General features: G+C 65.9%; 59 protein-coding genes (2 of these 59 running past the window's edge). 25 read left to right on the top strand and 34 right to left on the bottom strand.

All coding sequences use genetic code 11. From position 1 onward, the window contains the following. The 3 genes in view from D619_RS18420 to D619_RS0107550 are tightly spaced (at most 57 nt apart) and all read right to left on the bottom strand, a layout consistent with a single transcriptional unit that may run on beyond the window. Positions 1 to 45: the beginning of a hypothetical protein gene (locus D619_RS18420; protein ID WP_017667968.1), read on the bottom strand. Its footprint begins 87 nt before the window's first position; the window shows 45 of its 132 coding nt (coding positions 1-45); its start codon is at positions 43 to 45; its stop codon lies beyond the left edge, outside the window. 1 nt (position 46) lies between these two features. Continuing rightward, positions 47 to 178 carry a hypothetical protein gene (locus D619_RS18425; RefSeq protein WP_017667969.1) on the bottom strand — a complete coding sequence of 44 codons (132 nt, stop codon included), beginning with the start codon at positions 176 to 178 and terminating at the stop codon, positions 47 to 49. Positions 179 to 235: 57 nt separating this feature from the next. Beyond that, a complete protein-coding gene (locus D619_RS0107550) occupies positions 236 to 1,102 on the bottom strand; it encodes an enoyl-CoA hydratase-related protein (RefSeq protein WP_017667970.1) in 867 nt (288 codons plus the stop codon). An 80-nt stretch (positions 1,103 to 1,182) separates the two neighbouring features. Here D619_RS0107550 and D619_RS17235 point away from each other — a divergent pair, with 80 nt between their 5' ends. Both D619_RS17235 and D619_RS0107560 read left to right on the top strand, forming a co-directional pair. Then, a complete protein-coding gene (locus D619_RS17235) occupies positions 1,183 to 1,905 on the top strand; it encodes a VOC family protein (RefSeq protein ID WP_017667971.1) in 723 nt (240 codons plus the stop codon). Beyond that, positions 1,902 to 2,720 (top strand): enoyl-CoA hydratase-related protein, encoded by an 819-nt coding sequence (locus D619_RS0107560; protein WP_017667972.1) that lies wholly within the window; start codon positions 1,902 to 1,904, stop codon positions 2,718 to 2,720. Before D619_RS17235 ends, D619_RS0107560 begins: the two co-directional genes overlap by 4 nt. Here the strand turns inward: D619_RS0107560 and bchO are convergent. From bchO to bchI, 3 genes are read right to left on the bottom strand one after another with little or no spacing between them, the layout of a single operon-like run. After that, entirely contained in the window at positions 2,717 to 3,595 is an 879-nt protein-coding gene (gene bchO, locus D619_RS0107565; protein ID WP_017667973.1) for an alpha/beta fold hydrolase BchO, read from the bottom strand. The genes D619_RS0107560 and bchO overlap by 4 nt on opposite strands. Further along, a complete protein-coding gene (locus tag D619_RS0107570) occupies positions 3,595 to 5,376 on the bottom strand; it encodes a magnesium chelatase subunit D (RefSeq protein ID WP_017667974.1) in 1,782 nt (593 codons plus the stop codon). The genes bchO and D619_RS0107570 overlap by 1 nt, the downstream gene beginning before the upstream one ends. Continuing rightward, positions 5,373 to 6,401: a magnesium chelatase ATPase subunit I gene (gene bchI / locus D619_RS0107575; protein WP_017667975.1), complete on the bottom strand. Its 1,029-nt coding sequence runs from the start codon at positions 6,399 to 6,401 to the stop codon at positions 5,373 to 5,375. Before bchI ends, D619_RS0107570 begins: the two co-directional genes overlap by 4 nt. A gap of 149 nt (positions 6,402 to 6,550) precedes the next feature. Between bchI and D619_RS0107580 the strand changes: the two genes are divergently transcribed. Beyond that, entirely contained in the window at positions 6,551 to 7,258 is a 708-nt protein-coding gene (locus D619_RS0107580; RefSeq protein WP_017667976.1) for a PEPxxWA-CTERM sorting domain-containing protein, read from the top strand. A gap of 90 nt (positions 7,259 to 7,348) precedes the next feature. On the opposite strand, the gene D619_RS0107585 is transcribed toward D619_RS0107580, so the two are convergent. From D619_RS0107585 to bchF, 16 genes are all read right to left on the bottom strand, one after another. Further along, a complete protein-coding gene (locus D619_RS0107585) occupies positions 7,349 to 9,667 on the bottom strand; it encodes a TonB-dependent receptor (protein ID WP_017667977.1) in 2,319 nt (772 codons plus the stop codon). A 158-nt stretch (positions 9,668 to 9,825) separates the two neighbouring features. Beyond that, a complete protein-coding gene (locus D619_RS0107590; RefSeq protein WP_017667978.1) occupies positions 9,826 to 10,137 on the bottom strand; it encodes a DUF190 domain-containing protein in 312 nt (103 codons plus the stop codon). Beyond that, positions 10,134 to 11,090, bottom strand: coding sequence for a sodium-dependent bicarbonate transport family permease (locus D619_RS0107595; protein WP_017667979.1), 957 nt, complete (start codon positions 11,088 to 11,090; stop codon positions 10,134 to 10,136). Before D619_RS0107595 ends, D619_RS0107590 begins: the two co-directional genes overlap by 4 nt. Before the next feature lie 127 nt (positions 11,091 to 11,217). Further along, positions 11,218 to 12,441 carry a 5-aminolevulinate synthase gene (hemA, locus tag D619_RS0107600; protein WP_017667980.1) on the bottom strand — a complete coding sequence of 408 codons (1,224 nt, stop codon included), beginning with the start codon at positions 12,439 to 12,441 and terminating at the stop codon, positions 11,218 to 11,220. Between the two features lie 20 nt (positions 12,442 to 12,461). Beyond that, on the bottom strand, positions 12,462 to 13,310 hold the full coding sequence (puhE, locus tag D619_RS16030) for a putative photosynthetic complex assembly protein PuhE (protein WP_017667981.1): 849 nt from the start codon (positions 13,308 to 13,310) through the stop codon (positions 12,462 to 12,464). 13 nt (positions 13,311 to 13,323) lie between these two features. Beyond that, on the bottom strand, positions 13,324 to 14,403 hold the full coding sequence (gene acsF / locus D619_RS0107610; RefSeq protein ID WP_017667982.1) for a magnesium-protoporphyrin IX monomethyl ester (oxidative) cyclase: 1,080 nt from the start codon (positions 14,401 to 14,403) through the stop codon (positions 13,324 to 13,326). Continuing rightward, complete coding sequence (locus tag D619_RS0107615) at positions 14,403 to 14,696, bottom strand: hypothetical protein (protein ID WP_017667983.1); 294 nt, start codon at positions 14,694 to 14,696, stop codon at positions 14,403 to 14,405. Before D619_RS0107615 ends, acsF begins: the two co-directional genes overlap by 1 nt. Further along, positions 14,696 to 15,253 (bottom strand): photosynthetic complex assembly protein PuhC, encoded by a 558-nt coding sequence (puhC, locus tag D619_RS16035; protein WP_017667984.1) that lies wholly within the window; start codon positions 15,251 to 15,253, stop codon positions 14,696 to 14,698. The genes D619_RS0107615 and puhC overlap by 1 nt, the downstream gene beginning before the upstream one ends. Continuing rightward, on the bottom strand, positions 15,250 to 15,861 hold the full coding sequence (gene puhB, locus D619_RS0107625; RefSeq protein ID WP_017667985.1) for a photosynthetic complex putative assembly protein PuhB: 612 nt from the start codon (positions 15,859 to 15,861) through the stop codon (positions 15,250 to 15,252). Before puhB ends, puhC begins: the two co-directional genes overlap by 4 nt. A gap of 39 nt (positions 15,862 to 15,900) precedes the next feature. Then, complete coding sequence (puhA, locus tag D619_RS0107630) at positions 15,901 to 16,674, bottom strand: photosynthetic reaction center subunit H (protein WP_017667986.1); 774 nt, start codon at positions 16,672 to 16,674, stop codon at positions 15,901 to 15,903. A 289-nt stretch (positions 16,675 to 16,963) separates the two neighbouring features. Continuing rightward, entirely contained in the window at positions 16,964 to 17,674 is a 711-nt protein-coding gene (gene bchM / locus D619_RS0107635) for a magnesium protoporphyrin IX methyltransferase (RefSeq protein ID WP_017667987.1), read from the bottom strand. Next, the gene (bchL, locus tag D619_RS0107640) at positions 17,671 to 18,570 is read right to left on the bottom strand and encodes a ferredoxin:protochlorophyllide reductase (ATP-dependent) iron-sulfur ATP-binding protein (RefSeq protein WP_017667988.1); all 900 of its coding nucleotides are present in this window, start codon (positions 18,568 to 18,570) and stop codon (positions 17,671 to 17,673) included. The genes bchM and bchL overlap by 4 nt, the downstream gene beginning before the upstream one ends. Positions 18,571 to 18,581: 11 nt before the next feature. Beyond that, positions 18,582 to 22,277, bottom strand: coding sequence for a magnesium chelatase subunit H (locus D619_RS0107645; protein WP_017667989.1), 3,696 nt, complete (start codon positions 22,275 to 22,277; stop codon positions 18,582 to 18,584). Then, complete coding sequence (gene bchB, locus D619_RS0107650; protein ID WP_017667990.1) at positions 22,267 to 23,892, bottom strand: ferredoxin:protochlorophyllide reductase (ATP-dependent) subunit B; 1,626 nt, start codon at positions 23,890 to 23,892, stop codon at positions 22,267 to 22,269. Before bchB ends, D619_RS0107645 begins: the two co-directional genes overlap by 11 nt. A 3-nt stretch (positions 23,893 to 23,895) precedes the next feature. Continuing rightward, positions 23,896 to 25,176, bottom strand: coding sequence for a ferredoxin:protochlorophyllide reductase (ATP-dependent) subunit N (locus D619_RS0107655; RefSeq protein ID WP_017667991.1), 1,281 nt, complete (start codon positions 25,174 to 25,176; stop codon positions 23,896 to 23,898). Next, complete coding sequence (gene bchF / locus D619_RS0107660) at positions 25,173 to 25,712, bottom strand: 2-vinyl bacteriochlorophyllide hydratase (RefSeq protein WP_026090827.1); 540 nt, start codon at positions 25,710 to 25,712, stop codon at positions 25,173 to 25,175. Before bchF ends, D619_RS0107655 begins: the two co-directional genes overlap by 4 nt. Before the next feature lie 317 nt (positions 25,713 to 26,029). Here bchF and chlG point away from each other — a divergent pair, with 317 nt between their 5' ends. From chlG to D619_RS0107680, 4 genes are read left to right on the top strand one after another with little or no spacing between them, the layout of a single operon-like run. Then, on the top strand, positions 26,030 to 26,947 hold the full coding sequence (gene chlG / locus D619_RS0107665) for a chlorophyll synthase ChlG (protein ID WP_020480425.1): 918 nt from the start codon (positions 26,030 to 26,032) through the stop codon (positions 26,945 to 26,947). Between the two features lie 2 nt (positions 26,948 to 26,949). Next, positions 26,950 to 28,263 (top strand): BCD family MFS transporter, encoded by a 1,314-nt coding sequence (locus tag D619_RS16040; RefSeq protein ID WP_243442617.1) that lies wholly within the window; start codon positions 26,950 to 26,952, stop codon positions 28,261 to 28,263. Next, the gene (locus D619_RS16045; RefSeq protein WP_017667995.1) at positions 28,260 to 29,507 is read left to right on the top strand and encodes a geranylgeranyl diphosphate reductase; all 1,248 of its coding nucleotides are present in this window, start codon (positions 28,260 to 28,262) and stop codon (positions 29,505 to 29,507) included. The genes D619_RS16040 and D619_RS16045 overlap by 4 nt, the downstream gene beginning before the upstream one ends. Positions 29,508 to 29,548: 41 nt before the next feature. Beyond that, entirely contained in the window at positions 29,549 to 30,040 is a 492-nt protein-coding gene (locus D619_RS0107680; RefSeq protein ID WP_017667996.1) for a TspO/MBR family protein, read from the top strand. A gap of 13 nt (positions 30,041 to 30,053) precedes the next feature. Here D619_RS0107680 and D619_RS0107685 read toward each other — a convergent pair whose 3' ends face one another. From D619_RS0107685 to ccmA, 4 genes are all read right to left on the bottom strand, one after another. Beyond that, positions 30,054 to 30,869, bottom strand: a complete 816-nt coding sequence (locus D619_RS0107685) for a trypsin-like serine protease (RefSeq protein WP_026090828.1) — start codon at positions 30,867 to 30,869, stop codon at positions 30,054 to 30,056. 40 nt (positions 30,870 to 30,909) lie between these two features. After that, a complete protein-coding gene (locus tag D619_RS0107690; protein WP_017667998.1) occupies positions 30,910 to 31,428 on the bottom strand; it encodes a cytochrome c family protein in 519 nt (172 codons plus the stop codon). A 79-nt stretch (positions 31,429 to 31,507) separates the two neighbouring features. Further along, the gene (ccmB, locus tag D619_RS0107695; RefSeq protein ID WP_017667999.1) at positions 31,508 to 32,134 is read right to left on the bottom strand and encodes a heme exporter protein CcmB; all 627 of its coding nucleotides are present in this window, start codon (positions 32,132 to 32,134) and stop codon (positions 31,508 to 31,510) included. Beyond that, on the bottom strand, positions 32,134 to 32,742 hold the full coding sequence (gene ccmA / locus D619_RS0107700) for a heme ABC exporter ATP-binding protein CcmA (protein ID WP_243442618.1): 609 nt from the start codon (positions 32,740 to 32,742) through the stop codon (positions 32,134 to 32,136). Before ccmA ends, ccmB begins: the two co-directional genes overlap by 1 nt. A gap of 89 nt (positions 32,743 to 32,831) precedes the next feature. Between ccmA and D619_RS0107705 the strand changes: the two genes are divergently transcribed. Further along, positions 32,832 to 33,413: an inner membrane-spanning protein YciB gene (locus D619_RS0107705; protein WP_051033479.1), complete on the top strand. Its 582-nt coding sequence runs from the start codon at positions 32,832 to 32,834 to the stop codon at positions 33,411 to 33,413. Positions 33,414 to 33,451: 38 nt separating this feature from the next. On the opposite strand, the gene pspF is transcribed toward D619_RS0107705, so the two are convergent. Then, positions 33,452 to 34,498: a phage shock protein operon transcriptional activator gene (pspF, locus tag D619_RS0107710; RefSeq protein ID WP_026090829.1), complete on the bottom strand. Its 1,047-nt coding sequence runs from the start codon at positions 34,496 to 34,498 to the stop codon at positions 33,452 to 33,454. Positions 34,499 to 34,676: 178 nt separating this feature from the next. On the opposite strand from pspF, the gene D619_RS18055 reads away from it, so the two are divergent. From D619_RS18055 to D619_RS0107775, 13 genes are all read left to right on the top strand, one after another. Continuing rightward, positions 34,677 to 34,814 carry a hypothetical protein gene (locus D619_RS18055; protein WP_017668003.1) on the top strand — a complete coding sequence of 46 codons (138 nt, stop codon included), beginning with the start codon at positions 34,677 to 34,679 and terminating at the stop codon, positions 34,812 to 34,814. 113 nt (positions 34,815 to 34,927) lie between these two features. Next, the gene (gene pspA, locus D619_RS0107720; protein ID WP_017668004.1) at positions 34,928 to 35,605 is read left to right on the top strand and encodes a phage shock protein PspA; all 678 of its coding nucleotides are present in this window, start codon (positions 34,928 to 34,930) and stop codon (positions 35,603 to 35,605) included. Positions 35,606 to 35,608: 3 nt separating this feature from the next. Continuing rightward, positions 35,609 to 35,872, top strand: a complete 264-nt coding sequence (pspB, locus tag D619_RS0107725) for an envelope stress response membrane protein PspB (protein ID WP_017668005.1) — start codon at positions 35,609 to 35,611, stop codon at positions 35,870 to 35,872. A 30-nt stretch (positions 35,873 to 35,902) separates the two neighbouring features. Further along, a complete protein-coding gene (locus tag D619_RS0107730; RefSeq protein ID WP_017668006.1) occupies positions 35,903 to 36,091 on the top strand; it encodes a PspC domain-containing protein in 189 nt (62 codons plus the stop codon). 51 nt (positions 36,092 to 36,142) lie between these two features. Next, entirely contained in the window at positions 36,143 to 36,523 is a 381-nt protein-coding gene (gene pspC / locus D619_RS0107735; protein ID WP_017668007.1) for an envelope stress response membrane protein PspC, read from the top strand. A gap of 24 nt (positions 36,524 to 36,547) precedes the next feature. Continuing rightward, on the top strand, positions 36,548 to 36,838 hold the full coding sequence (locus D619_RS0107740) for a hypothetical protein (RefSeq protein WP_017668008.1): 291 nt from the start codon (positions 36,548 to 36,550) through the stop codon (positions 36,836 to 36,838). 10 nt (positions 36,839 to 36,848) lie between these two features. After that, on the top strand, positions 36,849 to 37,127 hold the full coding sequence (locus D619_RS0107745) for a hypothetical protein (RefSeq protein ID WP_017668009.1): 279 nt from the start codon (positions 36,849 to 36,851) through the stop codon (positions 37,125 to 37,127). A gap of 14 nt (positions 37,128 to 37,141) precedes the next feature. Next, complete coding sequence (locus tag D619_RS0107750) at positions 37,142 to 37,480, top strand: hypothetical protein (RefSeq protein ID WP_017668010.1); 339 nt, start codon at positions 37,142 to 37,144, stop codon at positions 37,478 to 37,480. 46 nt (positions 37,481 to 37,526) lie between these two features. Next, positions 37,527 to 37,781 (top strand): hypothetical protein, encoded by a 255-nt coding sequence (locus D619_RS0107755; protein ID WP_017668011.1) that lies wholly within the window; start codon positions 37,527 to 37,529, stop codon positions 37,779 to 37,781. A 27-nt stretch (positions 37,782 to 37,808) separates the two neighbouring features. After that, positions 37,809 to 38,042, top strand: a complete 234-nt coding sequence (locus D619_RS0107760) for a hypothetical protein (protein ID WP_017668012.1) — start codon at positions 37,809 to 37,811, stop codon at positions 38,040 to 38,042. A 49-nt stretch (positions 38,043 to 38,091) separates the two neighbouring features. Further along, the gene (locus tag D619_RS0107765; protein WP_017668013.1) at positions 38,092 to 38,526 is read left to right on the top strand and encodes a SufE family protein; all 435 of its coding nucleotides are present in this window, start codon (positions 38,092 to 38,094) and stop codon (positions 38,524 to 38,526) included. Next, positions 38,523 to 38,975, top strand: a complete 453-nt coding sequence (locus D619_RS0107770) for a PaaI family thioesterase (protein WP_017668014.1) — start codon at positions 38,523 to 38,525, stop codon at positions 38,973 to 38,975. The genes D619_RS0107765 and D619_RS0107770 overlap by 4 nt, the downstream gene beginning before the upstream one ends. Next, positions 38,972 to 39,409: a PaaI family thioesterase gene (locus D619_RS0107775; protein ID WP_017668015.1), complete on the top strand. Its 438-nt coding sequence runs from the start codon at positions 38,972 to 38,974 to the stop codon at positions 39,407 to 39,409. The genes D619_RS0107770 and D619_RS0107775 overlap by 4 nt, the downstream gene beginning before the upstream one ends. A gap of 63 nt (positions 39,410 to 39,472) precedes the next feature. Here the strand turns inward: D619_RS0107775 and D619_RS0107780 are convergent, their stop codons facing one another. Next, positions 39,473 to 40,543: a glycerophosphodiester phosphodiesterase gene (locus tag D619_RS0107780; RefSeq protein ID WP_017668016.1), complete on the bottom strand. Its 1,071-nt coding sequence runs from the start codon at positions 40,541 to 40,543 to the stop codon at positions 39,473 to 39,475. 106 nt (positions 40,544 to 40,649) lie between these two features. Here D619_RS0107780 and D619_RS0107785 point away from each other — a divergent pair, with 106 nt between their 5' ends. Next, positions 40,650 to 46,310, top strand: coding sequence for an Ig-like domain-containing alpha-2-macroglobulin family protein (locus D619_RS0107785; protein WP_081587094.1), 5,661 nt, complete (start codon positions 40,650 to 40,652; stop codon positions 46,308 to 46,310). Positions 46,311 to 46,318: 8 nt separating this feature from the next. After that, positions 46,319 to 48,406 carry a penicillin-binding protein 1C gene (gene pbpC / locus D619_RS0107790; RefSeq protein ID WP_026090833.1) on the top strand — a complete coding sequence of 696 codons (2,088 nt, stop codon included), beginning with the start codon at positions 46,319 to 46,321 and terminating at the stop codon, positions 48,404 to 48,406. Positions 48,407 to 48,442: 36 nt separating this feature from the next. Here the strand turns inward: pbpC and pgl are convergent, their stop codons facing one another. Together pgl and D619_RS0107800 are read right to left on the bottom strand one after the other, a co-directional pair. Further along, positions 48,443 to 49,144, bottom strand: coding sequence for a 6-phosphogluconolactonase (gene pgl / locus D619_RS0107795; protein ID WP_017668019.1), 702 nt, complete (start codon positions 49,142 to 49,144; stop codon positions 48,443 to 48,445). 3 nt (positions 49,145 to 49,147) lie between these two features. Continuing rightward, positions 49,148 to 49,915 carry an SDR family oxidoreductase gene (locus D619_RS0107800; RefSeq protein ID WP_206536346.1) on the bottom strand — a complete coding sequence of 256 codons (768 nt, stop codon included), beginning with the start codon at positions 49,913 to 49,915 and terminating at the stop codon, positions 49,148 to 49,150. Positions 49,916 to 50,034: 119 nt separating this feature from the next. On the opposite strand from D619_RS0107800, the gene D619_RS0107805 reads away from it, so the two are divergent. After that, complete coding sequence (locus D619_RS0107805; RefSeq protein ID WP_017668021.1) at positions 50,035 to 50,439, top strand: nuclear transport factor 2 family protein; 405 nt, start codon at positions 50,035 to 50,037, stop codon at positions 50,437 to 50,439. 13 nt (positions 50,440 to 50,452) lie between these two features. Here D619_RS0107805 and dnaJ read toward each other — a convergent pair whose 3' ends face one another. Then, on the bottom strand, positions 50,453 to 51,592 hold the full coding sequence (gene dnaJ, locus D619_RS0107810; RefSeq protein ID WP_017668022.1) for a molecular chaperone DnaJ: 1,140 nt from the start codon (positions 51,590 to 51,592) through the stop codon (positions 50,453 to 50,455). Between the two features lie 68 nt (positions 51,593 to 51,660). Continuing rightward, complete coding sequence (gene dnaK / locus D619_RS0107815) at positions 51,661 to 53,565, bottom strand: molecular chaperone DnaK (RefSeq protein ID WP_017668023.1); 1,905 nt, start codon at positions 53,563 to 53,565, stop codon at positions 51,661 to 51,663. A 181-nt stretch (positions 53,566 to 53,746) separates the two neighbouring features. Here dnaK and D619_RS0107820 point away from each other — a divergent pair, with 181 nt between their 5' ends. Then, positions 53,747 to 54,223, top strand: coding sequence for a hypothetical protein (locus D619_RS0107820; protein WP_017668024.1), 477 nt, complete (start codon positions 53,747 to 53,749; stop codon positions 54,221 to 54,223). Here the strand turns inward: D619_RS0107820 and D619_RS16050 are convergent. Continuing rightward, entirely contained in the window at positions 54,214 to 54,576 is a 363-nt protein-coding gene (locus D619_RS16050) for a hypothetical protein (RefSeq protein ID WP_017668025.1), read from the bottom strand. The two genes, D619_RS0107820 and D619_RS16050, sit on opposite strands and share 10 nt — an antisense overlap. Then, positions 54,573 to 55,279 carry the 3' portion of an NADP-dependent oxidoreductase gene (locus D619_RS0107830; protein ID WP_017668026.1) on the bottom strand. 301 nt of this gene lie beyond the right edge of the window, so the window shows 707 of its 1,008 coding nt (coding positions 302-1,008); its start codon lies beyond the right edge, outside the window — the gene reads right to left on this strand; it ends in the stop codon at positions 54,573 to 54,575. The genes D619_RS16050 and D619_RS0107830 overlap by 4 nt, the downstream gene beginning before the upstream one ends.

A 55,279-nucleotide genomic window follows, 5' to 3' on the forward strand; every position in this document is an offset into this window, starting at 1 on the left:
GACCCCGCCTTCGATCAGTCCGTAATATTCAACCGGGATGTCCATCTCAGCACCGGATCGGGCCGTCCGGCCCATAGAGCGGGAACGGCGGGCGCTTGGGCGTGGGGGGCGGGTAACTGGCGAGGGCGTCCATGGCCAGCGCCGGTGCCGCCATGCCCATCCATCGCACCTTGTTCATCGCGACAATCCCCAAGCTGTTGATTGGGCGGCAGCGTGGCAACCTGATTTGCGCACGTCAATCACCCGCCGATGCCCACCACGGCACGCCCGGCGGTAGATCGGCGCTGGCCCTGCCGGGGAAGGCGGGCGAGCGCTTTTCGAGGAAGGCGGCCACGCCCTCCTTCACATCCGGACCGCTGCCGAGCGCGATATTCCAGGTCGCATCCACCGCCAGCGCGTCGTCCGGGCTGGCGGTGCTGCCCAGCCGCCACAGCATGGCGCGGGCCAGCGCGATGGCCACCGGCGCGGTGGCTTCGCTGAATTCCGCCGCAATGGCGCGGGCGCGGGGCAGCAATTCGTCTGCCGGCACCACTTCGCTCACCAGCCCACCTGCCAGCGCCTCCGATGCGTCAAAGATGCGGCCCGACAGGCACCAGCGGAGCGCTTGGCTCAGGCCAACCAGGCGCGGCAGGAACCAGGCGCTGCCGGCCTCCGGCACCAGGCCGCGACGGGCAAAGACGAAGCCGATGCGCGCGCCTTCCGCCGCGATGCGCACGTCGCACGGCAGGGTGAGGGTGATGCCAACACCCACCGCCGGGCCGTTGATGGCGGCGATGATCGGCTTTTTCGATTCGAACAGGGCGTGAATGAAGCTGTCCTCTCTGCCCCGCCGTTCTTCGCGGGCACCGAAATTGCCGGCCCCCTCGCCGGCCATGTCAAAGCTTTCCGCACCGGCCGACACGTCCGCCCCGGCGCAGAAGGCGCGGCCCGCCCCGGTGATGATGATGGCGCGAATGGCGTCATCCTCGCTCGCCGCCCTCACCGCGCGGGCCAGCGCCCGGCCCATCGCGTCGGTATAGGCGTTCAATTTTTCCGGCCGATCGAGCGTGATCAGCATCACCCCGGCTTCGTTGCTGACAGTTAGCCCATCTTGCGCCATCATCGCCTCCCCTGCCCCGGCTCGCATCCTTTGATGCTGCGCCGGAGACAGGGACGCAGCAACGACTGCTTTGGGGAGGGACCATGTTGCGCTTGCGCCAGATTGCGATGGTTGCACCGGACCTTGCACCGGTGGAGGGAGAGGTTGGCCAGATGCTGGCGGCCAACGTGTGCTATCGCGATCCCGGTGTGGGCAAATATGGCCTGCACAACGCGCTGTGGGCGCTGGGTGGCACGTTTCTGGAAGCGCTGGCGCCCGTGCAGGAAAATACGACGGCGGGCCGCTACATGGCGCGGCGCGGCGGTGCGACCGGCTATATGGTCATTCTCGACACGGATGATCTCGCCCCCGTGAGAGGCCGCCTGGCCGCGCAGGGCGTGCGGCTTGTCGAGGATCTCTCCGTTGGCGATGCCGCGCTGCACGCCACCGCCCTGCACCTGCACCCGCGCGACACCGGCGGCTGCCTGCTTTCCATCGATCATCACGGGCCCGACAGCGGCATGATGGGCAGTTACATGTGGGCCGGCAGCGCCTGGCACGCCCATGCCAATCCGGGCCTGGTGATCAGCGGCGCGGTGATGACCTGCGACGACCCGGCCACCACGGCATCACGCTGGAGTGCCATCCTCGATCGGCTCGCCGTGCCGCACGGTGCCGGCTGGCGTATCGGTCTCGACAATGCCACGCTCGATTTCATGCCAAACAATGGCCCGGCCGGCGAAGGGCTGGCCGCCATCCGCGTGACTGGCCTTGCCGCCCCGGCCCGCAGTTGCGGCCTCGATTTCCTTCCGGAGACCAACAGATGAGCTATGACACCGGCACCGAAGACCTTCTGGCCAGCGTGAGCGAGGGCGTGCTGACCCTCACCCTCAACCGCCCGGCGGCGCGCAATGCGCTGTCACGCGCCATGCTGGATGGGCTAGCACGTCTGCTGGGCGAGGCAGAGGCGGACCCCGCCATCGGCGCCATCGTCATCACGGGTGCAGGCGGGGCGTTTTGCGCTGGCGGCGACGTGAAGGGCATGGCCGCGCGCAATGAAAGCGGCGAGCCTGAACCCATCGATGTCGCCATTGCCCGCCAGCGCCGCAACCAGCGCGAAACCGCCGGGCGCCTGCACGCCATGCCCAAACCCACCATCGCTGCCATTCCCGGCGCGGCGGCCGGTGCCGGCCTGTCGATGGCGCTGGCCTGCGATCTGCGCGTGATGGCCGATACCGCCTTCATGACGACGGCCTTCGCCAGGGTCGGTTTTTCCGGCGACTATGGCGGCACCTATTTCCTCACCCGGCTGGTGGGTGCGGCCAAGGCGCGGGAGATGTATTTCCTGTCCGACCGGGTTGACGCTGCCGAGGCGCTGCGGCTGGGCCTGACCAATCGCGTGGTGCCGGCCGACGCGCTGCTGGCCGAAGCGCAGGCGCTGGCGGCGCGCTTGGCCGCCGGTCCGCGCGTGGCCTACCGCTACATGAAGGAGAATCTCAACCGGGCGTTTGCAGGCGGCGACATGGAGGATTGCCTCGATCTGGAGGCCACCCACCATGTCCACTGCGGCCTGACCGACGACCACAAGGACGCCGCCAAGGCCTTCGTCGAAAAGCGCGCGCCGGTGTTCCGGGGGCGTTAAATCACGCCCACATCACGCGCAAACTGCTCCACCAGTTGCGCGTGCCGTTCCGGCGCTTCCTCGTGGGCGAGGTGGCCCAGGCCGGGCAGGCCGTGATGTTCGACGTGGGTGCCGCGCTGGGCGAGGCGGTGGGCCACGGTGGTGGACGTGGACGGCGGCACCGTCTTGTCGCGCTCGCCGTGCAGCAACAGCACCGGGCAATGGATGCCAGCGATGCTGCGTTCGATCGTGTCCAGATCCCAGTGCGCCATCAGCGACAATGCCCCGCCGGTGTGGCTGGGATTGCGGAACAGCCGCTCGTAATAGGCCACCTGCTCGCGCGTCGAATGCGAGCCCGTCCAGCGCATCAACAGATCGGGCATCGACTGGAAGCGGGTGGAGAACGAGAAGATCGACGGCATGAACGGATTGACGAACAGCGCCTTGGCCAGCCCCGGATAGGCCTTGCCCATGCCTTCGAACGGCAGCAGCGCACCGCCCAGCGAGATGATGGCCTGCGGCTGCGCATGGCCGCCCGCTGTCAGCATGAAGGCAATGGCCGCGCCCACGCTGTGGCCCAGGATCAACGCCGGGGTCAGGTTCAGCGCCGTCAGCAAGGCCGCCAACGCCTTGGCCACATTGTCGGGATCAGGCGCCTGCATCTTCTGGGTGAAACCATGGCCGGGCAGATCGGGGATCACCAGGCGGAAATGGCTGCTGAGCAGAGGCGCCAGGCCGGCAAAGCTGTGCGTGGTCGCACCAGTGCCGTGAACCAGCAGCAGCACCGGCGCATCCTGCGGCCCGCTGACCTGCACATGCCATTTCAGCCCGCCGGCCGTGACGAACCGGCTCCATTCCTGGTGCGGCACATGACGGCCATCAATATCCCAACGCATCAAACCGCCCCACCACTTGCGGCTTTTACCGCCGCCACCACTGACTTGGCATCAACCCGCGGCAGTGTCACCAGCCGGGCGCCCATCGCATTTGCCAGTTCTGCCCCCTGCGGGCGCGGCCGCGGGCTGCAATCAATGAACACGCAGGCGACGCCGCTCAGCCGGAACGCCCGCGCCGAGGCCAGCGCCGCATCCTGCGGGCTTTGGCCAGCACTGCCGCCAACATTGGCCCGGCCATCGGTGAGCACCACCACCAGCGGCGTGCGGCCCCTGGCCTTTTCGCCTTCCGCCACCTTGCGGGCCATATCCAGCCCGGCCGCCAGCGGCGTGCCGCCGCCGCCGGCAAGCCCGGCCAGTTCCTTCTTGGCGCGCGGCAGGCTGCGGGTGGGCGGCAACGCCAGTGCGGCTTCCGTGCCGCGAAAGGCGACCAGCGCCACTTCCGCCCGCTTCACATAGGCTTCGGCAAGCAGCAGCTCAACTGCACCCTTGGCCTCGGCCAGGCGCGCAAACGCCGCCGAGCCGCTGGCATCGACGGCGAAGATGGTGGTGGATTGCGTCTGCGCCACGAAGCGCCGGATGCGCAGATCGTCGGTGCGGATGGCGAGGCGGCCATCGTCGCGAACGGGCCGGATCTTCTGCCAGGGCGCCGCCGTCTTGATCGTTTCAATCAGCGCCAGCCGCGCCCCGCGCCCGGGCATGCCAGGCCGCACCCCGGCCGGGCGGCCACTGGTGATGCTCTTCTGCTTGGCACCGGAAGAGCCGCTGGCCTTGGGCGCCTTGCCCATGGTGCCGGCGGCCAGCGCATCGAGCAGGCCGGGGGGCAGCGCGGTTTGTGCCGCGTCCAGGATCATGTCGGTCGGATCAAATGGCGGCGGTTCCGGCTGGTCCTGATCGTCGCCCTGATGGTCATCGCTCGGCGGCGGGGGGGGCGGCGGCTCTTCCGGCGGCGGCTGATCGTCCGGCTGTTCTTCGGGCGGTGGCGGCTCTTCCTCCGGCGGCGGTGGCACGCGGGTGGCGCGCGGGCCGAGCACCAGCGCCGCAGCAGCGGCCATGTCGGCCTCGCGCAATGCCTCGATGTCATCGGGCCGCGAGTGGTTTATGGCGTCGTCGGCGACGCGCGCACGCGCGTGGGCGCGGGCGACCCGCACGGCCATGATCGGCGCGCGGATGGAAGCGATGCCCAAGGCCGCGGCGGCGACGGCCAGGGCGGTTTCCGGGTCTTTCGCGATGGCACCGGGTTCAGCCAGCAATTCCAGCGGCGGTGGCGGCGCTTCGCCAGCGATCAGGGCCGCCATGTCCAGCCGCACGGCGTTCAGATCGATATGGATCGCCAGCCGATCGGCCAGGCCTTGCGGGATACGCTCGCGTTCGGCGTCTTCGGGATCGCCTTCATCGAACAGCACCAGCGGCGGGCAGCCATCATCAATGGCGGTGGCCAGGCGGGCGGCAAGGCCGGCGTTCATGCGCTCGGCCATCGGCACCACCAGCGCCTTGCCTGACGCATCGGCAAAGATGCCCGCGCGGTGGACGGGCTTGCCGCTGGCCAGCGTGGCGGTCAGGTCGAGCCCGCCATCAAGCGCTTCCGCGTCGGCACTGGCTGGCAGGCGGCGGCTGGGAATGACCAGGTTCAGCGCATCGGCCCAGGCGTCACGCACCGGGCCGGGCCGGGCGCGGAGCAGGATACCGCCGATGCCATTGCCGGCTGCCACCAGCACGTCGATCGCTGCCAGGGCCAGCGCCCAGCGTTCGCCTGACGTGTCGCCTTCCCCTGCAGGGGTCATGCCGGGATCAGCTCCGCGATGGCGCGGGTGATGCGGGCGGTGGAGCCGGTGTCGTCCAGCACATTGCGGCGCAGGCGGTGACGCAGCGCCATGGTGGCCACTTCGGCGACATGGTGCGGCTTCACATGTTTCTTGCCAGCCAGCGCCGCCTGGGCGCGCGCGGCGCGCAGCAGGGTCAGCTCGCCGCGCAGGCCATCGGCACCCACGGCTGAACAGAGTTGCGCGCCAAGGCCGAGCATCGCGTCTTCCACCTGCACGCGGGGCAGCAGCTTGCGCGCCTTGGCGATGGCTTCCAGCGTATGCTGCTCACTGTCCTGAAATTCGGCCACGAACGCGACCGGATCACGGTCAAAGCGGTCACAGCGCTTCACGATCTCGATGCGGTCGCCCAAGTCGGTGGGCGTGCGGACATCAACCGACAGGCCGAAACGGTCTAGCAGCTGCGGGCGAAGTTCGCCTTCTTCCGGGTTGCCGGAGCCGACCAGGATGAAACGCGCCGGGTGGCGGATCGAAAGCCCCTCGCGCTCCACGACATTGGTGCCCGACACGGCGACATCGAGCAGCAGATCGACGAGATGATCTTCAAGCAGGTTGATCTCGTCGATGTAGAGAAAGCCGCGATTGGCCTTGGCGAGCAGGCCGGGTTCGAAGCGCTTCTCGCCGGTGGCCAGTGCGCGTTCGAGATCGAGGCTGCCAACCACGCGATCTTCCGTGGCGCCCAGCGGCAGATCGACGAAGGGCACGGGAGATTCCTCGACCTGCTTGCCGGCGCGGTCTCGGCAGCCTTCGATGCAGGCATTGCGATCATCGGGGGCGCATTTGTAACGGCACCCGGGCACGACCTTCATGGGCGGCAGCAGACCGGCCAGCGCACGCACGGCAGTGGATTTGCCGGTGCCGCGATCGCCGAACACCATGACACCGCCCAGCCGCGGTTCCACGGCCGCCAGCAGCAGCGCCTGTTTCATTTCGGCCTGGCCAACAATGGCGGTGAACGGAAACGGGGTGCGCGCAGGGGGTGCCATGGCTCTCGCATTAGGCGGCAAGCGCGGGGCCATCAAGTGTTCTGGCAAACCGCTGCCTTCGCTCTTGTGATAACCGGTTTACGAATACGAAATGATTTGCTAAGAAATGAATGAGTGTTTGTTGTTTCGTTAACAGTAGGGCGTTTGTAATGTATCGTTTCGTGCAGTGTGCGGCCGTTGCCGCAATGATGCTGGCTGGTTCGGCCCAGGCGACAAACCTGGTGCAGAATGGCAGCTTTGAGAGCGGTCTGGCCAATTGGACCATCGGCGGTGCCGACAATGGCAGCACCAAATATCCGCCCGCCGCGATCTTCTACAACAGCGCGTCCGCCTATCCGATTGGCGCCTTTGGTGAAGCCGTCACCCCTGATAACAGCGTCAGCGCCAGCCCGGATGCCGTCGGCAGCCGCGCCGCCTATTTCGTGTCGGATTTCGCCGTCAACCAGAGCCTGTCGCAGAGCATCTTCCTGGCGTCTGGCGTCTACAAGATCGGTTTTTCGGCCTATGCGCCGCTCAATGGCTTTCGCAACGCCGGTGACGCCACGTTCAGCGGTGCGATTGCGGGCGTACAGCTGGCCAATTATGCGGTGAGCGAGGGTCAGCCGCGTGTGTGGCAGGCTTTTTCCGCCGAAAAGACCGTGAACAGCGGCAGCCTGTTCGACATCAGCTTTGTCTTCAACACCAACCGTTTCCCATCCAAGGACGTGGTGATTGATCGGGTGTTCATCACCCGCATCGGCGACGTGACCACCAACGCGGTTCCGGAACCGTCGAGCTGGGCCATGCTGCTCGCCGGCTTTGGCCTGGTTGGCCTGATGAGCCGCCGCTCCAAACGCGTCACCGTGGTCGCGGCCTGAACCGCGCCGCCTGGGCAAGGAAAAACCCCGCAGTGCCGATGGGCATTGCGGGGTTTCCTTTTGGCAGATTCTTCGGGTGCGCTGCCGCGATCAATAATCCTTGCGCAGCGTGATGAAGAACTGGCGCGGCGGTGCCGGCAGCAGCGTCTGGTTGTCACCGGCAAAGCCGAAGCCGTTGGAGCCGATGGTCGCGATGTAGCGCTTGTCCAGCAGGTTGGTCACCGTGCCTTCGATGGCGAGGCCGTTCAGCCAGCGATTGTCGCTGGTGAAGCGATAGCCGAGCTTGCCATCCACCACCACGCGGCCGCCCACCGACTGGTCGTTGGAGAAGGTGAAAAAGCGCTTTGACATGGCGTTGGCATTGGCGCGGCCATAGAAATTGCCATCGTCATAGGCGACTTCCAGATTGCCGATGTGGCGCGGGCTGTCGACCACGGTGCGGCCGCGGATCGCCTGCACCACCACGCCGGCGGCGTTCACCACGTCGTCGCGATATTCATTGTCGTTATAGGCATAGCTGGCGGTGATGGTGACGGCCTTGATCGGCTGCCATTGCACGCCCAGTTCCGCACCCAGCGAGCGCACGTCGCCGACGTTGGAGAGGATCGGCGCGTTGCCAACGATGCTCGGCCCCTGCGGAATGGCCAGGATGCGGTTGGAGAAATTGACGAGATAGGCGCTGACCACACCACGCACATTGCCCTGGCCGAAGCGGAAGCCGGCTTCGAAGGTGTTGCTCTTTTCCGGCTTCAGCTGGTCACGCAGCACAGCGAAGCCGGCCGCCGACGAAGCGAACGGGCCGGTGGTGGCCGCACCCACGAACCCGCGCTGATTCTCGGTGAAACCGGCGAAGAATTCGTTGTTGCCGTCGATCTTCCACAGCAGGCCGACCTGCGGCAGGAACAGATCTTCCGATTCAATCTGGCCCAACGCCAGCGGGCCGGGGACCGGATTGATGGCATTGGCGCTGATCGAGACATTCTGGCCCTTGAAGCCCCAGCTGATCGACACATCGCTGCCGACTTCGAACGTGTCCTGCACCGAGAACTGGAAGATGTGGGTGCGATAGCGGTTGTTCCACTGGGTGAAGAACGGGTTGCTCTGATAGGTCAGCGCGCTGGTCAGCGGCACCGTGGTGCTGGTGCCCATCGAATAGAAACGGCGGGCCTGTTCGAAATCATTCTGTTCGTACCAGGCGGTCAACTTCACATTGTGGGTGGCGATATCGGCGCTGATATCACCGATCATGCCCCAGCGATCCACACCATATTCGGTGGTGCGGAAGCTGAGCGGCAGGCCGCCCGGGCTGGCACGATAGGGCGTGATCCAGGAACCCTGGCCCTTGTTGTTGTGATAATAGCCCTGAATACCGGCCATTATCCCGGTGGTCAGTTCGCCTTCCAGCCGGGCCCCGGCCAACCAGTCGCGGCGCAGGCCGGCGGCATCGTAATAGGCGTCATCAACGGTGCGGAACGGCGCCGGGTAGACGGTGCCGAGCGTGTTGGACGGCGGCGTCACGCCGGTTTCACCGCGATTGGCACCAATGGTGGCAATCTGCACGGCGAGCGGGAAATTGTCGGAGATATTGTCCCAGAACGGACCCAAGCGGCCGAGCATTTCCTTGCTGAAATCCTGATAGTCACTCTCCTTGCGGTCGGAGAAGTTGACAAAGGCGGTGAAGCTGGCCTTGCCGCCGAGATCAAACACGCCCTTGGCATTGACCTGCGTGGAGCGCTGGGTGCCAAAGCCCTTCCACTTTTCCGCATCGATGTGCGCCGCGCTGACATAGGCCTTGAAGCCGCCGATATCGCCGGTATCGACCGTGCCGAACAGGCGCAGCGTGTTGCTGTCACCATAGGTCGCGTTGGCGGCAATGCCGGCCTTGTCCTGCGGCGCGCGGCTGAAGAATTCGATGGTGCCGCCCAGGTTGGACACCGATGCCGTGCCGAGCGCGCCGGCGCCCTGCGACACGCGGGTGCGGCCGATATTGTCGGCGATGATGGCGCGGCTGATGTGCAGGCCGTTGGTGTTGCCATAGCTCATGTCGCCCAGCGGCACGCCGTCCAGCGTGAAGCCGAGCTGGTTCTGGTTGAAGCCGCGCAGCGTGATGCGAGTCGACCATTCATAAACGCCGAACGGATCGGCCGACTGGAAATTGACGCCGGGCAGTTTCTGGATGGCCACAAAGGGGCTGCCACCGGCAATGGTCAGCTTTATGTCGGCACCGCTGATCTCGCTGACCTGGCGGACTTCACCTTTGCCGTAGACGACAATTTCGACGTCTTCAGCCACGGCATCAGCAGCATCAGCGGCACCGGCCGCCGCCGTGATGATGGCAGGTTGGGCAAGCGCGGGCGCGGTGAGCGCGACGCTGGCGAGCAGGGCGATACGATGGAGGGCAAGGCGCATGGTGTGGGTTTCCCGGTTGAAGTGTGCCGGGCAGCCCGTGACAGGCGAATGTTGCTTCTCAATGCCAGTTTGGTGACTGGTCGGTTGCAATCTGGTGGCAGAGCGATGACGTGACCTGCAAGCCACAGCGGCGGGCGGCCAGCGCCGCGCGCCACCGCTCAATCGAAGCGGTGCCCGCGCACCACGCTGACATCGCTGACCATCAGCAACAGGTGATGGGTTTCCAGCATCGGCGCCAATTGCTCGACGAACGCATCGGCATGTTCTTCACTGGTGACCAGCAGCAGCATCACCTTCGACGTGGCGCCAGACAATTGATCATCGCGCCAGCGGCCACGCACGCCGGCACCGCCGGACACGGGCAACAGCGTATAATGCACGATGCCGGCCGACGCGGCGATACGGGTGATCGCCGGGATCAGCGGTTCATCCGCCAGGACTTCGATGCGGCGACGCCGGGTGGTGTTCATGCGGCCATTCCTGCAGCCAGCCAGCCATAATAGGCTATGCCGATGGTGAGATTGAACGGGAAGGTGACGGCCAGGCTCATGCCCAGATAGAGGCCGGGATCGGCTTCGGGCAGCGCCAGGCGCATCACTGCAGGCACGGCGATATAGGACGCGCTGCCCGCCAGGATGCCCAGCGCGGCCGCCGATCCGGCATCAAGGCCCAGCAAGGTGCCAAGCCCGACACCCAGGCTGCCGTTGATGAGCGGGATCAGCAAGGCCAACACCACGGTCGGCACGGTCAGCGCCTGGCGATCGAGCAGGCGGCGGGCGGCGATCAGCCCCATATCGAGCAGGAAGATGCACAACATGCCGCGGAACGGCACATCGAACACCGGCGCAATGCTGAGCAACCCTTCCTTGCCGTCGATCATGCCGATCAGGAAACTGCCGAGCAGCAGCACCACCGAACCGTTGAGGAAGGTTTCGTGCAGCAGGCCGCCGCGCGGGCCAAGATTGGCGGTGCCGCCGGTACGCGCCAGCAGCAGGCCCGTGATGATCGCCGGCGTTTCCATCAGCGCCAACACCCCCACCATATAGCCGGCCGCCGGCATGCCGGCCTGGCGCAGGATCTCGCTGCCGGTGGCAAAGGTGACAACGCTGACCGAGCCATAGTGGGCCGCAACGGCAGCGGCATTGGTGCGGTCCAGCTTCGCTGCGATGCGCAGCAGCCAGAATACCGGCAGCGGCAACAGGAAGCTGAGCGCCAGTCCGGCGCCGCCGGCCAGTGCCATGTCGTGGGTGAAGCCGGTTTCGGCCACTTCGGCGCCGCCACGCAGGCCGATCGACATCATCAGATAGAGCGAGATGCCCTTGGCCACCGCTTCGGGAATGACCAGATCCGACCGCGCAAAGGCCGCGAGCGCTCCCAGCAGGAAGAACAGCACCACCGGCTGCAGCAGCGCATCAACAGCCATGGCCGAGGGTCCGAAGTTCAAACATGACAGGGCTGTAATATTCTGGCGCTATCAAGGCAAGCCGGGGGGCAACAAAAACCCGGCGGTGGTGGCCGCCGGGTCATTGTTGCTGCAGAGCGCTTCGCTGTCAGGCAGCCGCTTCCACCCGGTGCAGGGCGCACTGGCCCCAGATGTCAGACAAGGCCTTCACCAGCCGATCGATATCGTCATCCGAATGCACCGGGCTGGGCGTGATGCGCAGACGCTCGGTGCCAACCGGCACGGTGGGATAGTTGATCGGCTGCACATAGATGCCATGATGTTCCATCAGCCAGTCGCTGATCATCTTGGCCTTCTTGGCATCGCCCACCATCACCGGGATGATATGGCTGGGATTGTCGAGTTGCGGGATGCCGGTGGCGCGCAGCGCGGCGCGGACCCGGGCCACACGCTCCTGCTGACGCTTGCGCTCGAACGGGCTGTCCTTCAGGTGCTTGACCGAAGCCAGCGCACCAGCGGCAATTGCCGGCGGCAGCGCGGTCGAGAAGATGAAGCCCGAGGCAAAGCTGCGGACGAAATCGCACAGCGCCTTGGAACCGGCAATATAACCGCCGACCACGCCATAGGCCTTGGCCAGCGTGCCTTCGATCACGGTCAGCCGGTCCATCAGGCCTTCGCGTTCGGCGACGCCGCCGCCACGCGGGCCATACATGCCCACTGCGTGCACTTCGTCGATATAGGTCATTGCGCCATGCTTGTCGGCCACGTCGCAGATGTCTGCGATGGGGGCGATGTCGCCATCCATCGAATAGACGCTCTCGAACGCCACCAGCTTCGGCACGTCGGGGCCATATTGGCTGAGCAGCCGGTCGAGGTCTTCCACGTCATTATGCTTGAACACGTGGAACTTGGCGCGGCTGTGGCGGATGCCCTCGATCATCGAGGCATGGTTGAGCGCATCGGAGAAGACCACGCAGCCCGGAATCTTGCTGGCCAGCGTGGAAAGCGCCGCCCAGTTCGACATGTAACCCGAATTGAACAGCAGCGCAGATTCCTTGCCGTGCAGATCGGCCAGCTCTTCCTCAAGCAGGCGGTGCACATGCATGGTGCCGGAAATATTGCGTGTGCCACCGGCGCCGGCGCCCGACTTGTCCAGTTCCTCGTGCATGGCAGCGAGCACATCGGGATGCTGGCCCATGCCGAGATAATCGTTCGAGCACCATACCGTCACGTCCTGGGTGCTGCCATCTTCCAGGTAGCGGGTTGCATGCGGGTAATCACCCTTGTGCCGCTGCAATTCGGCAAACACGCGGTAGTTGCCGCGTTCTTTCAAGCCGTCCAGCGCCGCCTGGAAGTGAGCTTCAAAGTCCATTCATCTTCTCCCGGCCCCGTTCATTGCACGGCGTTTTGTCGCATCGCAAGCGGATTCGTGTCAGCTTGGGCCGCCCCATTCACCGATTCTTTACCTGTCTCTGCAGCGCGTTGGCGGGCCATTTCCGGCATCGCCCAGCGGAACATCGCCGTATCCTGCCACGGCACCACCAGGAAGCCATGTTCGATGAAGGCCAGCGCCACCAGCGCAAACGCCAGTGCATAGCCGGTGGCAATACCGCCCTGGCTGGACAGGGCCAGATCAGCCAGCCACGCCGCCAGCACGGCAATGCCCGACACTGAGGCCAGGAAGAACCAGCGCGGCGGCGCGATGCGGAAATAGCTGGCCAGATAGCGCATGTGATCGGGCATCATCTCGGTCGAGAGATGCGGCACCCCGGCAAAGATGTTGAACTTGGCCGACAAGCGCATGACGAACAGCAGCAGGAAGGTGAGCGTCGCCGTCTGGTTGGCCTTGCCCCAGGTGGCCGCTGCCATCACGATCAGGCAGCCGAACATCGCGACCTCGTGATAGATCAACGTTGCCGCCGCCAGCCGGAAGCGCCGCCAGCCCCGCGCATCGGGCGGGCAGGGATTGCGGTTGGGGCCGGTGACAAAGCCCATCAGGAACGACAGCTCGTGCCAGCCCCACAGCACCAGGGCACAGGCGAATGCCACATAAGCCGCCCAGCTGCTGGTTTCTTCCGCCGTGGCGATGATGCCGCCCATGGCAAAGCCCGACGCGATCGAGGCCAGGGTAATGCTCACCGGCCAGGTGTGGCTGGGCAGTTTGTCGAGCCACAGCACAAAGCCCGTCGCGACGAACCACAACACCGTCGCAAACAGCAGAGGCAGGGCAAACTCGGTCACGACGGCTGCGCGCTTACCAGACCGGAACCATGCGCACGTTGGGCGTCACGTCCATCTTGTCCACCGGGTGGAGATAGAGACGCACAAAGGTAACCGCCGCCTTGAGCGACAGGCCAACGCGCTTGATCTTGCCCATGATGCCGCCTTCGGCAACCGCAGCATCGATGGCGTCACTGGTCGTCCGCATGGTTTCCAGCAGGGCGCGATAGCTCGGCGCATCGGTCTGCAGGCCGATCGGGAACACCTGTTTGGTGATGTCGGTGGTGATGCGGAACACGCGGAAGCCGAAATCGGTCGGGTCGATGCCGAAATGCTTGTAGAGCACCGGCCGCTTGTGATCGCGCACATACATGGTGGCATAAACGGCATTCAGGAAGAAGCGGATCCACAGCACATTGAGGCCCGAGGTCAGCTTGGGATCGGAACGCATCAGCAGCGCGAAGGCCTCACCATGGCGGAACTCGTCGTTGCACCATTCCTGGAACCATTTGAAGATCGGATGGAAGCGCCTTTCGGGGTGCTTCTCCAGATGGCGGTGGATGGTGATGTAACGGGCGTAGCCAATCTTTTCCGACAGATAGGTGGCGTAGAAGATGAACTTCGGCCGGAAGAAGGTGTATTTCTTGGTCTTGGTCAGGAAACCGAGATCGATGCCGATACCGGCGTCCTTCAGACTGTCGTTGATGAAGCCGGCGTGGCGGCTTTCATCGCGGGCCATCAGCTTGAACAGTGCCTTGGCATCCGGGTTCTTCATGCGCTTGGTGATCTCGGCATAGAGGATGCAGCCCGAAAATTCCGACGTCATCGACGAGACCAGGAAATCGATGAACTCCGGCTTCAGCTCCGGGTCCATGGCGGCGATCACGCCATCGAACTCCGGCGTGCGCTTGAAATGCTTCTTGTTGGGATCGGCGGTCATTTCCGCGATCAGGCTGTCCCACTCGGCGCGCACGCGGCTCACGTCGATGCGGTCCATCGCGTCATAATCGGTGGTGTAGAAACGCGGCGACAGCACGGTTTCCTGACGTGCAATCGCCAGCGCATCGTCCTTGGTGATTTCACCACCGGCCTTGATGGGTGTCACGGCGTTCATCACGGCTTCTCCGAGCTGAAGGTGATTTCGTAAAGTTCGGTCAGTTCCAGCTGGGCTTTCAGCTTGGTCCACAACCGCTCGAACGGGGTGGCTTTCCACACCGTCACCGGGCGGCGCAGGGTGAGGCGCTCACCAAAGGGCAGTTTCACCGCCGCGCCGTGCACCTTCACCTGATCGCCGGGGCCGAGTTCCACATCGCCATCCAGTTCGACATGTGCGTGCAGATTTTCGAACGTGTGTTCGATCTCGATCGTGCACTCGGTATCAAAGCGGTCGCGGGTGAACAGGCCCATCAGGCGCCTCCCGCCAGGAATGGCATCGACGATTGCTTCGGCGCGAGCGGAATGATCGGCTGTTCCGGCACACCGCCGCCACCCACCTGATACGGCGCCAGCAACTGGGCGAAGGCGGCTCGGTTGGTGCTGCCAAAGCTGCCCAGTTCCAAGATGCGACCCGTAGACGTGTCGGTGAGCGTCAGCGCGCCATCGGCCCATTGCGCCACCGTCACCGAGCCGGCGCGATCAACTTCCTTCAGGCGGCGTTCGCGCATCAGGCCGCGCATCACGCCGCGGATGAAGCCGGTATTGCTGCCGGGCGGGAAGATGAACACCAGTTTGCCGGCCGCCACGTCGGTGACCAGCAAGGCGCCATCCGCGCGGTCTTCGAACCGGAAATCGCGTTGCACCACCACGGCGACCTGGCGCCGCTCCCGCGATTGCGGTGCGGTTTCGGGCGCCGGCAGCAGACCCAGGCGAATGCTGCCCACCGTGAGAATCGAAATGCCGATCAGCGCACCGGCTGCATAGAGCGCCGATTTGGGGAAGCGTTCGTGGACGAATTCGCCGCTCATGCCGCGGCCCCTACCATGGTGGGGGCCGGCTGGGCATCAGGGCTTGCCGCAACGCGGGCCGGATCGGCCTTGGCCAAGGCATCAGCCAGTTGCGGCACGAAATTTTCCGGCACAGCGCGCAGCATGGGCTGCGGCGAACCAAATTTCCATGGCCGGACGTGCGGCCACATCTGCAGGTAAGCCAGCGGGAAGCGCACCGTGGGGGTGAGCGACACATCAACCATGCCCGTGCCGGCCGGCTTCACATCCGCCTTGCCAACCAGGGCCAGCGGCACGTTCACGCATTTCGGCAGCGCCACGCCGAACCGCAGGACAACGCGCTTGTTGGTGAGCGTGTAGATGGTGGATTTGGCCTGCGCCCGCGCCAGCACCGCCAGCACGGCCAGGCCGAGCAAGGCCACCGCCAGCGTGGTGACCGCACCCACCACGCCAGTACCGCCAGACACGAAGGCAAAACCGGCGACGATCAGGAACCAGACGGCAACGAGGCGCGTGTGGAAGACACCACGCGCCACGCCGCGCCAATCCGGCGTGCCCTGCCAGAGGATTTCCTCCCCCGGCGGCAGCCGCCCGGGCAGACCCGGGATTGGCTCGTCTTCATATTCCATCGACACAAAAAGGCTCCGTCATTCCAGTCCAGCGCCGGATCAGATCAGCGGCTCGGCCCGTTCCGACGTCGCCCACAGATAGCCGGCACCATAATAGGCCGTGATCTTCTCTTCTTCGAGCAGCGTCACCTGATCGGGCGACTTGGTGCGCGGCACACCGGCGATCTGGGCACCGGTGATGGCATCGGTCATCACGCCGCCACGGGTGACATTGCACATGGTGATCGGCATCAGCACTGTGCCGGCGCCGCCGGCCAGATCGACTTCCAGATAGCGCAGGCAGGATTCGGCCCGGTCCATCCACAGTTCCTTGACCGTGCCGGCCTTGCCGCCATCGAGGCCATAGACCGGCAGACCGCGCGGATCGACATCATTGGCATGAACGTCCACCGGGTGGCTGATCGCCCGCAAAGGCACGATTCGCGGGGCGCCGTGCATATCGAGATCGGGACGATCGGCACGCTGGGCGATCGACGCCGGGCCAAGGCCGGAGGTCAGCTTGTCGCCGGTCACATCCAGCGGCTCGCCGGCCCAGGCGCGCGGCAGCACGTTGGTGGGCAGTTCATCGCGCTCGTTGGCGGTCGGGGTGGTCACATCACCCAGGCCGTGCGGCAGCGAGAAGGTTTTGGGCGGCTTGAAAAACAGCGGCTCGGTGCCGCCATGGGCAGCGCCGGTCAGATCGTCTTCCACCGGATAGCCTTCGCGGCGGTCTTCACCGCGCAGATACCAGACCAGCCCCAGGAAGAAGAGGAAGAAGGCGAAGAAGGTCAGCTCTGCAATGTCCAGGCCACCAACCAGATGCACATTCGTCATGCGAGGTGTCTCCCCTCAATGTGAAACCAGTCGCGGCATTGCGGCGCCCCGACCGACCAGCGCGTATCCCCAAACTCTGCCATTCTCGCGCCGGCGAACGACAGGGCGAATCCTCATTCGGCCCGAAAGGGCCCACGGCTCGCGCCATAGCATGACACCGTTGTAACAGGGTAGAGCAGAAGCCGATGGGATTGCAAACTTTTGCGCCCTGCAGCAGCATTTTTGCCGCTTGTGGTGCAGGGCTGCCCCTGGTGCCGGCCGTGGCGCTGTCCAGGATGGCCTGATGGGCTCATCCCAGCAGCACTTCCTGCGCGTGGCTGGTGTAGAATCCGCGGCTGACCCGCTGATCGCGACCCAGTCTTGCCTGCGGCACGCTGCGTGAAAGCCGCGCCTTCAACAGATCGTGCGCCACCGGAATGATGCTGGGTGACCGGTCGCTTTTCGGGAAGAACTGGCCGATGGCCCGCGCGGTGCGCAGCAAGGGCGTGCCCGGCGCGAAGGTGAACAGCATCGAATGGCGGGCGCGTTCGGCCAGCTTGGCCGTGGCCGCGGCGATCTGATCGCTTTCATAATGGATCAGCACGTCCATCGAGACGATATGATCGAACTGGCCGAAGCTGGCATCCAGCATGTCCCCGGCATGGAGGCTGATGCGGCCCTTCATATCATCGGGTAGCCGCTCCTTGCCGATTTCGATCAGCTGCGGCGACACGTCGATGCCCACCACCTCGGCGCCGCGGCGAGCGGCTTCCACCGCCAGCATGCCGGTGCCGCAGCCGGCATCGAGAATGCGGCGGCCGCTCAGATCCTGCGGCAGCCAGCTCAAGAGCGTGTCGCGCATTTCCTGGCGGCCGGCGCGCACGGTGGCACGAATCTTCGACACCGGCGCATCGCTGGTCATCGCCGCCCAGGCATCCAGCGCCGTGCGGTCGAAATAGGTTTCCAGCTTGGCGCGCTTGGCTTCCCAGCCGGCGGCCTGCTTCGGGGTGTGGGCGTTCATTCAAACCCCAGGAAGTCGAAGATTTCGCGGTCCTTCATCGGCCGCGCGTTGCACGGCTCCACGCCAGCCCACAGCAACGCGGCAAGGCGCTTGTATTCATTCTGGGCCGCGATGATTTCCGGCGTGTCTTCCATTTCGAAGATGGTGCACTTCTTCAGGCGGCTGCGACGGATGGCATCCAGATCGGGGAATTGTGCCAGCCGATCGATGCCGGTGGCGGCGCTGAAGCGGTCGATCTCGTCGGTGTTGGCCGAACGATTGGCGATGCAGCCGGCCAGGCGCACTTCGTAATTCTTCGATTTGGCCTGGATGGCGGCCATGATGCGGTTCATCGCGAAGATGCTGTCAAAGTCGTTCGCCGTCACCACGATGGCGCGTTCGGCATGCTGCAAAGGCGCAGCAAAGCCACCGCACACAACGTCGCCCAGCACGTCGAAGATCACCACGTCGGTGTCTTCCAGCAGATGATGCTGTTTGAGCAATTTCACGGTCTGGCCAACGACATAGCCGCCGCAGCCGGTGCCAGCCGGCGGCCCGCCGGCTTCGACGCACATCACGCCGTTGAAGCCTTCGAACATATAGTCTTCTGGGCGCAGTTCCTCGTGGTGGAACTCATGCTGTTCCAGCACGTCGATCACGGTCGGCATCAATTTCTTGGTCAGCGTGAAGGTGCTGTCGTGCTTCGGATCGCAGCCGATCTGCAGCACGCGCTGGCCGAGCAGCGAGAAGGCCGCGGAAAGGTTGGACGAAGTGGTGGACTTGCCGATGCCGCCCTTGCCATAGACCGCAAACACCTTGGCGCCTTCGATCTTCTGGCTCGGGTCGAGCGCGACCTGCACGCTGCCTTCCCCGTCGCCGGGGCCCAATTTGCGGGTCTTGTCGATGATGAGCGTCATTGCGCTTCTCCTTACGCCGCCAGGGAACCGGCGGGGGCTACGCCTTCGAGTTGGTCTTCAATCGCGTCGGTCGCGGCTTGCAGGGCCGCCATCGTCTCGGCATCGGGCTGCCAGAAATTGCGGTCTGCCGCCTCGATCAGGCGGTTGGCAATCTTGGCGGCAGCGCGCGGGTTCATTTCGGCAATGCGCTGGCGCATGGTTTCATCAAGCACATAGGTTTCGCTGATGCGCTGATACACCCAGGAATCGACCTGGCCGGTAGTCGCCGACCAGCCAGTGGTGGTGGTCACCGCCGCTTCGACCTGGCGCACGCCTTCATAGCCATATTTCAGCTGCGCCTCGATCCACACCGGATTGAGCGTGCGGGTGCGGGTTTCGAGCGCCACCTGTTCCTGCAGGGAGCGGACCTTGCCGCTGCCTTGCGTCTGATCGCCGATATAGACCGGCGCGCTCTCGCCGCCCTTGGCGCGGGTGACGGCGCGGCTGATGCCGCCGAGCGTATCGACATATTGATCGATCGTGGTGATGCCCAGTTCGACGCTTTCCAGATTCTGGTAGGCGCAATCCACCGTCTTCAGCGCGCTGGCGAGCAGGCCGGGCTGGCGCTTGGGCTTGCCATCGACGCCATAGGCATAGCCCTTCTGCTTCTCGTAGGTGTCGGCGAGTTCGTTGGGATCGGTCCAGCCGCCGCTGTCGATCAGCAAATTGACGTTGGCGCCATAGCTGCCTTCGGCGTTGGAATAGACCCGCAGACTGGCGGTCGCCATGTCGCAGCCATGCTCCTCCAGATAGACGAGGCTGTGCTTGCGGATGAAGTTCATCTCCAGCGGCTCATCGGCTTCGGACGCGAGCAGCGCGGCTTCGGCCAGCATCTTGGTCTGCAGCGGCAACAGATCGCGGAACACGCCGGAGAGGGTCACCAGCACGTCGACACGCGGCCGGCCGAGTTGTTCAAGAGGAATGAGTTCGGCACCGGCAAGACGGTTGTAGCTGTCAAAACGCGGCTTTGCGCCCATCAGCGCCATCGCCTGCGCGACCTGTGCGCCTTCGCTCTTCAGATTGTCCGTACCCCACAGCACCATGGCGACGGTTTCTGGCAGCTTGCCGGCGTCTTCCAGGGCGCGATCGAGGATGCGCTGAGCCTGCGCCGAACCATCCTTGCAGGCATAGGCCGAAGGCAGGCGGAACGGGTCGAAACCGTGGATGTTGCGGCCGGTCGGCAGGATTTCCGGATCACGCAATATGTCGCCACCGGCGACCGGCGGCACATAACGGCCGTCGAGCGCGCGGATCAGGCCGTTCATCTCGTGATTGACCGATAGCGCGGCGTTGAGATTGGCCAGTTCACGCAGCACCGGCGTGTTCGGCACGATGCGGCCGTGGATCAGCAATTCAATCGTGTCGCGATCAATGATCTCACCGCGCGCCTGGGCGCTGGCGGCCAGCATATCGATGCGGGCGTCTGCGCTTTCGGCGTCGCCGAACACGTGCAGGCCCTGCGGGATCAGCTCCTGTTCGATCTCGTAGAGCTTGGCGGCCAGCTTCGACACATCGCTACCATCAAGGTCCATCGCCTCGGCCTGCTCGCGGATGATCTCTTCGAGGCCGGCTAGTTCCGGGCTGCCCGGCTCGGTCGAACGCCAGCGGTCGACACTGGCCTTGATATCCGAAAGCCCCTTGTAGAGGCCCGAATTGGTCAACGCCGGGGTGAGATACGACACCAGCGTGGCGCCTGAACGCCGCTTGGCCAGCACGCCTTCCGACGGGTTGTTTGCAGCGTAAAGGTAGATGTTGGGCAGATCCTGGATGATGCGCTCCGGCCAGCAGCTCATCGTCATGCCGGTCTGCTTGCCGGGCATGAATTCGAGGCTGCCGTGCGTGCCCCAGTGCACCACCGCGTGGGCGCCGAAATCATTCCGGATCCAGCGATAGAAGGCCATGAAGGCGTGGGTCGGCGCGAAACGGCCATCGAACAGCAGCCGCATCGGGTCGCTCTCATAGCCGTTGGCCGGCTGGATGCCGACGAAGACATTGCCGAACTGCGCGCCGGTGATCAGCACGTTCCTGCCGTCGGACTGGAACTTGCCCGGCGCCGGGCCCCATTCCTGCTCAATCTCGGCCAGATAGGGCTCTGTCGCAACGATGCGATCAGCCGGCACGAAGGCGTGAACGTTGGCTTCCTGGCCATATTGCATGGCATTGCCTTCGATCACCCGGCGGCGCACTTCGTCGCTGTTCTCCGGCACCTCCACGTCATAGCCTTCGGCCTTCAGCCGGACGAGCGTGCGGTGCAGCGAATCGAACACGGCGAGGAACTGCGCGGTGCCGGCGGCGCCGCCATTGGGCGGGAAGTTGAACAGCACGACCGCCAGCTTGCGATCCTTGTTGGCGGTGCGGCGCAGTGCTACCCACTTCAGCATCTTGTCGGCCAGCGCCTCGGCGCGTTCCGGGCAGGACTGCATGGCGCGCACGCCATCCGACGGCGCCCAGGTGCAGCCGCGCGAACAGCCGGTGCAGGCTTCGCCGCCGGCATCGCTGCGGCCGCCGAACACCATCGGCTGGGTGCCGCCATCCAGTTCCGGGATGGCGATCATGATCGTCGATTCCAGCGGCAGCAGGCCCTGGCGGTTGGCACCCCATTGCTGCAGCGTCTGGAACTCCACCGGGTGCGCCGAAATATAGGGGCGATCCAGCCTGGTGAGAATCTCTTCGGCTGCCTTGGCGTCGCTGTACGCCGGGCCGCCAACAAGGGAGAAGCCGGTGAGGTTGATGACGGCATCAACCGTCGCCTTGCCATCCTTCATCATCAGCGTTTCGATGGCGGGGCGCTGGTCGAGGCCACCGGCGAACGCCGGGATGACGTTGAGGCCACGCGATTCCAGCGCGCGGATGACGCCATCATAATGATTGCTGTCCTTGCCCAACACATAGGAACGCAGCATCAGCACGCCAACGGTGCCCACCGCATCCTTCTTCCACGGCAGGTCGGTCAGTTTCTCCGACATGCGCTGCGGCAGATCGGGGTGATAGACGCCGACTTCCGGATATTCCTGCGGCGCTTCCACCTTGGCCTTGCCACGCAGGCCCTTGCGCGGGCCATCGGCATAACGATCGACCAGCGCCTGGATCATCTGGAAGGCATTGTCGTCGCTGCCGGCCAGCCAATATTGCAGGGTCAGGAAATAGGCGCGCACATCCTGTGCGGTACCGGGCACGAACTTCAGCAGCTTGGGCAGGCGGCGCAGCACGGCCAGCTGGGCGGCGCCGCTGTTCGGCGCGCCTTCCTTCGAAGAACCGCGCAGTTTCTTCAGCCAGCCCAGCGGGCCCTTGGGCGGCGCATCCATGCGATAATCGCCCATCCGCGTCATCTTCACGACGTTGGACTGGCTCATCAGGCACACCATCGCATCGCATTCCTCGCGGCGCGCGGTCAGCGCATCCTTGATCATGCGGATCTGTTCATCGAGGAACAGCATGGTGACGATGACGATATCGGCGCGCGCGATGTCGGCGCGGGTAGCATCGAGCTTGCCCAGCTTGTCCCAATCGGCCGCCGCATGGAAACCGATGGAGACCGGCAGGCCCATTTTCTGGAACCGCACGCGCGCCCGGTCGACCGCGCCCGACAAATGGTTGTCGAGCGTGACGATCACGACATGGCAGTGATCCGGCCGATCCTGTTTCGATGGCGGGGTATCAGCGCGCATAATGGGATTTTGCCTCGTAGAGCGTATCGCGAGTGATGGTGGTCACGCCATGCTCGGCAGCATAGCGCTCGGTGTTGCGGCGCGCCTTGCCGCGCACAAAGAACGGGATTTTGCCCAATTCCGCAAGGGCTTCGGCGGTCCAGCCTTCAACCTCTCCCCTCCCTGCAAGGGAGGGGTCGGGGGAGGGTGCGAGCGCAGCGAGCGTGGCGGTTTCGGCGGCAGTCTCCGAAGCAGAACCCTCCCCCAGCCCCTCTCTTGAAGAAGGGAGGGGGGAAGAAGCATGGCCACCAAGATGGCTCGGTCCGGCCGCATCGGAGAATTCGAAATCCTCGCGGAACATGGTGAGCAGATGCTCTTCCAGGCCCATCACCAGCGGGTGGACCCAGGTGTCGAACAGCACGTTGGCGCCTTCGAACCCCATCTGCGGGCTGTGGCGGGCCGGGAAATCCTGCACGTGCACCGGCGCCGAAATCACCGCGCACGGCAGGCGCAGGCGCTTGGCGATGTGACGTTCCATCTGCGTGCCCAGCACCAGTTCCGGAGCGGCAGCCTCGATGGCTTCCTCGACGGCCAGATAATCATCGCTGATCAGCGGTTCGACGCCATATTTTTCGGCCGCCGCGCGCACTTCGCGGGCGAATTCGCGGTTGTAGCAGCCGAGGCCGACGACCTTGAAACCCAGTTCCTCGCTGGCCACGCGCGCGGCGGCGACGGCGTGGGTGCCATCGCCAAAGATGAAGACGCGCTTGCCAGTGAGGTACGTCGAATCGATCGAGCGCGACCACCAGCCCATGCGGCCCTGATCGAGATCGGCCGGAACCGTTATGCCGGCGACGGCGCACACTTCAGCGACGAATTCACGGGTGGCATTGAGGCCAATCGGAACCGTTTTCACCGTCTTCTGGCGGAAGGTGCGTTCCAGCCACGAACAGGCCTGTGCCGCAATTTCGGGATAGAGGCAGATATTGAAGTCCGCCTCGCCAATCCGCACGATATCGGCCGGGCTGGCGCCCATCGGCGCCACCAGGTTCACATCGATGCCCAGATCAGCCAGCAGCCGGCTGATTTCGACAACATCGTCGCGGTGGCGGAAGCCCAGCGCGGTGGGGCCGAGCAGGTTGGCGCGGGGGCGGCGCGGGCCGCTTTCAGCAACGGCCGGCGGCGGACGCCGCTCCTTGTCTGCCAGTGTACGCACGATCTGGTAGAAGGTTTCCGATGCGCCCCAATTTTCCTTGCGGCTGTAGCTGGGCAATTCCAGCGGGATGACCGGGCATTCCAGCCCCATCGTCAGCGACAGGCCGTGCGGATCATCCTGGATCAGTTCGGCGGTACAGCTGGAACCGACGATCATCGCCTGCGGCTGGAACCGGTCATAGGCATCACGTGCTGCCTTCTTGAACAGCTCGGCCGTATCCTTGCCCAGATCGCGGGCCTGGAAGGTGGTGTAGGTGACGGGCGGGCGATGATCCCGCCGCTCGATCATGGTGAACAAGAGATCGGCATAGGTGTCGCCCTGCGGCGCATGCAGCACATAATGCAGGTCGCGCATGCCGGTCGCCACGCGCATCGCCCCGACATGCGGCGGGCCTTCATAGGTCCAGACGGTCAGCTGCATCGGTCAGACCCTCAACAGATCGCGACGATGGAGCGGACGCGCGAACAGTTCGGCCAGATCTCCGGCCTGCTCGTACCCATGGATGGGCGAGAAGACGAGCTCGATCGCCCACTTGGTCGACAGGCCTTCCTTCTCCAGCGGGTTGGCCAAACCCAGCCCGCACACCGTCAGGTCAGGCCGGGCGGCGCGCACGCGGTCGAGTTGCTTGTCCACATCCTGGCCTTCGGAAATCATCGTCCCCGGCGGCAACGCGGCCAGTTCGTCGATCAGATGGCCCTTGTGCAGATAGGGCGTACCGACCTCGACCAGTTCCATGCCGAGTTCACCGGCGAGGAAGCGCGCCAGCGGCACTTCCAGCTGGCTGTCCGGCATGAAGAAGATGCGCTTGCCGGCCAGCTTCTCGCGATAGAGCGCCAGCCCCTTGCGGGCACGTTCGCGCGGACCGGCGATCACCTGCTCGAAACGGGCTTCCGACACGCCGAACGCCTGCGCTGCGGCATGCAGCCAGGCGGTGGTGCCTTCGGCGCCAAACGGGAACAAGGCTGGCAGATGCTCCGCCCCGCGCTTGTCGAGTGCGGTGCCGGTTTCGGCCAGGAAGGGCTGGGCCAACAGATATTTGGTATTGGGGCCCACGCCCGGCATCTGCCCGGCCAGCCTCGCCGGCAGCGACACGATCTTGCCGATGCCAAGATCACCGAGCAGGCGCGTGAGCTGATCTTCCACGATGTCGGGCAGGCTGCCGACGATCATCAGCTGCTTTTCATCACTGAATGCCAGATCGGGGACCAGCGCCGACAGGCAGGCGTCTTCGCCTTGCGTGAAGGTCGTTTCGATGCCGCTGCCGCTGTAGTTGAGCACGCGCACATTGGGCGAGAACCGGCCGTTCAGCCGCTGCGCCGCGCGGGACAGATCAAGCTTGATCACTTCCGACGGGCAGGAGCCAACCAGGAACAGCAATTTGATATCGGGCCGGCGCGCCAACAGGCGGTTGACCACCCGATCCAGTTCCTCATTGGCGTCGGCCAGGCCGGCGAGATCCTTTTCCTCGATGATGGCCGTGCCGAACCGCGGCTCGGCAAACACCATCACCCCGGCCGCCGATTGCAGCAGGTGGGCGCAGGTGCGGCTGCCGACGACGAGGAAGAAGGCATCCTGGATCTTGCGGTGCAGCCAGATGATGCCGGTCAACCCGCAGAACACCTCGCGCTGGCCGCGCTCGCGCAATATGCCATCCACGCCCACCGGAGGCGCATCGCAGCCAGAGGCGGGACCGGCGCTGCTCATGCGGCCTGTGCCACCAGAGGTTCGGGCGCTTCAACGGCCGGCGATTCGGCCGGCGCGGCGGCCGGTGCCGACAGCCGGGCCTGACGCAATTTCCACACGAACTGCCCGGCGTTGATCACATAGGCGGCATAGGCCGCCAGCGCGGTGGCAAACAACACGCCTTCATCGGCAATGCCGGTGAACAGGCCGAACAGGTAGAGGCTGTGCAGCACGATCACCAGCATCGAGAACACGTCTTCCCAGAAGAAGCTGTCGTGAAAAAGATACTGGCCGAACACGACCTTCTCCCAGATCGCGCCCGTGATCATGATGGTATAAAGTGCGATCGTCTTGACGACGACAGACCAGACCGCCCATTCGTAGTTGCGTCCGGTGTTGAGATAATCGATCACCAGATACAGGCTGACGCCAAAGATCAGGAACTGAACCGGGGCCAGCAGGCCCTGCACCAGCGTCCACTTCGAACTGTCGCGCCGCACCCGCTCTTCCGGCGTGTAGAGCGGGCGCCCTGACCCATTTGACGTTGTTGCGTCCAAGCGTGCGATCCCCAGAATATAGGTAAAAACCCTAACACCCGGCCCCTCCAAGTCAACCCGCGACCGGGGGCGGGTTCGGGGCCATCTCATTCGTCGCCGGCGGCAAACGGCCTTGCCAATCAACGGCTCAGCTCTTTGGCTTCGTCTGCCCGGCCCGGCCATCAAACGCGGCGCGGGGCGGCAGCGACGAGGCTGTGGCAGGGTGTCGCAATTGGCGGACGACAGCCACCCGGCCGCCGACCGGATGTGGGCGGCAGCGGCTTTGGGCCGGCCGGCGGCGTTGACGCCCTTGATGCGTCACGACTAGTTTGCGCACCATGGAACATGACCCCCCACCCGTGGCCGCCGAGCCATTGCCGCCGCGCGCCGTGATGCGACCGCGTGACGTGCTGGAATTGTTGAAGCCCGTCACCTGGTTTCCGCCGATGTGGGCCTTCATGTGCGGGGTGGTTTCTTCTGGCGTACCGCTGAGCGAGCGCTGGGGATTGCTGATTGCCGGCATGATGCTGGCCGGGCCGCTGGTGTGCGGCAACAGCCAGGCCATCAACGACTGGTTCGATCGCCATGTCGATGCCATCAACGAACCGCAGCGGCCCATCCCGTCGGGCCGCATCCCGGGGCGCTGGGGGCTGTATATCGCCTGCATCGGCTCGATCATCAGCCTGGCGGTCGGCTTTGCCATCGGGCCTGTGGTCGGCGCTGCCACCATTGTTGGCGTCGCCATGGCCTGGGCCTATTCGGCGCCGCCGCTGCGCTTCAAGGCCGATGGCTGGCTGGGGCCGCTGGTCTGTGCAGCAGCCTATGAAGGGGTCAGCTGGTTCACCGGGGCCGCCGTGATGGCCGGTGGCATGCCCGATACGCGCATCATCTGGGTGCTGTGCATGTATGCACTGGGCGCCCACGGCATCATGGTGCTCAATGATTTCAAGGCCGTGAAAGGCGATGCCCAATCGGGCGTCAATTCGCTGCCCGTGCAGCTGGGTGAACGCAACGCCGCCGAAATCGCCTGCTGGACGATGGCGCTGCCGCAGGTGGTGGTGATCATCCTGCTCGCGCGCTGGGGCCTGCACTGGCCATCAGCGATGGTGGCATTCTCGCTGTCGATGCAGGTGGTGCTGATGCAGCGCGTGCTGGCTGCGCCGGCCGCCAATGCGCCCTTCTACAATGCCACCGGCACCACCCTGTATGTGCTGGGCATGCTTACCAGCGCCTTTGGCCTGTCGGTCATCGTATGAGCGTGCTGCCGCCTCTGGGCTGGGGCGGCATCGCCCGGCTGGGCCTGGTGCAGAGTTCGCTTGGCGCCATCGTCATGCTGGCATCGTCGCTGCTCAATCGCATCATGGTGGTGGAATACAGCATGGCCGCGGCCCTGCCGGCCGGGCTGGTGGCGTTCCATTATGGCGTCCAGCTTTCCCGGCCCAAATGGGGCCATGGCAGCGATGCCGGCTGGCGGCGCACGCCGTGGATCATCGGGGGCATGGCGGTGCTTGGGGCAGGCGGCATCCTCGCCACCTATGCCACCACGCAGTTGGCTGGTCCGTTCTTGCCGGTGGTGGCCGCGCTGGTGCTGGCCTATGCGATGATCGGGATCGGCGTCGGCGCGGCCGGCACGTCGCTGCTGGCGCTGCTGGCCACGCGCACCGCCGAACCGCGCCGCCCCGCTGCCGCCAGCCTGACCTGGATCATGATGATCGTCGGCATCGTCATTTCGGCTGGAACCGCGGGGGCCTTGCTCGATCCCTTCTCGCCAATGCGGCTGCTGCAGGTTGCCGCCGGCGTGGTGGCGGTGGCGTTCGGCGTGACCTGCCTTGCCGTCTGGGGCGTCGAAGGCGCGCCGCAAGCAGAGGAAAAGCGCGAGGCCGCGCCCTTTGGCGAAGCGCTGCGCGGCATCTGGGGTGATCCCCTCACCCGGCTGTTCAGCATTTTCGTCTTCTTCTCGATGCTGGCCTATTCGATGCAGGATCTCATCCTCGAACCCTTCGCCGGCCTCGTCTTCAAGATGACGCCCGGTCAATCCACCAGCCTGTCGGGTGTGCAGCACCAGGGCGTGCTGGCCGGCATGATTTTGGTCGGCGTCGGCGGCCATGCCTTTGGCGGGAAAGCCGGCATGCGTCTGAAGCGCTGGATCGTCTCCGGCTGCTTCGCGTCGGCGCTGGCGCTGGCCAGCCTCGCCATGGCAGCGCGGGCGGGGCCTGGCTGGCCGTTGGCGATCAATGTCGCCGTGCTGGGCTTTGCCAATGGCATGTTTGCGGTGGCCGCCATCGGATCGATGCTGGAACTGGCCGGGCGCGGCGGGCCGGGACATGAAGGCATTCGCATGGGCCTGTGGGGCGCAGCGCAAGCCTCGGCGTTCGGCATCGGCGGTTTTGTCGGCGCCTTTGCCGTTGATCGGCTGCGCGCGGCGTTTGCCGCTGATGGGCCGGCTTTTGAAATTGTGTTCGCAGCAGAATCCGTGCTGTTTCTGCTGGCGGCGCTCATCGCTTTGCGGTTGAATGACCGCATGGGCAACAACCCGGCGGGCAGGCCGCACAGTCAAGAGGCAGTCGCATGACCGATATGTTCGATTTCGTGGTGGTGGGTGGCGGCCCGTCGGGCGCAACCGCGGCCAACGATCTGGCGCTGGCCGGGCACAAGGTGATGCTGCTCGACCGCATGGGGCGCATCAAGCCGTGCGGCGGCGCGGTGCCGCCGCGCCTGCTGAAAGACTTTGACGTGCCGATGGACCTGCTCTGCACCACCGCAAACAGCGCCCGCATGATCAGCCCCGCCGGCCGGGAAGTGGACATGCCGGTGGGCGAAGGCGGCTGGGTCGGCATGGTCGATCGCGACGTGTTCGATGAATGGCTCCGCGCCCGTGCTGCCAGGAACGGGGCCGATCGCCGCGATGGCACCTTCGAAGGGCTGGAGCGCGAGCCGGACGGCAGCGCTGTCGTGCTGTATCGTCCGAAGGGCGCGACCCGTGGTTCCGATCCGATCCGCGTGAAGACGAAGATGCTGATCGGCTGCGATGGCTGCAATTCGGCCGTCGCCCGTGCCGCCCTTCCCGATGAGAAACTGCCCTTCGTTGCCGCCTATCACGAAGTGGTGGACAGCCCGCCAGAAGGCGTTGGCGGCTTTGCCGGCGATCGCTGTGACGTGTTCTACCAGGGCAAGCACAGCCCGGATTTCTACGCCTGGGTGTTCCCGCATGGATCCAAGACCAGCATCGGCACCGGCAGCGCCGTGCAGGGCTTTGAATTGCGCAAGGCCGTCGGCAAGCTGCGCGAAGAACTGGGCATGACCGAGGAGACCTGCAAGACGGTGCGCGTGGAAGGCGCGCCCATTCCGCTGCGCCCGCGCAAGAAGTGGGACAATGGCAAGGATGTCGTGGTGGCTGGTGATGCCGCCGGCTGCGTGGCCCCGGCCAGCGGCGAAGGCATTTTCTATGCGATGACCGCCGGCCGTGAAGCCGCCAAGGCTGCCGCTGAAGCGCTGGCCAGCGGTGATCCGGCCAAGCTGGGCCTCGCCCGCAAGCGTTTCCTGAAGGCACACGGCACCGTGTTCCGCGTGCTCGGCATCATGCAGTGGTGGTGGTATCGCAGCGACACGATGCGCGAGAAATTCGTGAAGCTGTGCATGGACAAGGACATCCAGCAGCTGACCTGGGAAGCCTATATGAACAAGGAACTGGCGCGCAAGAAGCCGCTGGCCCACGTGAAGATCTTCCTGAAGGACAGTGTGCAGCTGATCACCGGCATCCTGTCGGGCGGCGGCGTGCGCGAGGGTGACAGCGCCGGCAAGCGGGCGCAGGTCTGACCGGCCGGAACGCCAGGGGGGAAGCGGGAAAGGCGGGAGCGATGTCGCGATTTGCCGAATCTCCCTGGGTGCTGCCCGCTGCCATTGCCGCGGTGGCCGCGACCTTCACGGCGGCCGTGGGCGCCACCATCACCGATATCGGCCCCTGGTATCTGGCGTTGAAACAACCCGAATGGGCACCGCCCAACTGGCTGTTCGGCCCGGCTTGGACCGTGATCTTCATGCTGTGCACGTTTTCCGGCACCACGGCCTGGCTGGCGGCGCGCAGCACCGGTGCATTCGAGGCCATCATCGGCCTGTTTGCGCTGAATGGCTTCCTCAACCTGCTGTGGAGCTTCCTGTTCTTCCGTCTGCACCGGCCGGATTATGCGGTGCTGGAAGTGGGCATATTGTGGAGCAGCATCGCCGCGCTGATCGTCGTGCTGTGGCGCATATCCCGCCCGGCCGCCGCGCTGCTGGTGCCCTATCTGGCGTGGGTGAGCTTTGCCGCCATGCTCAACCGGGCGATCGTGGAATTGAACGGGCCATTCTGAGGCCGGGCCGGCGTCAGCGTGCAGCGGTGCCCTTTTGCACCTCGGCAATCCAGCCGGCATAACGCGCCAGCCGCACGTTGACGCTGGTAAAGCCATAGCGGCTGGACGGCAGGTTTAGATCGAACGTGCCGCCCTTCCACGACGCCAGCCCGGCAACGGCCCATCCCTTGCCATCACGAACCAGCACGGGGCCACCGCTGTCGCCATTGCCGGTCATCGCTTCCAGCCGGTGGGCGCGCGGCCCTCGCGTGAAATCATAGATCAACCAGCGGCCTTCATCCGTCATGACCGTGTTGAAGCCCTGGCGCAGCGGGCCGCGTTCCGGGCTGCCCGTGGCGACGCCGGTTTCGCCTGTGCCGGTGGCCCCCTTGCCGATCAACCGGACGGTCTTGCCAACCGTGCGTCCGCTGCCATGGATCCGCGCCGGGGCGATGTCGGTGACCGGCTGCGCCAGGCGCAGCAGCGCGATATCGTCGTTCTGCGCCAGGAATGCCATCGCCTCTTCGGCACTGCCGCTGGCATAGGCCCTTTTCACCAGTTCGTCGGGCAGGCTGCGATAACCGCGATGGATGATGACACGCTCAACCACCCGGTCCACCCCGCCGATGGTGACACAATCCACCTTGCCCTGGATGGTGTGTGCCGCCGTCACCACCCATTGCGGCGCAATCAGCACGCCATGGCCGCTGCCCGGCATGTCGGCGAGCGCAGGAAAGACGCTGGCATCGGCCCGGTAGCGTGCATCCGGCACATCGTGGCGGATGACGATCGCCGATGCAGCGGCAGGAACCGCCAGCATCAGCAGGGCGGCGACGGGGCGAACGGACATGGCGGGCGTCATCCTATCAGCAAGACGAGCGTGGCGGCGATCAGGCGTTGGTCTTCAGATAGGCGATCACATCCGCCCGGTCCTGCGGGTTTTTCAGGCCGGCGAACGCCATGCGGGTGCCGGGCATGAACTTGGCCGGAGCTTCGAGATAGGTGAACAGCACGTCCTCGCTCCAGGTCACGCCGCTCTCCTTGTTGGCCTTGCTGTAATTGAAGCCGGCAATGCTGCCGGCCGTGCGACCGACCACGGCCCACAGCGACGGGCCGACGCGGTTCTTGCCTTCCTCGGCGACGTGGCAGGCCTTGCACTGGGCAAAGACCTTTTCGCCCTTGGCGGCGTCGCCAGTGAGCGAGGCATAGGTGACGGCCGCCGGGGCCGGGACGGCTGCAGGAGCGGCAGTTGGCTCGGCTGCAGGAGCAGGCGCTTCAACTGCCGGTGTCGTGGTGGCCCCGACGGCCGGGGTTTCAGCAGCAGGCGTTTCGGCGGGCTTGTCCGCACCGCCACAGGCGGCGGTGAAGAGGGCAGCCGCAGTGAGGCCGGAAAGGGTGAGGACGCGCATGGGGGCAATGCTCCTTCAGTGAATATCGCAATTACCACAGTCGGATGGCGCCGGCCACACGACCGCAACCGCCTGCCGTCTATTCGGGGCGGAGCGCCGCAGCGGCCGCGAACGGACCCACCGCCAGCGCCACCAGGCTGGCCGCGCCAAGCAGGCGAAATGCACCAGCGACATCGCTGCCGACACCGAAAATCAGCACCGGCAGCGCCAGTGGTAGCACGATCAGGCCAGCCAGCGCACCGCCACCTTTCAGCCCGGCGGTGAGCGCGGCGGCGATGACGGCGAGGCTGGCCAAGGCCGGGGTGCCGAGCAGCAGCGCGATGGCAAGGCGGGTGCCATCCGCGCCCGACAGCCCGAGCAGCACGCCGGCCACCGGCAGCGCCGCCAGCAGTGGCACGGCAAAGCCGATCCAGTGCGCCACGATGCGCGCGGCGCAGACAAGTTCCAGGGCAATGCCCCGGCTGATCAGCTGATCGATGCTGCCATCCTCCACATCAGGCGCCAGCAATGTTTCGACCGGCAGCAGGCTGGCCAACAGCGCCGCCACCCAGATGATGCCCGGCGCGATGCGGGCCAGCAACCTGGCATCAGGGCCAACCGCGAAGGGGAAGAGCGCCGCCGTCAGCACGAAGAACATCACCGGCAGCCACAACGCCGGAGAGCGGGCAATCGCGAGAAGATCGCGGCGGAGGAGCGTGAAGAACATCAGCCGAGCCGCAAGCTTGCTGCATCGGCCAGGCCGATATCGCCATGCACGGCGGCCACCACCAATCCGCCCGCCGCCCGGTGCGCGGCCATGGCGGCCACCAGCAGCGCCGACGAGGCCGTGTCCAGGCCGGCGGTGGGCTCATCCAGCAGCCAGCAATCCGCGCCGGCCGCGATCACGCGCGCCAGCGCCGCCCGGCGCTTCTGGCCCGACGACAGATGCCGGCAGGGCACATCCACCAGCGCTGTCAGGTTCATTGCGGCCAGCGCGCCCGGCAACCGCTGCTGCCCGCCATCCAGCCGCGCCCAATAATCGAGCTCCGTGCCCAGCGTGTTGCGCGGTTTCAGCGCCACGTCGTGCCCGGCAAAGGCGCGGCGGCCGCCGCCCGTCACCGTCCCGGTTTCGGGCTGCAGCAATCCGGCCAGCAGCCGCAACAGCGAGGATTTGCCGGCACCATTGGGCCCGGTGAGCAGCAGCGCGCCGCCCGGTGCGACATGGGCGGACACGGCGTCGAACAGCAAGCGCCCACCGCGCCGGCAGGCCAGATTGTCGATCACGAGCGCTTCCACCACGGCCACCGGCTTAATGGCTCCGTCGGGCTTCGTCACCCCCAGAGGTGACGTGTGCCCTGTTCTTGGCTATCACAGCCGCCATGCCCCCCGTTGCCGAACGCCCGAAACTGTCTACCACCGCCAGCATGGCCATCAATTTCGGGCCCCTGCTGCTGTTCTTTGGCGCCAGCAAACTGGGCAAGGCGCTGTTTGAACGTGGGCAATTGCCTCAGCTGGCCGATGCCGACGTGGCCAGCGCCGTGGTTGGCACATCGGTTTTCGTGGTGGCCAGCCTGATCGCGGCGCTGTGGCATTGGGGCAAGACCCGCCACCTGCCGGCCGCGATGATCTTCACCACCGTGGTTGTCGTGCTGTTCGGCAGCCTGACCGTGTGGCTGCAGGACAAGGCCTTCATCCAATTGAAGCCGACCATCATCTATGGCGTGTTTGCCGCCCTGCTGGTGGGCGGGCTGATCACTGGCCGGCCGACGCTGCAACTGGTGATGGGCGAAGCGCTGCCCGGCCTGACCGAAGCCGGCTGGCGCCTGCTCACCCGCAACTGGGCGATCTTCTTCGTGGCGCTGCTGATCGCCAACGAAGCGGCGCGGCGCCTGCTTGGCTATGATGACTGGCTCAGTTTCAAGGTGTGGGGCGTCACCGTGGCGATCTTTGCCTTCACGCTCGCCCAGGGGCCGTTGCTCGCCCGGCATGGGTTGAAGCTGGATTGAGCTGAACCAGCAGCACGGCTGCTTTGGTTGGGCGGGGCCTATTCCCCCAACAACCCGTGCCGCTTCAACGCATGGCGCAACTGATCATAGGTGAGGTTCAGCGCAGCGGCGGTGCGGCGCTGATTGTGGCGGTGCTTTTCGAGCGCGCACTCCAGGATATCCTTTTCATAGGCCGCCACCGCGCCGCGCAGATCGGTGATGCTTTCCAGCCGGGGGGCGGGCATGGCGCCGGCTTCATCCGCCGGGCTGATGCTGGGTGCGGCGGTGGCTGCCGGCGCCGCGTGGGGCAGCACATGGCTGGAGGTTGGCCGCCACGGCGATTCGAACGGATCGATCACCAATTGCCCCACCGCTGTTTCGGCATCGCCCCAGCGATAGAGCGCGCGTTCGACCACGTTCTTCAATTCGCGCACATTGCCCGGCCAATGATAGCTGGCCAGTTGATCCTGCACCTTCGACGTGAAGCCGGGAAAGCGCGGCCAGCCCAGTTCGGCAGCCATGCGGCGCGCAAAGTGCAGCGCCAGCATGTCGATATCCTCGGCGCGCTCCCGCAAGGGCGGCAGGGTGATGACTTCAAAGCTCAGCCGGTCGAGCAGGTCGGCGCGAAACCGCCCGCGCGCCACCAGGCCGGGCAGATCCTCGTTGGTAGCGCCCACCAGCCGCACATCGACGCTGATCGGCTTGTTCGATCCCAGCCGCGTCAGCTCGCCATATTCCACCACCCGCAGCAGGCGCTCCTGGGCCTGCGATGACAGCGTGCCGATTTCATCCAGAAACAGCGTGCCGCCATCGGCATCCTCGAATCGCCCCGCCCGCGCCCGTTGCGCGCCGGTGAAGGCGCCGGGTTCATAACCGAACAGCTCGGCATCGATCAGATTCTCCGGCAGCGCCGCGCAATTGAGGCTGACCAGGGTTTGCGACCAGCGCGGAGACAGGCGGTGCAGGCGATCGGCGATCAGTTCCTTGCCGGTGCCACGCTCGCCGATCACCAGCACCGGGCGGTTCAAGGCCGCCGCCGCCGAGGCGCGTTCGACGGCGTCGAGGAAGCTCAGCGAGCTGCCAATCATCTGAGCTGGAGCGGCCATGCGATGAGTTGGCATAAATTCCCGATGTTTGGCAATTCCTCCCGAAGAAAAAAATCCGGGCCAGTAACCAAAATCAATATTTTCAGATAGTTAGCTGAAATCCACCACTTGGCACGACATATGCAAAGTAGCTGGCATGAGCGGCGCCCCGCCGCCAATCAGACCACGGAGACCAACAATGACCAGCAATTTCTTCAACTTCAGCCGCAACATGATGGCCGTGATGGCCGCCCTGCTGATCGGCACCACCTTCATCGCCGCCGCCACGGGCCCTGCCATGGTGACGCCGGCCTTCAACAGCGATATCGTTGCGTGAACAGCGCAACGATGACCGGGGCTCTGGTTCCACTGAGTCGCCCCCTCCTGGTGGAACCAGCCCCGGTCCAGACGCTGCAGACAACCAAGTTCGAATTTCTGGAGATCAGACCAATGGGCATTTTTTCGCGCACCCGCGACATCATCGCTGCCAACGTGACCGACCTGCTCGACCGGGCTGAAGACCCGGCCAAGATGATCCGCATGATCATCATGGAGATGGAGGAAACGCTGGTGGAGGTGCGCGCGTCTGCGGCCCGCACCATTGCTGACCAGAAGGAAATGAAGCGCGCCATGATCAAGGCGAACCAGGCCGTGCAGGACTGGCAGGACAAGGCCGAACTGGCCCTTTCCAAGGGTCGCGAAGACCTGGCCAAGGCTGCGCTGGTCGAGAAGAACAAGGCCAAGGCCTTCATCGACACCACCCAGGTGGAGATCGATCTTCTGAACGAAACGCTGGCCCTGAACGAAGCCGACATCGCCAAGCTGGAATCAAAGCTGCGCGAAGCCCGCAACCGCCAGAACGCCCTGATCAACCGCATCGAGAGCGCCACCCAGCGTTCGAAGCTGCGCGAGATGATCCGCGGCCCGCGCGTGGAAGAGGCCTTCAGCCGCTTTGAAGTGCTGGAACGCCGGGCCGACATGGCCGAAGGCCGCGCCGATGCGCTCAGCCTGGCCGATGGCAGCGGCACTCGCAGCCTGGCCGACGAATTTGCCGCCCTGCAGGGCAACGACGAAGTGGATGCCGAAATCGCCGCCATGAAGGCGCGGCTCGGCAAGACGGAGGGCTGAGCCATGGAAGATGTCATCGTTCCCGTCGCCATCGTCGGCATGCTGTTCATCGGCCTGCCGGGCATGATCCTCCACTATCTGACCAAGTGGAAGAGCCAGACCGGCATCAGCAGCCAGGATGAAGCGCTGCTTGATGAACTCCACGATCTCGCCCGCCGGCTTGATCAGCGCATCGACACCGTCGAGCGCATCATCGCCGCCGACAATCCCAATTGGAAGGACAATCGGATCGCCGATCTGTCCGAACAACGCCGCCAGCTGCGCTGAACCGGCAACCGGCCCAAGGAGGCCAAGAGAATGAGCCGCCAGTTTCTCGTCAACAAGACCGAAGGCAAGATCCTCGGTGTTTGCGCCGGCATCGCCAATTATTTCGGCTGGGATGCCACGCTGGTCCGCATCGGCTTTGTCGCTGCCGCCGTGTTCGGCTTCGGATCGCCAGTGATCCTGTACCTGCTGATCGCGCTGATCGCCCCCGCCACCTATTGACCCCAAATTTTCGGCGCGCTCGTCCGCGCCGGCCAACAGGGAAATTTCGAAATGTCTGAAAGCCGCACCCGCTTCTACCTCGACAAACGCAACGGCAAGATCATGGGCGTTTGCGCCGGCATCGCCGATTATTTCGGCTGGGATGTCACGCTCGTCCGCATCGGTTTTGCGCTGGGCGCCATCATGGGCGGTGGTTCCACCGTCCTGGCCTATCTGGCCATCGGCTGGATCGCCAACCAGAAGCCTTCCGCGCTGTATGACCAGAGCCCGGAACGCGTGGAATTCTGGCGCGATGTGCGCGTGGCGCCCAAGCGCACGCTGCGCGACGTGAACGCCCAGTTCCGCGACGCCGATCGCCGCCTGCGCGACCTGGAATTTCACCTGACCAGCGACAGTCGCCAGCTCGCCGACGAAATCGAAAAGCTGCGCTAAGCGAATATCCGGGGGAGAGAACCAATGTCATTCGGAGGTCCGTTCTTCGTCCTGGCCATCATCGCGATGAGCATGGGCGCCTGGATCATCACCACCGCCATCCGTGCCAAGCACGGCTATCCGCTGGAAGGCGAATGGGGTGGCACGGTGAACAAGCACAACCCCGAACTGGAACGGCAAAACCAACTGCTGACCCAGGAAAACGACCTGCTGCGCGGCAAGATTGGCCGGCTGGAAGAGCGGCTGTCGGTGCTGGAACGCATCGCCACCGACGCACCCGCCCGGCTGACCGCCGAAATTGAAAACCTCAGGTAAGGGTCGCGACATGAGCGAGAACGCCATTTTTGCCCTGATCCCGATCCTGGGCATTTCCATCCCGATCTTCGGGATCATGCTCACCGGGTTTCGCCGCTGGGCCGACCTGAAGGAAAAACAGCTGCAAGCCACTGCTTCGGCCACCGCCGAACAGGCCGCCCAATATGCCGGTCGCATCGCGCTGCTCGAAGAACGGGTGGCCGTGCTCAACCGGATCGTCACCGATCGCAACGAAGGCCTCGCCGTCCAGATCGAAGCCCTGCGCGATGCGCCCAAGCAATTGAACTGAAAGGCTCTTATCAGATGCCAATCAATCCCGAGAATTTGCAGGTTATCGTCGGTCAGGTCGCACCCGTTATCGGTGGCGTCGGCTTTGCCGGGGTGGTCGGCTGGGTGATCACCACCTGGCTGAAGATCAAGAACGGCTATCCGCTGGAATCGAGCTGGGGCAAGCCGCTGCACCCCAATGGCGGCGGCGAAGCGATGGAGCGCATCCGGCTGATCAGCCAGGAAAATGCCCAGCTGCGCGCCGAACTGGGCAGCCTGAAGGATCGCATGGCCGTGCTGGAACGCATCGCCACCGACAAACCTGCCATGCTCGCCGCCGAAATCGACGGCCTGGCCACCAAACAACTGAACTGAAAGGTGCCGGCCGCCCCCATCGGCCGGCAAAGGGAGGACATCTGAAATGAATCCGTTTGAAATGGTGGTGATGATCGTTGCCATCGTCACGATTGGGAAAGTCCTGTCGAGCCGCTACGGCAGCAAGGAACTGCGCCGCACCGCGAAGGGCGAACTGGCGCCGCCGCAGGACAATGGCGAGAACCAGCGCCTGCAAGCCGAAGTCGCCCGCCTGAACGACCGCATCCGCGTGCTGGAACGCCTCGCCACCGATCCCGCCAAACGGCTTTCCGATGAAATCGAATCGCTGAAAAACAACTGAGCCCCTTCATCCCCGAGGAGACCCACCATGCCCCCGGCTGATTCCCTCCTGATCCTTTCGACCGCGACGCTCACCGGTCTGGCCATGATTGGCGGCCTTGCCGCCTGGGGCTGGTCTGGCTGGCTGCGCCTGAAACTGCGCGAGCTGGAAGCCCGGCCGCAGCAATCCGAAATGCCCGCCGTTGGCCAGCGCATCGATCTTGCCGACCTGAAGGAACGCATCCGCAAGCTGGAAGCCATCGCCGCAGGCGTTGATCTGTAACGTCAATGGTCTTGACCGCAGCCCATCTGCCCCTTCATGGGCTGCGGTCATGGCCATCACCTCTTTCGATGATGTCGAAGCCGAATTCGAAGCCTTCGACGATTGGGACGACCGCTACCGGTTGATCATCGCGCTGGGCCAGGCCCTGCCGGCGATGGACCCCGCCCTGAAGACCGACGCCAACAAGGTGCGCGGCTGTGCGTCGCAAGTCTGGCTGCATCCGCATCGGGAGGGCGACGTGCTGCGCTTTGCCGCCGACAGCGATGCCGCCATCGTGAAGGGCCTGGTGGCACTGGTGCTGATGCTGGCCGATGGCCGCGCTCCGGCCGACATCGACGCTGCCGAGATCAAGGCGCGGCTCGATGGGCTTGGCCTGTCGAAGCATCTCTCCTCCAACCGCACGCAGGGCCTCGCCTCCATGATCGGCCGCATCGATGCTTTGGCGCGCGCCGCCGACGGCGCCAACAATGGTGCAGCGGCATGAGCGAGTTCGTCGAACAGGTCAGCCAGTTCATGGGTGCGTTTGTCGGCCGCGTGCCGCACAACAAGCAACTGGGCCTGCGCTTCATCGCCAATGGCAACAACTGGGTGGAACTGCAACTGCCCTATGCGCCGCATCTGCTGGTCGATCCCGATCATGGCATCTGGGCATCCGGCCCGATCATCACGCTGATGGATACGTGCGTTGGCATGGCCTCCATGCTCACCCGCGGCGCCTTCGAACCGCACGCCACACTTGATCTGCGCACCGATTATGTGCGCAGCCCCAAATCGCAAGCCACCGTGACGGCGCGCGGCGAATGTTACCGCATGACCCGCCAGATCGCCTTCGTGCGCGGCCTCGCCCATGATGGCGACCCGGCAGACCCGATCGCACATGTGACCGGCACCTTCATGTTTGCCGCCTCCAAACTGGCCGGAGGCTGGCAATGACGTCGCCCGCGCTCGCCACCCTGCTGCGCCAGCCGACCGGCCGGCTCGATCTGCTGCCCTATGCCGCCCTGCTCGACCTGGCATTCGAACGGGTGGAAGAGGAATTGCAGCTGGTGATGCCGTTTGCCGAAACCCTGATCGGCTCGCCCGGGCGCCTGCACGGCGGCTCCATCGGCGGGCTGCTGGAACTGGCGGGCCTGCTCACGGTGATCGCCGCTCAGCCGGAAGGCGAAGCGCTGCCGCGTGTGCGCCCGGTAACGGTAACGGTCGATTTCATGCGCGAGGGTGCCACGCAGGAAACCCGCGCGGTTGCCAGCATCACCAAGCTCGGCCGCCGCGTGGTGAATGTGCACGCGCAAGCCTGGCAAGGATCGCGCGACAAGCCGATCGCGGCGGCGCACATCAATTTCGTGCTGGATTGGCCGGAACGGTAAGCCGTCAGAAGGAATGGCCTCCGGCGGGCAGGGGCTGAGCCCCTGCACCCACTTTCGGTTTGATCAGCGTTGCGGCTGGGCCAGCGCCTTGACCGCCGCCGCCGTGGAATCGCTGAACAGGCCGTCGATGCCGGTGGCGAGATAGGTGCGAATTTCACTGTCCACATCGCCGGCCGCGCGCGGGTCGGCACTGGATTTCAGGCCTTCCGGCAGGAAATAATTCTCCGGCCGAAACGTCCAGGGATGGACTTCCAGGCCCACGGCGTGGGCATCGCGCACCAGGCTGGTGGGCTGGGCCAGGCGGCCATCCGGCCCGCGCGGGATGATCATCACGCGTTCCGGGCCAATGCCGGCGGCATAGGTCGCCACCGTCTTCAGCCCGGCCGCAGAGGCCAGTTCGGCATAGGCATAGCCATCGGCCGATTTGCCGGTTGACCCCAGCAACTGGATCAGCCGCACGCCGGTCTGGGCTTTCAATGCCTTCAGATTGTCGACCTCGAAGCTCTGGATGAACACAGGCGCCTCGGCCGTCGTCCAGCCGGCCTGCGCCAGTTCGGCCAGCAGCACCGGCTCCAGCGGCAGGCCGATGGAACGGAAATAGCTGGGATGCTTGGTTTCCGGGTAAATGCCGATCGTCCGCCCGGTGCGAGCCGAAGCGGATTTGGCGAGCATGACGATCTCGGCAAACGTCGGGATCTCAAACTGGCCATCAAATTCCGCATTGGCCGGGCGCAGCTGCGGCAGGCGCTCCTTGGCGCGCAGCGTCTTCAGTTCGGCCAGGGTGAAATCCTCGGTGAACCAGCCGGTCATTGCTTCGCCATCAATGGTCTTGGTCGTCTTGCGGCTGGCAAATTCTGGCCTGCTGGCGACATCGGTGGTGCCGCTGATCTCGTTCTCGTGCCGGGCCACCAGCTGATGGTCCTTGGTCGGCACCAGGTCGGGCTCGATGAAATCGGCACCCTGTTCGATGGCGCGTTCATAGGCGGCCAGCGTGTGTTCCGGCCGTTCCGCACTGGCACCACGATGCGCAATGATGATCGGCGCAGCCGGCGGCGGGGCCGGAATGCCGGCAGGTTTCAGCGGAGCAGCAGCCATCAGCAACAACACCAGCGGAGCAAGGATCAGACGCATCATCCCTAACGCCTAGCCGGCCAGCGTGACAGGAAAAAGGCACGCCCAAGCAGCGGCCGGATCAAGACTATCGCTTGTTGCGCTGCCCGCTTGCCGGCAAGCTGGACCCATGCCGACTCCGCCCCTCCGGATGCCCTGGCGCCTGTTGGGCGCGGGGCTGCTGCTTGGCCTCGCCGCCATGCCGCTGATCGGCCAAGCCCAATCCTTGCCGCGGCCTGGCGTGGTGGGTTTTTCGCCAGAAGGGATGGTGGCCGCGCCACGCCAGATCGTCGTGCGCTTTGCCACGCCAATGGTGGCGTTGGGCAGCACCGTGCCGGCGCCGATCAGTGGTGCCTGCGGAGCCGGCGGCAACGGGGCACGGGGCCAGTGGCTGGATCCGCAGCGTTTTGCCATCGATCTGGCCGCTCCGCTGCCGGGCGGGCAGGCCTGCAGTTTCAGCCTCACACCCGGCCTGAAGGATCTCGCCGGCCGGCCGCTGCCCAGCGCCGGCCCGTTCCGCTTCACCACGCCAGGGCCCAGCTTGCGCGCCATCGCACCCGAATATGAGGAACTGGCCGAAGACCAGATATTCCTTGTCGCCGCCGAAGCAGCGCCCACGCCCGCCAGCCTGGCCGCGCATGCCGCCTGCCTGATCGAAGGCATAGGCGAGAAAATCCCGCTCGATCCGCTGCCCGATGCCACGCGCGACACCATCATCAAGGGATCGCGCGGCAACTGGAATCTGAACTGGTTTCTGGAACAGGCCGGCTGGCGCCCCAGCGAAGACGGTGAGGCGCGCACCCGCGCCACGATCACGGCGCTGAAGTGCCGACGCCCGCTGATTCCCGGCGGCAAGGTAACGATCCTGTGGGGGAAAGGCGTTGCCGCCGCCAATGGGCTGACTGCCGGCAGTGATTGGCAGCGGCGCTTCACCGTGCGCCAAGCCTTTACCGCCCGCATCGAATGCACGCGGGTCAATGCCGGCGCTGCCTGCTCCCCACTCGATTCGATCCGGATCAGCTTCACCGCCCCGGTGCCACGCGCGGTCGCCCTGCAGGCCCGGCTGGTGCAGAGCGGCCGCACCATTGCGCCGGAAGAGCCGAAGGACCGCGCCAGCACGCTGCAGGACGTGCGCTTCAAGGGTCCGCTGCCGGCCCGCAGCGCCTTCACCGTCACCCTGCCCGCCGGGCTGGCTGACGACAGCGGCCGCAGGCTTGCCAATGCCGATCGCTTCCCGCTGGCCATCGCCACCGCCGATTATCCGCCGCTGGCCAAGTTTTCCGGCACCTTCGGCATTTTGGAGGCCGAGGAAGGCGGTGTGCTGCCGGTTACCTTGCGCGGCGTCGAAAACCCGTTGCCGGCAGCCGCGCGGGCGCTGCCCACCCGCAGCATCACCACCACCAATGACGCCGACATCGCCCGCTGGCTGCAGCGCCTGGAGCGGGCCGAGGAGCGGACATTCCGCGACGAACCGCTGGCCAATGGCGAGCGGCGGAGCGTGGAGACAACGCGCCGCGCGCCGCTGATCGACACCCGCGAGCCCGCTCGGCGGTTCAGCGTGACTCGTCCCAAGGATGGCGCCATGCAGGTGGTAGGCATCCCGCTGAAAACGCGCGGTTTCCACGTGGTGGAGATTGCCTCGCCGCTGCTGGGATCGGCCTTGCTGGGGAAAGGCAATGTCCGCCATGTCGCCACCGGCGCGCTGGTCACCAACATGGCGGTGCACTTCCAGTGGGGCGATGGCGCGAGCCTGGCCTGGGTGACGCGGCTGAATGATGCAACCCCCGTGGCCGGTGCCGCGCTGCGCGTGTCGAACGCCTGTTCCGGCCAGTTGCTGTGGCAGGGCAAGAGCGACGCGCAGGGCCGCGCCCGCATCCCCGCCGGCCTGCCGCGCCCCGGCGGTTATACCGGCTGCAGCCGCGAACAGACCCCGACCCTGATCATTTCGGCGCGCACGGCGGATGATTACAGCTTTGCCCTGTCCAGCTGGGGCCGCGGCATCCAGGGCCATGATTTCAACCTGCCGACCGGCAATGCAGGCGAGCCCGGCATCGCCCATGCCGTGCTGGATCGCACGCTGGCGCGGCCTGGCGAACGCATCAATTTCAAGCTGATCCAGCGCACCACCAGTGATGCCGGCTTCGCCCGCCCGCGCGGTGGCCCGCGCAGCCTCACCGCCCGCCATTGGGCCAGCGATACGGCGTTGCCCGTCACGCTCGACACTGGTGCCGATCCGGTCGGCCATGTCGATCTGCCCGCCACCGCGCCGGCCGGCGAGTGGGAATTGCGGCTGACGGGCCAGGAAGAGCGCAGCGTTGGCCGGTTCCAGGTGGAGGATTTCCGCCTGCCGACCAGCCGCGCCACGATCAGCGGCCCCAAGGCGATCCCGATCGCACCGCGCACATTGCCGCTCGATCTGGCGCTGTCCTACCTGTCGGGCGGCGGTGCCGGCGGCACACCGGTGACGCTGCGCACCCGCGTGGTGCCGCGCAGTGTGGAGGTGCCGGGCTATGAAGGTTGGCGGTTCGATGCGGAACCCGTGAAGCCGGGTCTCGCCGCGCTGGATGGCGATGGCAATGAAGCCGGAGCGACCGCCAGCGCCCAGCGCGCTGCCGAACAGCCGCTGACGCTGGGCCCGGCCGGCACGGCGCGGGTCACGGCGAGCGGATGGCCCGTCATCACCGCACCGTCCACGCTGGTGGCAGAAATGGATTATCCGGATGCCAATGGCGAAGTGGCGACCAGGGTCACCCGCCTGCAGCTGGACCCGGCCGCGCTGCGGGTCGGCATCGCGACCGACGGATGGCTGAGCAAGGCCGATGATCTGCGGCTGAAACTGGTGGTGCTCGATGTGGCGGGCAAGCCGGTGAAGGCCCGGAAGATCAGCGTGCGCCTGTTCGCGCGCGAAATCCTCTCCACCCGCAAGCGACTGGTCGGCGGCTTCTATGCCTATGACAACGCGCGTGAAACCCGCGAACTGAAGGCGAAATGCAGCGCCACCAGCGATGATCGCGGGCGGGCCCTGTGCCAGCTGGATGCCGGCGTGTCGGGCGAAGTGCTGGCGCTGGCCGAAACCACGGACAGCGCCGGGCGCGTGGCGCGCGCCACGCAAAGCCTGTGGCTGGCCGGGGATGATGATTGGTGGTTCGGCGGCGACAATGGCGACCGCATGGATCTGGTGCCGGAAAGCCCCGAAGTGGCCGCAAACGGCACCGCCCGCCTGCAGGTGCGCATGCCGTTCCGCACCGCCACCGCGCTGGTGACGGTGCTGCGCGGCGGCGTGATGGAGAGTTTCGTCACCACGCTTTCGGGCAAGGACCCAGTGGTGAGCGTAAAGATGAAGGGCGATTACGCGCCCAATGTCTATGTCTCCGTGCTCGCCGTGCGAGGGCGGGTGGCGGGCTGGCGGCTGTGGCTGGCCGATCTGGCGCGGCGCTGGAACCTGCCCTGGTTCAGCCGAGAAGGCGCGTACCCCACCGCACTCGTCGATCTCGCCAAGCCGAATTACCGGCTGGGGCTGGCGCAGCTGAAAGTGGGCCACGACGCGCGGCGTCTGGCGGTGCAGGTGGTGCCCGACCGGCCGACCCATGCCGTGAAGGAACTGGCCAGCGCGCTGGTAACGGTGAAGGCGCCAGCCGGCACCCGCCTGCCCGCCGACGCCGAGATCGCCTTTGCCGCCGTCGACGAAGCTCTGCTGCAACTGAAGGACAATGACAGCTGGAAGCTGCTGGACGCGATGATGCAAACGCGCCCGCTGGGTGTCGAGTTCGCCACCGCGCAGGGCCAGGTGGTGGGCAAGCGCCATTACGGGGCCAAGGCTGTAGCAGCCGGCGGTGGTGGCGGCGCGCTGGCGGTTCAGCGGCGTGATTTCCAGCCAGTGATCGCCTGGGCGGGCCGCGTGAAGCTGGATGCGGGCGGTCAGGCCCGCGTGCCCTTCCGTCTGAACGACAGCCTGTCCGGCTTCCGCCTCGTTGCCATCGCCAGTGCCGGCCCCGGCCTGTTCGGCACCGGCAGCGCCAGCATTCGCACCACGCAGGATCTGCAGATCCTGCCCGGCATCCCGCCGCTGGTCCGCACGGGCGACGCCTATGTGGCGACTATGGTGGTGCGCAACACCACGGCGCGTAGCCTGCCCGTCACCGTGTCGGCGAGTGCCGGCACCACCCGCTGGCCGGCCCGGCCGATCACGCTGGCGGCCGGTGCCGGGCAGACCATCGCCTTTGCCGCAACCGCCCCCGCCGCTGGCAGGCTGACATGGACGCTTCGGGCCAGCGGTGGCGGCGCAGCCGATGCGGTACAGGTGGAACAGATCGTCGAACCCGCCGTGCCGCCTGCCGTGATCACCGCCGCCCTCACTCGCGCCGGCCTGCCCATCACCTTGCCGGCCGGTGCGCTGCCAGGTTCGGCCTTTGTCACCGTCGCATTGTCGCCGTCGCTGGGCGGCAATCTGTCGGCCATGCAGGCGTACATGGCCGCCTATCCTTATGACTGTATCGAACAGCGCCTGTCGAAAGCGGTCGCGCTGGGCAATCGCGCCCAGTGGGACCGCGAGGTTGCCGGCATCGGCGCCTGGATGGACGGGCGCGGCCTGCTGCGCTTCTTCCCCAGAGAGGGCCTGATCGGCAATGCCGACCTCACCGCCTATGTGCTGCGCCTGTCGCGCCTGTCTGGCTGGCCGTTGCCGGCGGCCGAGAAGACACGGATGCTGGCGGGACTGCGCCCGGTGGCCGAAGGCCGTATTGCGGGAGACAGGCTCGCCGCGCTGGCGGCGCTTTCCGGCGAAGGCGAGGCGGTGGGCCGCATGCTGGCTGGCTTCAACGCCACGCCCGATCAATGGGGGCCGGCGGCGCTGCTCGATTGGCGCGCCGTGCAACTGGCCAGCGGCAACAGCCCAGCCGCCGCGCAAACGCTGTCCCGCCTGCGCGCCCGGCTGGATGATCGCGGCACGGTGATGCGCTTCACCGGCCCGGCCGACGACTGGAGCCTGATGGCCGGCCGCGACGCTGCCTTGGCCCGGCTGTTGCTGGTGGCCACCGATGATCCGGCCTGGGCCGGCGACGCCCCGCGCCTGGCGCGTGCGCTGATGCAAGGCCAGCAACGCGGCCATTGGGACACAACGCCGGCCAACGCGCTCGGCCGGCTGGCGCTGGCCGGCTTTGCGGAGCGCTTCGAGAAGCAGGCCGTGGCCGGCCGCACAATGTTGGCGCTGGGGAGGGCGCAGCAGGTGGCGACATGGCCCGCGCCGGCCCCGGTTCGCCTGCCCGCGGCCACGGCGCCGCTCGCCATCAGCCACGCCGGCAGCGGCCAGCCATGGGCCATGGTCGCGATCAGCGCCGCGGTGCCAGCCACGAAGTCCGTCGCCAGCGGTCTCAGCCTGCGCCGCCAGATCGTGCCCGTGCGCCAGGCCGTGCCCGGGCGCTGGAGCCGCGGCGATGTGCTGGCGGTGCGCCTGACCATCACGGCGCGTGCGAAAACCGCCTGGGTGGCACTCACCGATCCTGTGCCGGCCGGCGCGACCATCCTGGGCGGCGGCTTGGCAGGCCGCTCCGAACTGCTGGCCGAAGGGGGCGCAGACAGCGGCCAGATTGCCGACTGGGTGGAGCGTCGCAGCGGCCACTATCGCGCCTATTGGCAGCAACTGGGCGCTGCGCCGAGCACGATCGAATATCGCATCCGCCTGGGCAGCAGCGGCCGTTTCACCCTGCCGCCTGCCCGCGCCGAAGCCATGTATGCGCCCGATATCAACGCCCTGCTGCCCGGCAGTACCCTGGTGGTCGCCGAACCCAAATGAGGAACAACGTGCGCCGGGCACGTGCGCTGCCGCTGGTGTTGCTGGCGCTGCTCGGCCTGTTGCTGTGGCGCACCCAGCCGGCGCCGGTGCCCGCCTTCGCCATCCTGATTACCCAGCCGGGCAGCGAGGCTGTCCTGCTCGACCGACAGGGCCGCGAACTCGCGCGCCGCCGCACGGATGCTGACACGCGCCGGCTGGGCTGGCTGCCCCTCGGCGCGATCAGCCCCGATCTGGTGCGGCGTCTGGTGGCGGCGGAAGACAAGCGCTTCTGGCAGCACGACGGGATAGATTGGTGGGCCATCGCCAGTGCCGCGCGCGACCGGTTGACAGGCAAGGGCGGGCGCGGCGCGTCGACCATTTCGATGCAGGTCGCCGCGCTGATTGATCCCGATCTGGCCCGCGCCGGGCAGCGCGGGGCGCTCGACAAGCTGGCCCAGATGCGCGCCGCGCGCGCGCTGGAGGCACGGTGGCGCAAGCGCCAGATCCTTGAAGCCTGGCTCAATCTGCTGCCACTGCGGGGAGATGTGGTGGGGGTGGATGCCGCCGCGCGCCTGCTCGCCGGGCGGCCGGCGGCAACGCTGGAGCCGGCCGAGAATGCCGTGCTGGTGGCGCTTGCCCGCCGGCCGTCGGCACCGGCAGAAGCGGTTCTGCGCCGCGCCTGCCGCGCCGCGCCCGACGTGGATTGTGCCGCCATCGCCCTGGCCACGGCCCGCCTGCTGGGCCCACGCCAGCGGGTCGAATCCCCCGATCTCGCGCCGCATCTGGCCGACCGACTGTTGCCGCCCGGCACACGCGGCGCCGTGCGCAGCAGCATCGATGCCGATGTGCAGACGCTGGTGCAGGTGGCGCTTGATCGCCAGCTGGCGGCGCTTGGCCAGCGAAATGTGCGCGACGCCGCCGCCGTGGTGGTGGACAATGAGACGGGGCGCATCCTCGCCTGGGTGGGCAGCGCCGGGACGGCCAGCCGGGCCGCAGCCGTTGATGGCGTCACCGCGCCGCGACAGGCCGGATCGACGCTGAAACCGCAGCTTTATGCGCTGGCGCTGGAACGGCGGCTGCTAACGGCGGCCTCGCTGCTGGACGATAGTCCGGTCGATCTCGAAACTGCGACCGGGCTCTATATCCCACAGAATTATGATCGCGGCTTTCGTGGGCCTGTCTCGGTGCGCACGGCGCTGGGCAACAGTTTGAACGTGCCCGCCGTGCGCGCCTTGCTGCTCACCGATGTCGAGCCGTTCCGGCAGCGGCTGCAGGATGTTGGCTATCGCGGCATCGACCGGCCGGGCGACTATTATGGCTTTTCGCTGGCGCTGGGTTCGGCAGAGGTGACGCTGCTCGAACAGGCCGCCGCCTTTCGCACACTGGCGCTGGGTGGACGCGGTGGGGCGCTGACGCTCGATCCGGTGGCGCGGCCGGACACCGCGCAGCTGATTGACCCTCTGGCCGCCGCCATCATCCGCGACTTGCTATCCGATACCGCCGCCCGCAGCGCCAGTTTCGGCGAGGAATCCGGCCTGACCTTGCCGTTCCCGGCGGCGGTGAAGACGGGCACATCGAAGGCAATGCGCGACAATTGGTGCATCGGCTTTTCGCGCCGCTTCACCGTGGCGGTGTGGGTCGGCAACTTCGAAGGCGATGCGATGATCGGCGTTTCCGGCACCAGCGGCGCGGCGCCGGCGTGGGCGGCGATCATGCTGGCACTGCATGACGGTGCTCCACCAACCGGTTGGGCGCTGCCCGCCGGCATCGAGCGCCGCCGGGTTCGCTTCCAGCCCGCCGTCGAGCCGCCGCGCGAGGAATTATTCTTGCCCGGCACCTGGCAGCCGGTGTTCGCACTGGCCACGCCCGCCGAGCAGGCGCCGCGCCTCGTCGCGCCCGGCGATGGCAGCCTGATCGCGCTCGATCCCGATATTCCGCCGGCGCGGCAACTGCTGGTGATCCGCAGCATCGGCCAGCGGCCGGGCCTGTTCATCGCCGTCGATGGCCGCCGCCTGCCCGGCCTGCCGGCCCGCTGGGCGCCAGAGCCGGGCGTGCACGAGATGAGCCTGACCGACGGGCGGACGACCTACGACCGGGTGCGGGTGACGGTGCGGTGACGCGCTCCTCTCCCTGCACGCAGGGAAGGGAGACGTTTACGGGCACCAGTGGATGTCGATATCCATGTCCAGCTCGGCCAGCAGGCGGCCGATGGGCAGGATGCTGCTGGCACCCTGCTTCAGCGCCTGTTCGACCACCTTGCGCTTGGCCTTGCCCTGCAGCACCAGCGTGACGGTGCGCGCCGAAACCAGCGTCGGCCCGGTCAGCGTCACGCGCGGCACCGGGGCGTTGGCGGGCAGCGGATCGGGGCGCACGCCGATGGCACGGCGCGCCTTGGGGCCGGCGATGGCGGCATCGAAATCCGGACCGGGGAAGATGGAAGCGGTATGGCCATCCTCACCGACGCCGAGCCAGGCCACGTCCAGCGGCCAATCCAGTTCGGCGATGCGCTCATCGGCAGCGCGGCCTGCAGCGACCGGGTCCTTCTCGCCGGCAGTGAGCGGCACAACGCGCGCCTTCTTGGGCAGGAACAGCCGCGCCAACGCGCCGGCATTGGACAGCGGATCCGTCACCGGCACCAGCCGGTCATCGGTGGGCAGGATGGTCACATCCGCCCATTCCAGCTTCGTCTCGGCCAGCAGTTTCAGCGCCGGCAGCGGGGTGGCGCCGCCGGGAAAGGCAACCAGCGCCCGGCCGCGGGCTTCCAGCGCCTGGCCGATGATATAGGCGATGTCGCCGGCCACGGCTTCGGCCATCTCGTCGGCGTCGTCATATTCCCACCATTCGGCGTCAATCACAGGTCATTCTCCAACCGGGACGGTGTAGTTGAGGCCGAGCCGGCCGCCGTCCGCATAGATGGTCTCGCCGGTAATGTAACTGGCGTCGTCGCTCAACAGGAAGGCGGCGATGGCGGCGATTTCTTCCGGTTCGCCGGCACGGCCCATCGGCGTGCGCGACAGGATCTGGTGGCGGGCTGCATCGTCGGCCATCACGGCGTTCTTCGCCAGTTCGGTGAGGATGGTGCCCGGCCCGATGCCGACGACACGGATGTTGTGCGGCGCCAGCGCGATGGCGGTGTTCTTGGTCAACTGGTTCAACCCGCCCTTGGCGACATTGTAGGCCAGCAGCGCCGGGATGGTGAGCACGGCATTGACGCTCGACATGTTGACGATCACGCCGCCACCCGCCGCGATCAGGTGCGGCGCGGCCAGCTGCGTGGCATGGAAGGCAGCGGTGAGATTGGTGGCGATGACGCGATCGAACTGTTGCGGCGTTTCGGTGAGGATATCGCCCCTGGGCGCGATGCCGGCGTTGTTGATCAAACCATCCAGCCCGCCCCATCGCTCCACCGTGGCGGTGATGGCGGCTTCGATCTGCTCACGGCTCGTCACGTCGCAATGGATGAAGGCGGCGGCCTCGCCCAGTTCGGCGGCGCGGGCTTCACCTTCGGTCAGCACATCGGCCAGCATCACCCGCGCGCCTTCGGCGACCAGGCGGGTGGCGATGGCGAGGCCCAGGCCACGCGCGGCTCCGGTGACGAGATAGCGGCGATTGTGGAGGCGCATCATGGCGGCGGTGTAGCGGAGGCCGTGCGCGGGTGCCACCCCTTGCGCGGCAGCCGGGCACTCCATAGGCTTGGCGCCGGTCGCGCTGGTATGTTTCTCGCGCGCGCCGGGAGCGCACGATCATGGCCTATCCCAGCTTCGAAGCCGCCGTCGCCGCAAGCCACGAAGCCCTGGTGGCGATGGCGAACGCCGATCCGCTGCCCTCGCTGGCGCTGTGGTCGCGCCGTGCGGAGGCCGTGCTGGCCAATCCGCTTGGGGCCCCCAAGCGCGGCTTTGCCATGATTGAACCGGAGGTGAGGCGCGTCGCCGCGATGTTTGCCGGCGCAGCCGGGCCGCTGGAATTCGAAGAGGTGTCGCGCATTTTGACGGCCGATCTTGGCTGCCTGATCGGCATCGAGCGGATGCAGGCGCGCCATGTCGGCCGCGACGGCATCGTTCAGAATGCGTTGCGCGTGACGACGGTTTTCCAGCGCGAGGACGATGGCTGGCGGCTGGTGCTGCGCCATGCCGACCGCGTGGTGGCGTGACGCGCGCCGCCCGTCACTCGGTCAGTTCGCTCCACACGCCCTTCAATTTGTCGAAAAAGCCCTGGCTTTTCGGCGTGTTGCGGCCGCCTTCGGTGCCTTCGATGGCGCGGAATTCTTCCAGCAATTCGCGCTGGCGGGCGGTGAGTTTGACCGGCGTTTCCACCTCGACCTGGATGACCAGATCGCCAAAACCGCCGCCATTCAACGACGGCATGCCCTTGCCGCGTACGCGGAACTGCTTCGATGTCTGGGTGCCGGCCGGAATCTTGATCGTCGTCTGCTGCTTGTCGAGGCTGGGCACATCGATCTCGCCGCCCAATGCGGCCAGCGTGATCGAAAGCGGCGCAATGGCATAAAGGGTCGTGCCGTCGCGCTTGAACACGTCGTGCGATTTCAGATGGACGAAGATGTAGAGGTCGCCGGCCGGGCCGCCACGCGTGCCGGCTTCGCCTTCACCGGCCACCCGGATGCGGGTGCCGTCGTCCACGCCCTTGGGAATGTTGACGTTGATCGTCTTCTGCTGGTCCACCCGGCCGGCGCCGCGGCACGTGTCGCACGGATCGGCGATCACCTGGCCCTGGCCGTGGCAGGCCGGGCAGGTGCGTTCCACCATGAACAGGCCCTGGCGCATGCCGACGCGTCCGGAACCGCCGCAAGTGGTGCAGCCGCGTGCACTGGTGCCGGGCTTGGCGCCGCTGCCGCCGCAGGGATCGCAGGCGGCGGCCACTTCCACGGTGAGTGTTGCCTGTCGGCCGCTATAGGCCTCTTCCAAGGACATCTCGAGATCATAGCGCAGGTCGGAGCCTCTGGTGGGCCCGCCGCGGCGGCCACGGCCACCGCCGCCGCCCATGAACTCGCCGAAAACGCTTTCGAAGATATCGGCAAAGCCGCCAAAATCCTGCGCGCCGCCGCCGCCGCCGCCCTGACGGAAAGCGGCATGGCCAAAGCGATCATAGGCCGCACGCTTCTGCGGATCCTTCAGCACGTCATAGGCTTCGCTGATCGATTTGAATTTCTGCTCGGCAGCGGCATCGCCGGGATTCTTGTCCGGGTGCCACTTCATCGCCAGCCGGCGATAGGCGGATTTCAGCGTGGCATCATCGGCACCGCGCTGCACTTCCAGCAGTTCGTAAAAGTCGATCTCGGTGGCCATGGCTCAGTCGCCCTCACACAAAAGCAGAAATGCGCCCACATTGCTGCGGGCGCACTCCGGCGACTGACTTACTTCTTGTTCTCGTCCACATCGGTGAACTCGGCGTCCACCACATCGTCCGGGGCGCCGGCATTGGCTTCACCGCCGGCAGCTTCGGCCTTGGCCTGTTCCGCCTGATACACGGCTTCGCCCAGCTTCATGGCAACCTGGCCCAGCGCCTGCACCTTGGCGTTGATGGCATCGGCATCGCCCGAATCCAGCACCGTTTTCACATCGGCGATGGCAGCTTCGATGCTGGCCTTCACATCCGGGCCAACCTTGTCGCCATGCTCGGCGAGCTGGCGCTCGGTCGAATGCACCAGGCTGTCGGCCTGGTTGCGGGCTTCGGCGGCGGCGCGACGCTTCTTGTCTTCCTCGGCAAAGGCTTCGGCATCGCGCACCATCTTGTCGATGTCGTCCTTCGAAAGGCCGCCCGAAGGCTGGATGCGGATCTGCTGTTCCTTGCCGGTACCCTTGTCCTTGGCGTTGACCGAGACGAGCCCGTTGGCATCGATGTCGAAGGTCACTTCGATCTGCGGCACACCGCGCGGGGCGGGCGGAATGCCAACCAGATCGAACTGGCCCAGGATCTTGTTGTCGGCCGCCATCTCGCGCTCACCCTGGAACACCCGGATGGTCACGGCCGACTGGTTGTCGTCGGCGGTGGAATAGACCTGGCTCTTCTTGGTGGGGATGGTGGTGTTGCGGTCGATCATGCGGGTGAACACGCCGCCCAGCGTTTCGATGCCGAGCGAGAGCGGGGTGACATCCAGCAGCAGCACGTCCTTCACGTCGCCCTGCAACACGCCGGCCTGGATGGCGGCGCCCATGGCGACCACTTCATCCGGGTTCACGCTGGTGTTGGGCTCCTTGCCGAACAGCTCCTTCACGAAGGCGCGCACGCGCGGCATGCGGGTCATGCCGCCGACCAGGATGACTTCATCCAGATCGCCGGCCTTCACGCCAGCTTCCTTGATGGCATCCAGGCACGGCTTGCGGGTGCGCTCGATCAGGTCGAGCACCAGCTTTTCCAGATCGGTGCGGGTGATGTTCTTGACGAGGTGCTTCGGCCCGTTCTGATCGGCGGTGATGAAGGGCAGGTTGACCTCGGTCGCCGCCGAGGACGACAGCTCGATCTTGGCCTTTTCGGCGGCCTCCTTCAGGCGCTGCAGCGCCAGCTTGTCCTTGGTCAGGTCGATGCCTTCCGCCTTCTTGAAGTCGGCCGACAGGAATTCCACCAGCTTGGCGTCGAAATCCTCGCCGCCCAGGAAGGTGTCGCCGGAGGTCGACTTCACTTCGAACACGCCATCGCCCAGTTCGAGGATGGAGATATCGAAGGTGCCGCCGCCAAGGTCATAGACGGCGACGGTCTTGGCGTCGGTCTTCTTGTCGAGGCCATAGGCCAGCGCGGCCGCGGTCGGCTCGTTGATGATGCGCAGCACTTCAAGACCGGCGATCTTGCCGGCATCCTTGGTGGCCTGGCGCTGGGCGTCGTTGAAATAGGCCGGCACGGTGATCACGGCCTGGGTGACGGTCTCGCCCAGATAGGCTTCCGCGGTTTCCTTCATCTTCTGCAGGATGAAGGCGGAAATCTGCGACGGGCTGTAATCCTGGCCACCGGCGTTCACCCAGGCATCGCCATTGGGGCCGCGCGCGATGGTGTAGGGCACCAGGCCGGCATCCTTGGTGGTCAGCGGGTCGTCAAAGCGGCGGCCGATCAGGCGCTTCACGGCAAAGACGGTGTTCGACGGGTTGGTGACGGCCTGGCGCTTGGCGGGCTGGCCAACAAGCCGCTCACCATCCTTGGTGAAGGCGACCTGCGACGGCGTGGTGCGCGCGCCTTCGGCATTTTCGATCACCTTCGGCGCAGAGCCTTCCATCACGGCCACGCAGCTGTTGGTGGTGCCCAAGTCGATCCCGATAACCTTCGCCATGGTCTGTCACTTCCTGTTCTGTGGGCCCGAACCCGATGCGCCCCATGAAGGCAGCGCGGTTTTGGGCAAGTCCCTGGTTGATGCTGTTGGCCGGTGCCCCGACCGATGTTTGTTACAGGGGCGATATAGGGAGCCATTTCCGGGCTGCAAGACGGGCACGATGCGATTAACTGCACGAGAGATGCCGAATCCCGATCCTGCGACCATCCGCCCGCTCACCGCCGGGGAGATCGAACTGGCCAAGGCCGTGTTCGGGCCGGCGCTTGATCCAGCTGCCGTGACCGTGCGCCGCGCGAAATTCTGGGCACTGCACCCATGGTGGGTAACGATGGCGCCGGATGGCCATGTCTGGTGCCATCCCAATGGCTTCAACTGGTCAGCCGATTATGCCGCCGAGCCGGTTTCGAGCCAGGCGCATTTCATCCACGAGCTAGTGCATGTCTGGCAGGTGCAGACCGGCGGGCATCTGGCGCTGCGCCGGCCACCGTTCGCCCGCTACCGCTACACGATCACGCCGGGCAAGCCGTTCGCGCGCTATGGCATCGAACAACAGGCCTGCATCGTCGAACATGCGTTCCGGGCGCGGGCCAAAGGCGATGCGGATATGCTGGCGCGGCTGGCGCCGATCCTGCCCTTTCCCGGCTGGCGTCAGGCGTAGCCGCGCCCGCGCTGAATTGTCAGATCACAGGAACGGCACAGCACCCGCACATTGCCTTCAACATCGCCCTTTTCGGCGGCCAGACGATCCAGCACCGTATCATGCTCCGGCAGCGGCTTGGCGCAGATGGCGCATTGGCCGTTCTGCGCCTTGGCCGTGCGTGCCTTCAGCGACTGGCGGGCGTTGGGCTTACCGCGCTCGTCATAGGTCAATTCCTTGTAGATCTTGCGGTTGAGGGCAAAGCGCAGCCGCTCATCCTCTCCCGCTGCTTCGTCAATGCGCGCCCTGAACTCGGCCAAAAGGGTGCGGGCGACGGCCAGTTCGGCCTCGTCCAGGGTGCGATTGATCGTCATGGTTTCGATACCTCGATGAGCAGCTTGCCGAAATTGCCGCCGGTGTAGAGCTCTTTCACCGCGCTTACGGCGTTTTCGAGGCCGGGGCGAATATCCTGGCGGGTTTTCAGCTGGCCGCTCATCATCCAGCCGGCCAGCGCCATGCCGCTTTCGGCAAAGCGCGGGGCGAAATCAGTGACGATGAAGCCGCGGATCAACAGCCGCCGCATCAGGATCATCGTCCAGAAGCCCGGCGGTTCGGTGGGCGTCACGTCGTTGTAGCTGGAAATCATCCCGCACAGCGAAATGCGGCCGAACAGCTTCATGCGCTTCATGACCTCGACCATGATCGGCCCGCCAACCTGTTCGAAATTGATATCGATGCCGCCGGGGGCATGGGCGTCAAGCGCGGCACCGACATCTTCATTCTTGTAGTCGATGCAGGCATCGAAGCCGAGTTCGTTCACCACATAATCGCACTTTGCCGTGCCGCCCGCGATGCCGATGACGCGGCAGCCCTTGATCTTGCCGATCTGGCCGACGATCTGGCCGACCCCGCCCGCCGCCGCCGATACCACCAGCGTCTCGCCCGGCTTGGGCTGGCCGATATCGAGCAGGCCGAAATAGGCGGTGGGGCCAACCAGCGCCAGCGTACCATAGGTTGCCGCCAGCGAAATGCCCGGCAACTGCGGCAGCGGCGACATGAAGCTGCCATCCGAGATGA

The sequence above is a fragment of the Sandarakinorhabdus sp. AAP62 genome, from assembly GCF_000331225.1.
In the GTDB taxonomy this organism is placed as follows: Bacteria; Pseudomonadota; Alphaproteobacteria; order Sphingomonadales; family Sphingomonadaceae; genus Sandarakinorhabdus.

Bases quoted from the DNA above. Each gene is read 5' to 3' on its own strand.
- D619_RS18425 (WP_017667969.1), bottom strand. From the start codon at position 178: ATGAACAAGGTGCGATGGATGGGCATGGCGGCACCGGCGCTGGCCATG.
- D619_RS0107550 (WP_017667970.1), bottom strand. From the start codon at position 1,102: ATGATGGCGCAAGATGGGCTAACTGTCAGCAACGAAGCCGGGGTGATG.
- D619_RS17235 (WP_017667971.1), top strand. From the start codon at position 1,183: ATGTTGCGCTTGCGCCAGATTGCGATGGTTGCACCGGACCTTGCACCG.
- D619_RS0107560 (WP_017667972.1), top strand. From the start codon at position 1,902: ATGAGCTATGACACCGGCACCGAAGACCTTCTGGCCAGCGTGAGCGAG.
- bchO (WP_017667973.1), bottom strand. From the start codon at position 3,595: ATGCGTTGGGATATTGATGGCCGTCATGTGCCGCACCAGGAATGGAGC.
- D619_RS0107570 (WP_017667974.1), bottom strand. From the start codon at position 5,376: ATGACCCCTGCAGGGGAAGGCGACACGTCAGGCGAACGCTGGGCGCTG.
- bchI (WP_017667975.1), bottom strand. From the start codon at position 6,401: ATGGCACCCCCTGCGCGCACCCCGTTTCCGTTCACCGCCATTGTTGGC.
- D619_RS0107580 (WP_017667976.1), top strand. From the start codon at position 6,551: ATGTATCGTTTCGTGCAGTGTGCGGCCGTTGCCGCAATGATGCTGGCT.
- D619_RS0107585 (WP_017667977.1), bottom strand. From the start codon at position 9,667: ATGCGCCTTGCCCTCCATCGTATCGCCCTGCTCGCCAGCGTCGCGCTC.
- D619_RS0107590 (WP_017667978.1), bottom strand. From the start codon at position 10,137: ATGAACACCACCCGGCGTCGCCGCATCGAAGTCCTGGCGGATGAACCG.
- D619_RS0107595 (WP_017667979.1), bottom strand. From the start codon at position 11,090: ATGGCTGTTGATGCGCTGCTGCAGCCGGTGGTGCTGTTCTTCCTGCTG.
- hemA (WP_017667980.1), bottom strand. From the start codon at position 12,441: ATGGACTTTGAAGCTCACTTCCAGGCGGCGCTGGACGGCTTGAAAGAA.
- acsF (WP_017667982.1), bottom strand. From the start codon at position 14,403: ATGAACGCCGTGACACCCATCAAGGCCGGTGGTGAAATCACCAAGGAC.
- D619_RS0107615 (WP_017667983.1), bottom strand. From the start codon at position 14,696: ATGGGCCTGTTCACCCGCGACCGCTTTGATACCGAGTGCACGATCGAG.
- puhC (WP_017667984.1), bottom strand. From the start codon at position 15,253: ATGAGCGGCGAATTCGTCCACGAACGCTTCCCCAAATCGGCGCTCTAT.
- puhB (WP_017667985.1), bottom strand. From the start codon at position 15,861: ATGGAATATGAAGACGAGCCAATCCCGGGTCTGCCCGGGCGGCTGCCG.
- puhA (WP_017667986.1), bottom strand. From the start codon at position 16,674: ATGACGAATGTGCATCTGGTTGGTGGCCTGGACATTGCAGAGCTGACC.
- bchM (WP_017667987.1), bottom strand. From the start codon at position 17,674: ATGAACGCCCACACCCCGAAGCAGGCCGCCGGCTGGGAAGCCAAGCGC.
- bchL (WP_017667988.1), bottom strand. From the start codon at position 18,570: ATGACGCTCATCATCGACAAGACCCGCAAATTGGGCCCCGGCGACGGG.
- D619_RS0107645 (WP_017667989.1), bottom strand. From the start codon at position 22,277: ATGCGCGCTGATACCCCGCCATCGAAACAGGATCGGCCGGATCACTGC.
- bchB (WP_017667990.1), bottom strand. From the start codon at position 23,892: ATGCAGCTGACCGTCTGGACCTATGAAGGCCCGCCGCATGTCGGGGCG.
- D619_RS0107655 (WP_017667991.1), bottom strand. From the start codon at position 25,176: ATGAGCAGCGCCGGTCCCGCCTCTGGCTGCGATGCGCCTCCGGTGGGC.
- chlG (WP_020480425.1), top strand. From the start codon at position 26,030: ATGGAACATGACCCCCCACCCGTGGCCGCCGAGCCATTGCCGCCGCGC.
- D619_RS16045 (WP_017667995.1), top strand. From the start codon at position 28,260: ATGACCGATATGTTCGATTTCGTGGTGGTGGGTGGCGGCCCGTCGGGC.
- D619_RS0107680 (WP_017667996.1), top strand. From the start codon at position 29,549: ATGTCGCGATTTGCCGAATCTCCCTGGGTGCTGCCCGCTGCCATTGCC.
- D619_RS0107685 (WP_026090828.1), bottom strand. From the start codon at position 30,869: ATGTCCGTTCGCCCCGTCGCCGCCCTGCTGATGCTGGCGGTTCCTGCC.
- D619_RS0107690 (WP_017667998.1), bottom strand. From the start codon at position 31,428: ATGCGCGTCCTCACCCTTTCCGGCCTCACTGCGGCTGCCCTCTTCACC.
- ccmB (WP_017667999.1), bottom strand. From the start codon at position 32,134: ATGTTCTTCACGCTCCTCCGCCGCGATCTTCTCGCGATTGCCCGCTCT.
- D619_RS0107705 (WP_051033479.1), top strand. From the start codon at position 32,832: ATGGCCATCAATTTCGGGCCCCTGCTGCTGTTCTTTGGCGCCAGCAAA.
- pspF (WP_026090829.1), bottom strand. From the start codon at position 34,498: ATGGCCGCTCCAGCTCAGATGATTGGCAGCTCGCTGAGCTTCCTCGAC.
- D619_RS18055 (WP_017668003.1), top strand. From the start codon at position 34,677: ATGACCAGCAATTTCTTCAACTTCAGCCGCAACATGATGGCCGTGATG.
- pspA (WP_017668004.1), top strand. From the start codon at position 34,928: ATGGGCATTTTTTCGCGCACCCGCGACATCATCGCTGCCAACGTGACC.
- pspB (WP_017668005.1), top strand. From the start codon at position 35,609: ATGGAAGATGTCATCGTTCCCGTCGCCATCGTCGGCATGCTGTTCATC.
- D619_RS0107730 (WP_017668006.1), top strand. From the start codon at position 35,903: ATGAGCCGCCAGTTTCTCGTCAACAAGACCGAAGGCAAGATCCTCGGT.
- pspC (WP_017668007.1), top strand. From the start codon at position 36,143: ATGTCTGAAAGCCGCACCCGCTTCTACCTCGACAAACGCAACGGCAAG.
- D619_RS0107740 (WP_017668008.1), top strand. From the start codon at position 36,548: ATGTCATTCGGAGGTCCGTTCTTCGTCCTGGCCATCATCGCGATGAGC.
- D619_RS0107745 (WP_017668009.1), top strand. From the start codon at position 36,849: ATGAGCGAGAACGCCATTTTTGCCCTGATCCCGATCCTGGGCATTTCC.
- D619_RS0107750 (WP_017668010.1), top strand. From the start codon at position 37,142: ATGCCAATCAATCCCGAGAATTTGCAGGTTATCGTCGGTCAGGTCGCA.
- D619_RS0107755 (WP_017668011.1), top strand. From the start codon at position 37,527: ATGAATCCGTTTGAAATGGTGGTGATGATCGTTGCCATCGTCACGATT.
- D619_RS0107760 (WP_017668012.1), top strand. From the start codon at position 37,809: ATGCCCCCGGCTGATTCCCTCCTGATCCTTTCGACCGCGACGCTCACC.
- D619_RS0107765 (WP_017668013.1), top strand. From the start codon at position 38,092: ATGGCCATCACCTCTTTCGATGATGTCGAAGCCGAATTCGAAGCCTTC.
- D619_RS0107770 (WP_017668014.1), top strand. From the start codon at position 38,523: ATGAGCGAGTTCGTCGAACAGGTCAGCCAGTTCATGGGTGCGTTTGTC.
- D619_RS0107775 (WP_017668015.1), top strand. From the start codon at position 38,972: ATGACGTCGCCCGCGCTCGCCACCCTGCTGCGCCAGCCGACCGGCCGG.
- D619_RS0107780 (WP_017668016.1), bottom strand. From the start codon at position 40,543: ATGATGCGTCTGATCCTTGCTCCGCTGGTGTTGTTGCTGATGGCTGCT.
- D619_RS0107785 (WP_081587094.1), top strand. From the start codon at position 40,650: ATGCCGACTCCGCCCCTCCGGATGCCCTGGCGCCTGTTGGGCGCGGGG.
- D619_RS0107800 (WP_206536346.1), bottom strand. From the start codon at position 49,915: ATGATGCGCCTCCACAATCGCCGCTATCTCGTCACCGGAGCCGCGCGT.
- D619_RS0107805 (WP_017668021.1), top strand. From the start codon at position 50,035: ATGGCCTATCCCAGCTTCGAAGCCGCCGTCGCCGCAAGCCACGAAGCC.
- dnaJ (WP_017668022.1), bottom strand. From the start codon at position 51,592: ATGGCCACCGAGATCGACTTTTACGAACTGCTGGAAGTGCAGCGCGGT.
- dnaK (WP_017668023.1), bottom strand. From the start codon at position 53,565: ATGGCGAAGGTTATCGGGATCGACTTGGGCACCACCAACAGCTGCGTG.
- D619_RS0107820 (WP_017668024.1), top strand. From the start codon at position 53,747: ATGCCGAATCCCGATCCTGCGACCATCCGCCCGCTCACCGCCGGGGAG.
- D619_RS16050 (WP_017668025.1), bottom strand. From the start codon at position 54,576: ATGACGATCAATCGCACCCTGGACGAGGCCGAACTGGCCGTCGCCCGC.